The following is a 56,682-nucleotide window of genomic DNA, read 5'->3' as shown; positions in this document are numbered from 1 at the left end:
GAGCTTCAGATCGAGATCGGGCGTCTCCGCCTCGGCGCGGCGTCCCCGGCCGAAATCCTCGACGTCGACCGTGACCATCTCCGGAGAGCACCGCACGGTCACCGTGACCTCCAAGCCGGCGTCCCCCCGATTGCCGTGCTCGATCGCATTCATGACCGTCTCGCTGACCGCTGTGCGCAGAGCGTCGAGCCGGGCGCCGACAAGGCGGGACGAGACGATCTCGGTGACCCGGTCCATGGCGCCGCGCTCGTTTCCCGGCGCGCTCGGGACGGCGAAGCGCACCGTCTCGGACGCGCCGCCGCGTCGACCGCGCACGAGCGCGACCAGGGTGATGTCGTCCTCCTGCTCGACCCCGGCCGAGAACCGGGCGAGCGTCTGCACGGCGTCATCGATGAGTCCCTGTCCGGCGTCGGCGCGCGAGACGAGGTCGCCGGTGCGGCCGAATCCGAACATCTCGCCGTCGGCGCTGTGCTGCTCGGTGATGCCGTCGCTGTAGAGCAGGACGATCTCACCCGGGTCGATGACGGTCTCGTGCTCTTCGTAGACGCTGCCGGGCATCAGCCCGAGCGGCATCCCGCGTGCGTGCAGCTGAGCGACCCCGCGTGCGCGACGGACGAAGGGAAGATTGTGGCCGGCGTTGGCGAACTGGGTGCGGCCGGTCTCGAGGTCGATCACGAGCACGAGGCAGGTGACGAACATATGGGCGGGGATCTGCGGGATGAGCAGCTCGTTCACGCGGCGCAGCACCTCGCCCGGGGACGTCGTGACCCCGGCGGTCGAGCGGAGCAGGGCGTGCGTGCTGGCCATCACGAGCGCCGCCGGGACTCCCTTGTCCGTGACGTCGCCGGTGACGAGCATGATGCGCCCGTCGGCGAGCTCGATCAGGTCGTAGAAGTCGCCGCCCACGGTGCGCGCCGGACGATAGAAGGCCGAGAGGTGCCATCCACCGAGCTCGGGGAGCTCGGCCGGCAGGAACTGCTGCTGGATCAGCTGGGCGACGTGGAGTTCCTGCTCGATGCGCTCCCGCTCCCGCGCCTGCTTCTCCTGCGTGCGCATCAGCTGACCCAGGCGCAGCGCCGGGGCGGCATAGCGCGCCAGGCTGTCGAGGAGGCGCCGGTCGTTGCGGGAGTACGTGCGCTCCGACAGCCGAGGGCCGAGGGCGAGGATGCCGACGAGCTCGCCGCTGGTCACCAGGGGGACCACCAGCTCGACGTCCTGGGCGAGGAGGCGCGTCACGGCGGGGGACGCCGTGGGGAGGGCGCCGATCTCGACCGGTCCGGATGCCGACTCCAGGTACACCAGGAGCGGATCGTCCGGGTCGATCTCGATGTCGATCCGCCGCGCGCGTTTCGCCCTGGGCGTTGCGGTCCGCGTCTCGGGCGTCTCGAGCGTGTCGGTCATCGGATCCTCCCGTCCCGCTCGCCGTTCCGCGATCGGTACTGCAACGATGATCCTCCGCGGGGCGTTCCGAAAGCGTTACGGGGCCGGCGGTGAGCTGATGACCGGAACGCCTGGGCGCGTTACGGTGAGCACACCCGACGGTGAACGGAGTGGGCGATCGCGGCGGTAGAGCTCGATTTCCTCGGCCCGCCTCGCGTGAGACGAGCCGGCACCGTCGTGCGCTTCGACACCCGCAAGGCGGTGGCGCTGCTGTGCCTGCTGGCGGTGACCGGCGAGGATCACGGCCGGGGCGCCATCGCGGGCCTGCTCTGGCCCGACCTCGAGAGGGCGCGCGCCCGCGCCACGCTGCGAAGGACGCTCTCGGTCGCCGCGGCCGTCGGCCCGGCCCTCGCGGTGCGCGGCGACCGGGTCGGTCTCGACCTCGACATCGAGTCAGTCGACTGCGATGTCGTCCGCTTCCGTCGGCTCGCCGCGTCATCGGAGGTGGAGGACTGGCGGTCCGCCGCGCTCCTTCCCGCCGACCGGTTTCTCGACGGGTTCTCCCTCCGAGACAGTCCGGCCTTCGACGACTGGGCGATCGGCGTCGCGGCGGAGCTCACAGACACGCTCTCGGATGTGCTCGCCCGGCTCACGCGGGATGCGGGGGCGAACGGTGACTGGGAGGCAGGTCGGGACTGGGCGCGACGTCGCGTGCAGATCGACCCGCTCTCTGAGCCGGCGCATGCGGATCTGATCCGAGCGACCGCCTTCGCCGGCGACCGCCATGCCGCCGTCCAGGCCTACCGCTCGCTCGTGCGCCTGCTCGACACCGAGCTCGGCGTCGCCCCCCTCCCCGAGACGATGGCGCTCCACGACGACATCCGCGCCGGGCGGCTGCAGGCCCCACGCGAGAGAGAGGCGGTGGCCCCGGCCGCGAGAGCGCCGCGCGAGCGGGTGCGCCTCGTCGGGCGGGAGGCCGAGCTGGCCGCCCTCGAGGCGGCCTGGCGGGACGCCGCGGAAGGGCGTCCGGGGCGTGTGCTCGGTCTCGTCGGCGAACCCGGCCTCGGCAAGACGGCGCTCCTCGACGTCGCCGCCCGTCGAGCGGGTGCCCGGATCCTCCGGGTCGGCGGTCGGGCCTCGGAGACATCCCTCGCCTACGCGGCGGCGAACGACCTCGTGCGCGCGATGCTGAGCATCGAGCCCGCACTCGCGACGCAGCCGCGCTCCTCGGTGAGTGCGCTGGGCGCGCTGGCGTCGGAGATCGCCTCGCCGCACGCGCGAGAGATCCGGACCGCCGGCGACCTCCAGCGGGTGCACGACGCCGTGCGTGCGGCGCTCTCGCGCATCGCCGACGCCGGACCCGTGCTCCTGGTCGTCGACGACGCCGAGCTGATCGACCGCCCCTCCGCGCTGCTCCTGGCCTACGCCGTTCGTCGGCTGCCACCCGGAGTCCTCACACTCGTCGCCTGGCGTCCCGGCACCACGGGCGGTCCGCTGCAGCACGCCGTCTCCGAGACCGGCGAGGCCCGCAGGCTGCTGCCGCTCGACGCCGATCAGATCGCCGATCTCGTCGGGGAGGCCCTCGACCCCGCCGAGGTGCTGCGCCGCACGCGCGGCATCCCGCTCCTCGTCACCGAGCTGGCCGGGTCTCCTGCGGGGATCGACGAAACGGATGTGCGCGACATCGTCGCGGCGCGATTCGCGGGCGCGTCCGACACCGCGAGGCAGGTGGTCACGGCAGCGGTCGTCATCGGGACGGTGGCTCCCCCCGAGCTCCTCCGTGCCGTGAGCGGCCGCGACGAGGGCGAGACGGTTGATGCGATCGAAGAGGCGGTCGCGCGCGGACTCCTCGTCGAGCACGCCGAGACAGCGGGGTACGACGTGCCGCACGACCTCGTGCGCGACGCGGCGCAGGAGGCTCTGTCGCTCGCGCGGCGCCGTCTGCTGCACGGCAGACTCGCCGACGTCCTCATCCGCCGGCACGGCGTCGATCCGTCGGCGACGCCCGCCGGTGCGGTCGCGCGGCACCTCGCATCCGCCGGGCGGGAGGATGAGGCGGCCGACTGGTTCCTCGCCGCGGCGTCGGACTCCTCTCGCCTGGGCGCGCACGAGGAGGCGATCGGGCAGCTGCGGTCCGCGCTCGCGCTCGGTCGGCGCGAGAGCGACGTGCACGCGGCGATCGGGACGGCGCTGGTCCGCCTCGGGCGGTACGACGAAGCGCTCGTCGTCCTCGATCAGGCCTCGGCCGCGGCGGAGTCCGACCCCGGCCGTCGCGGCGAGATCGACCATGCGATCGCGCGCGTGCACGACCGTCTCGGCGACCTGCAGCTGGCGCTGTCGCACCTGGAGTCCGGGCTCGAATCGAGCGGGCCCGAGGGGCGGGGGCGACGGGCGAGGATGCTGGCGGATCTCGCCCTCGTCCTCCATCGTCTCGGCCGGCGCGGGGAGGCGCGCGCGACGGCGGCGACGGCGCGAGGGGCGGGCACGGAGGCCGGCGACGCTGCCGCGGTCATCCAGGCCGAGAACGTCCTCGGCATGATCGCGCTCGCTGAGGGGGAGCAGGATGACGCCGAGGCTCACCTGGAGGACGCGGTCTCACGCGCCGACGCCTACGCCGACGATGATCTGCTGATCGCGACGCTCAACAACCTCTCGCGCGCGCGCGCCCAGCGCGGGGCGGCCGACGAGGCGCTCGACGCCGCGCGCCAGGCTCTCCGCTGCGCGGATCGACAGGGGGACAGGCACCGTCAGGGTGCTCTGCACTCGCATCTGGCCGACCTCCTCCACGCGGCGGGGCGCGAGGAAGAGGCGATGGCCGAGCTCCGGGCCTCGGCCATCGCGTTCTCGGAGGTGCAGGGATCGGCGGCGCGCCCGGAGGTGTGGACGCTCACCGAGTGGTGACTCGGATCAGCGCGCGAGCGCGTGCTGCTCGTGGCCGGCAGTGAGCCGCTGCGCGGCGAGCCCCTCCGCGGCCATCAGCGGCGTGATGCCGCGCTCGGCGGCGTCGTCGAAGACCCGGCGGAGGGTGTCGCCGATGCCGGCGACCCGGTCCATGATCTCTTCGCGCGTGCCGAGCTTCTTCGCCTCGAGGTCGAGGTAGATCACCCCGCCCGCGTTCACGACGAAGTCGGGGGCGTAGAGGATGCCCCGCGCCGCGAGCCGGTCGGCGCCGGCGTGCTCGGCCAGCGGGTTGTTCGCCGGGCCGCAGACAGCGCGCGCGTCGAGGTCGTCGATGACCTCGGAGGTGAGGAGGCCACCGATCCCCGCGGGGACGAAGACGTCGGCCGGCACGAGGTGCTCGAATCCGGGCTCGCTCCAGGAGGCCTGCAGCTCGCGGGCGAGGTCGCGCTTGGCGGGATTCACATCGGTCACCGTGAGGACGGCTCCCTCGGCGGCCAGGCGCAGCGCGAGGCGACTGCCGACCTGTCCGAGGCCGGAGATCGTGATGCGTCGGCCCGCGACATCCGCACTTCCGGTCACGCGCTCGAGGGTCGCCCGGAGCGACGCGTAGACCCCGAGGCTCGTGGGGCCTGCCGGCTCACCCGAGCCGCCGACGGCGTCGGGGAGGCCGACGACGTGCTCGGTGCGCTCGTGGACCGTGAGCATGTCATCGGTGGTGGAGCCGACATCCTCTGCCGTGCGGTACAGACCGTTCAGCGCTTCGACGGCGTCACCGAGATCGAGGAAGGCGGCCCGCCGGCGCTCGGCGTCGAGAATCGTCCCCTCGGGAAGCGCGATGACCGCCTTGCCGCCTCCGGCGTCGAGGCCCGCGGCGGCGTTCTTCAGGGTCATCGCCGCCGAGAGGCGCAGGGCGTCGCCGAGGGCATCGCTCCAGTGCGGGTAGGTCCACAGGCGGGCGCCACCGAGCGCGGAGCCGAGGACGGAGGAGTGCAGGGCCACCGCGAGGAACAGTCCGCTCCGCCGCCCCGTGATCACCTCCACGCGCTCGTGGGTGAAATCGGGCAGGGGCAGGGTGTGCGTCATCGCGTCCTCTTTCGGCGGGCCTTGTGGGCGTGCTCTGTCGGATGCGGCCGCTTCGCCGCATCCGACTCCATTGCATCACCGCCGGCGCCGCTGTTCAACCACGCCGCGCCGCGACCCTAGGCTGGCGGGCATGACCTCCTCGCTCCCGCCCCGCAGCCGTCTCGTCCATGACGCCCTCCGCGCCGCCGGAATCGCCGGCGACATCGTCGTGCTCCCCGATGCCGCGTCGACCGCCGTCCTCGCCGCCGAGGCGCTGGGTGTCGAGGTGGGCGCGATCGCGAACAGCCTGGTGTTCTGGAGCGACGGCGAACCGCTCCTGGTGATGACGAGCGGCGCCCACCGCGTCGACACCGTCGCCCTCGCAGCCCGTCTCGGGCGCGAATCGATCCGACGTGCGACGCCGGAGCAGGTGCGGGATGCCACGGGCCAGGCGATCGGGGGAGTGGCCCCCACCGGTCATCCGGCGCCGCTTCCCACCGTGGTCGACGAGGATCTCGCGCAGTACCCCGAGATCTGGGCCGCCGGCGGCACCCCGCACACCGTCTTCCCGCTCAGCTTCGACGAGCTGGTCGGCCTCACCGGTGGGACGGTGTCGAAGGTCGACTGAGCGGGCGGGCCGTCAGCGCCCCTGCACCGCACTCAGCGCCACGACGGCGGCGGCCGCCGACCACGCCTGCGGCCGGCAGGCCGCGGGGTAGGGAGCGGGGCGCGAGGTCTCGGTGATCGGATCGCCGGAGTGGAGCTCGGGCACCCGGTAGGAGAACGTCTCTGCCGCGGCGAGCATGCCTGCGACGACCTCCTCCGCCTCCGTGCGAAGGCCGGCGCGCAGCATCCCGTGCGCGGCGATGGCCGTGTCGTGCGTCCACACGCTCCCACCGTGGTACGACAACGGCCAATAGCCCGCTGCGCCCGTGGACATCGTGCGGATGCCGAAGCCGCTCGACAGCGAGGCGCCCAGGAGCAGCCGAGCGACGTGCGCCTCGTCGTCGGCGTCGAGGATGCCGGTGCCGAGGAGATGGCCGATGTTGCTGGTCAGGGTGTCGACGGGCTGCTTGTGCCGGTCGAGGGCGACTGCCGGATAGCGTCCCTCGGGGGTCTCCACCCAGTACGCCGCGGCGAAGCGCTCACGCAGCTCACGCGCCCAGGCCCGCAGCCGGGCTGCCTCCTCGGCGTCGCCCGTGAACGCCTCGAGGATCTCGGCCCCGGCAAGGGCCGCCTCGTAGGCGTAGCCCTGCACCTCGCACAGCGCGATCGGCCCCTCGGCGAGGCGTCCGTCGCGCCACTGGATCGAGTCTCCCGAGTCCTTCCACCCCTGGTTGGCGAGGCCGTGGCCGGTGCGATCGAGATAGTCGATGAAGCCGTCGCCGTCGTTGTCGCCGTGATGCACCAGCCAGTCCAGAGCCCCGCGCAGAGCGGGCACGAGCGCCGCGACCTCCGCCTCGGGCATTCCCGCGCGCCACGCGTCGGCGAGGAGGCACACCCACAGCGCGGTCGCATCGACCGTCCCGTAGTACAGCGGGGGGAGGGCGATTCCCTCACCCGGCTGTTCGAGGGTGGTGGAACGCAGCTCGTGGAGGATCTTCCCGGGCTCCTGCGCCGAGTCGGGCTCGTTGCGGTCGCCCTGCAGACGCGCGAGGACGCGAAGGGTGGATGCCGCCATGCCGACGTCGAGCGGAAGGGCGAGGCGTGCCGCCCAGAGCGAATCCCGACCGAACAGCGTGAAGAACCATGGCGCGCCGGCCGCGTAGAACGCATCGTCCCGCTCGTCGGGGAGGGTGAGCCGCAGGGCCTCGAGGTCGCCGAGGGCGACTTCCAGCCACCGGCCGAGACGCGGATCGCCGCCGCTGGCCGCCTGCACGGCGGCCGGGACGTCGATGCGGCTCGGGTGCGACACCCCGGACACGACGACGGTGGTGTCTTCCAGGATCATCCGCCAGGACACCGTCGCCTCGCCGCGGGCGGGGAGGGTGATCGACCATGCCGCGCGGATGTCGGATCCGCTCGTCTCGACCGCGCCGCCGGTGGCCTCGAGAAGGAACGACGCCGTCTGGGAACGAGCCGACGCCGTGGCATCCGTCCCCTGCACCTCGGTGACCGCCGCCTCGGGACGCCCGCCCTTGACGTCGTGGAGCGATGCGAACTCGGCACCGACGCGCAGTCGGAGGGTCGCCGACACCGGTTCGTCGCGCGCGGAGCGCAGCGTCCAGGTCTCACGCACCTCGCCGGGGGCGACGACGCGATCCCGCAGCAGCCGCACCTTGGGGTCGGGGGTGTCGTCGTCGAGCCCGCGCAGCACCGCGCTGAAGACCACCCGCGAGGGGCCGTCGGGAGCGATCGAGATCCATTCGACGTCGGACTCGTCGCAGGTCAGCTCCAGCTCGCGCACATGCCGGACGTCGCCGTGGTAGACCCCGTCGATCGCGCCCGCGCCGGCGTCGCCGGTTTCGCGCGACCACACCTGGGTGGGCGCGCGCAGCGCGATGACCGCGTCGTCGAGCAGCGGCTGGCGCGTGCGGGTCGCGGGCTCGGTGAGGGGGTTCATCCTTTGACGGCTCCTTCGCTGGTGTTCATGATGCGCTTTTGGAAGATGAAAAACAGCACGGCCACGGGGATCGTCATGATCAGCGCTGCGGCGAGCTTGATCGGATACTGCGTGCCCTGACTGAGCTGACCGGAGGCCAGCGACGCGACGCCCTTGGTGAGGGTCGTCAGCTCAGGGGACTGCGTGGCGACGATGAAGTGGCTGAGCTCGTTCCACGATCCCTGGAACGACAGGATCACGATGGTGATGAGAGCGGGCCGCGCCATCGGCAGCACCACCGACCAGAACACCCGGAAGGCGCCTGCGCCGTCGATGCGTGCCTGCTCCTCGACCGAGACCGGGATGGACTCGAAGAAGTTCTTCATGATGAACACCCCGGCGGCATCGACGAGGAGCGGCAGGATCATCGCGGCATAGGTGTCGTAGATGCCGATCTGATTGAGCACGAGGAACTTCGGGATGAGGAGCACCACCGCCGGCACCGCCATGACGGCGACGACGAGGGCGAAGATCGCACCGCGACCCCGGAAGTGCAGACGGGCGAGGGCGTACCCGGCGAGGGAGACGAAGAACACCCGGCCGAGGGTGACCACCACCGTGACGATCGTGGAGTTGACGAACCACAGCGGGAAGTCGCTCCGGCCGAAGAGGGTCTCGTACGCCGCGAACGTCACCGTCTGCGGGAAGAGGGAGAGCGCGTTGCTCGCCGCTTCGGAGTCGGTCTTGAACGAGGTCGCGACCTGCACGAGGAACGGGAAGATGTAGATGATCGCGAGGATCACCAGCAGCGCGTACAGGAAGATCTGACCGCTGACCCGGCGGGAGAGGCCGTTGCGGCGGGGGCGAGGCGCGGGAGCGGATCGGCCCGGATCGACCTGGGCGACCTTCGCCTGCGGCGGCAGGGTCTCGCTCATGACCGGCCCCCCTTCACTTCGTAGCGTGCGGCGCGTCGCTTGGACACCCCGCGTTCACGCAGCACCCAGCGCTGGATGATCGTGAAGAAGATGATGATGAGGAAGAGCAGGAAGGCGATCGCCGACCCCTCGCCCCACTCCTGACGGGTGAACGCCGCCTCGTACGACAGGTAGGCGGGGGTGACGGTGGTCTTGGCCGGGCCGCCTTCGGTGCCGGTGTAGATCTGGTCGAAGACCTGCCAGCCGCCGATGACCCCGAGGGTCACGACGGTGAAGATCGTCGGGCGCAGCTGCGGGAGGGTGATGTGCCAGAACCGCTGCCAGCCGTTGGCGCCGTCCATCATCCCGGCCTCACCGAGCTCGCCGCCGACGTTCTGCAGGGCCGCGATGAAGAGCAGCATGAACGTGCCGCTCGTGGTGAAAACGGCCATGAGGATGAAGGCCGACAGGGCGACGGAGGGGCCGGCGAGCCATTCCCACAGGCTCACGCCGAGCACGTCGGTCTGCGTGAGCGCCTCCGGACCGGTGGTGATCCCGATGCCGGCGAGGGCGTTGTGGACGATGCCGCTCGGCTCTTGGAACCAGTTCGGCCCCGAGATGCCGATCCACGCGAGGACGGCGTTGACGACACCGGTCTGCGAGAAGAGGAACAGCCACAGGATCGTGATCGCCACCGAGGAGGTGACGGAGGGGAAGTAGAACGCGGTGCGGAAGAATCCGCGGCCGCGGAGGACCGCGCGGTTCACCAGGACCGCCAGGAAGAGCGACAGCGCGGTCTGGAGCGGGACGACGAGCAGCACGTACCAGGCCATGTTGCGCAGCGAGATCCCGAAGTCGCGCTCGGCGAGCCCGCCACCGGTGGTCACCGCGGCGTAGTTCTCCAGGCCGACGAAGTTCACCGATCCCGACAGGGGGCTTCCCCGTCCCGCCCAGTCGGAGAAACTCACCCAGAGCGCCATCAGCACCGGGATCAGCAGGAACAGACCCAGGATGAGGATGACGGGGAGGACGAACACCCACCCCGCGGCGGCCTCCCCGCGTCGGATCCCGGTGTTGCGGGATCCGACGCGGGGGGTGGTGACCGTGGCGGTCATGTCAGCCGACCACGGCCTCGAGGTTGCCCTGCACCGAGTCGAGGATGGTCGTCGGGTCGGACTCGGCCAGCGACTCCAGCTGCGCGTTGAAGTCGGTGATGACGGCCGCGGCGTCGGCCTGCGTCGGCAGGAACTGCGCGTACTCCGCGCCGTCGATGAAGGCGGCGAGGTCGGGGTTGGCCTCGCGCCACGCGTCGGCGGTGGTCTCCAGCGACGGCATGATGCCGAAGGCCTCGGAGAAGGCCAGCTGCTGCTCGGAGGCGGTCAGGTACTCCACCAGCTCGAGGGCGGCCTGCTGGTTGGGGCTGTCGGCGGCCATGCCCCAGCAGTTGGTGAACTGCAGGGTTCCGGGGCCGCCGGGGCCCTCGGGCAGCTGCGCGACCAGGTAGTTCACGTCGGGGTAGTCGTTGCGCATGGCCCCCTCGATCCAGTTGCCCTCGATCACCATCGCGGCAGAGCCGAGGCCGAACGCCTCACCGCCCCACCCGGCGCCGATGTCGGTGGCGTAGGCGAAGTTGCCGCCCTCGAGGTTGGTCTTGACGTACTCCAGGGCCTCGACGTTCTCGGGGCTGTTCGCCGTGGCTGCGCCGTCGGTGACGAGGCCGCCGCCGGCCTGGGCCATGAAGGCGCCGACGCGCTGCACCTCGGGACCGAAGGCGAGGCCGGTGACACCGCCGGTGGTGAGGGTCTGGCTGACCGTGGCGAGCTCCTCCCACGTGGTCGGCACGTCGTCTTCGGTCAGCCCTGCGGCCGCCCACAGGTCGGTGTTGATGATGAGCGCCAGGGTCGAGAAGTCCTTCGGGGCGCAGTAGAACTCGTCCTCGTAGGTGAAGTTCTCCACCAGCGGCGCATAGAAGTCGCCCGCATTGGAGAGCTCATCGCCATACGCCCGCAGCGAGCCGTTGTCGGCGTAGCCGGCGAGGGCGTCGGGGGAGAGGTAGAACAGATCCGGCGGCGACCCCGCGGCGAAGCCCTGCGCGAGCTGCTGGTTGAGGTCGCTGGCGATCTCGACGCTCGCCTCGACGCCGGATTCGGCCGACCACGCGGCGACGGCCTCTTCGACGGCTGTGGCCTCGGCCTCGCCGCTCGACGCGATGAGGACGCTGATGGGGTCGTCGGAGGAGGTCAGCTCGCCGTCGGCCGCGGCTCCGCCGCCGCCGTCGTCGAAGCTTCCTCCGCCGCATCCGGTCAGCACCAGGGCTCCGGCGGTGAGGATCGCTCCCGCGCCGAAGGCGGCGCGCATCTTCCTGCGTGTCATGTCTCCCTCTCCTTTGAATGAAGTCGCGACACCGGTGAGCTGGTCCGGGGTTCTTTGATCGATCAAATATGAACGTTCAAATCCGGTGTCGGGAAAACAATAAGTCGGTGGTCTTTCGGGTGTCAACGCCGAACGGCTACGCTCGGGTAACGATTTGATCGTTCAGATCCAGTCTTTGTCCACACCACCGGGGGGCGGAAGATGGCGAAAGCTCCGACCGTCGAAGACGTCGCGCGTCGCGCGGGGGTGTCGCGCCAGACGGTGTCGAACGTGATCAACTCTCCGGCGATCGTGCGGGAGGAGACGCGGGAACGCGTGCAGCGCGCGATCGATGAGCTCGCCTACCGACCCCACGTGGCCGCGCGCAGTCTGCGCACGCGCCGGAGCTCCACCATCGGCGTGCACATCGATCCCTTCAGCGGCGGGATCTCGGGGGTCATCCTCGACCGCTTCATCCATGCGCTGACCGAGAATGCCACCGAACGCGGACTGCGCGTCCTCATCTACAGCGCCGCAAGTCGGGAGGAGGAGATCACCCGGCTCAGCGACCTGGTCGAGGGGGGCGAGATCGATGCCGCCGTGATCACCGGAACGGCATTCGGCGATCCCCGCGCCGGATGGCTGGACGGCCGGGGCGTCCCCTACGTCGCGTTCGGCAGGCCCTGGGGCGGGGGCGATGTCTGGGAGTCCGGCCACTCGTGGGTCGATGTCGACGGCGCGGCGGGAACGCGCGCCGCCACCGAGTATGCGCTTCAGGCGTCCGGGCCCGGGGTCGCCTGGCTCGGCTGGCCGGCGGACGCAGGAACGGGCGATGACCGGGAGCGCGGGTGGCGCGAGGCGATGGACGCGGGCGCCGACTCCGCGCCGGCGTATCGCGTGCCCGACGGTGTCGCCGCAGCGCGGAGCGTCATGACCGCGGCGTTCACCGATCCGCACACGCGGAGCCGGATCGACGCGGTGGTCTGCGCGAGCGACTCGTTGGCCGTCGGCGCGCATCTCGCGGCCATGGACACCGGCGCCACGCACATCGGATTGTTCGGATTCGACAACACGCCCGTCGCCGAGGCGCTCGGGCTGTCCAGCGTGGAGCAGTCGCCGGAGCTCGTCGCCGCCGCGGCGCTCGATCTGTTGACCGACGATTCGGGGCGGCGCATCTCCACCGGCGAGAGTCCGCCCGAGCGGATGCTCGTTCAACCCCGCCTCGTCGTGCGCTGAGCGGGGCGAAGCGACGATCATCCGCCGATGCGCCGCGAGAGCTCGGCCGCGGTCCGGCGAATCAGGTCGGCGACATCATCGCGGGCCGGGGGGCGATCCTCGTCCCACGTGACCGCGATCGCGGCAGCCGGCCATCCGGTGTGATCGGTGACGCATGCCGCGATCGAGCGGAAGCCGAGGGTCACCTCGCCCTCCTCGACGGCGAGCCCGTCCAGACGAGCCTGGCGGAGCAGTTCCCGGAGCTCGCCGGGAGTGCGGGGTCCTCGTCCGGTCCGATCGGCGAACGCCGACGCGTCGGGGTAGAGGGCTCTGACCTGCTCCTTGGGTAGGCCGGCGAGCATCGCGCGGCCCGTCGCGGTCAGATGCGACGGCAGTCGGACTCCGACGTCGGTGACCAGGGTGGGCCGGTGCGGCGCGCGCTCCTCGACGATATAGACCACGTCGCGCCCACTCATCACTGCCAGATGCGCGCTCTCTCCGATTCGGTCGACGAGGCTCGCCACCAGGGGGCGCCCCAGGCGAGCGAGCGGCTGCTGTCGCGCGAATCCCCCGGCCAGCTCGAAGGCGCCGATCCCCAGGCCCCAGCGGTGTTCATCCGGCAGGTGGACGACGAACCCCCGCCGGGCGAGGGTGCCGAGCAGATGGTAGACGCTCGAGCGGGGGAGCGAGAGTGACGTCGCCACGGCGTGCGCCGTCACCGGCCCGGCCTGCTGCGCCATGAGCTCGAGGATCCGCAGCGCGTGGTCTGCCGCCGGCACCGCGCGCCCGGTGCCTTCCGTCGTCGCGCTCATGATCCCCAGAATGGCGCATCATGCGTTGACACGGGTATATAAAGGACTATAAAGTCAACCCTGCCACCGCGTGAGCGGATGCCCCTCGTCACCCGAAGACGTCGGGCGGGCCCCAAGGAGGAATCATGGACATCTCTGTCGCCGCCGACACGGACGTCGTCGCCGTGACGCTGGCCGGACGCTTCGATGCGCACTGCGCCGACGAGTACGACCGTCTCGTCATCAGCGAGATCGGCCCGGATCGCGCAGACGTCGAGATCGATCTGGCCGGCGTGGAATTCATGGATTCGAGCGCGCTGGCATGTCTGGTGCGAACCCTGAAGGCGTGCACGGCGAGCGGCGGCGTCGTGACGCTCGTTGCGGTGTCGAACCCGGCCCGCATCATCCTCGAGCTCACCCGACTGGACGGTGTGTTCCCGGTCGTGACGGACGTCTCCGCGGATCGCGGGCCCGCACGGATCGCGGTGGAACGATGACGCTCCTCGCCCCCGCACCCCCCGCCGCCGCGTGGGACGATCCGATCACCCAGGCCGCGCGCGTCCAGAGCGCCCTGGCGACGTCCTCTCACCAGCGCGCGGCCGGCACCGCCGCGGCGGGAGACGTGCGGAACCTCTCGGGCATCGGCGGCGACTTCGTCGACGTCCTCCGCGTCGACGAACACCTCATCGCCGTGCTCGGTGACGTGTCGGGCAAGGGTGTCGCGGCCTCCCTCCTCGCCGCGATGGCGCTCGGGAGCCTGCAGCACCACGCGCAGGACCTCGGTCCGCACCCCGCCCGGATCCTCCGCGCCGTGTCGAGTTCGATGCGCGGCGCGCTCGACCGGACGAGCAGCATCATCACCCTCGCGATCGTCGCCGTCGACACCCGCGCGGGGCTCGTCCGCCTGGTTTCCGCCGGTCACCACCCGATCATGCGCGTGGATCGCGGCCGGGTGAGCCACGTCGCCGCCACCTGCCCGCCCATGGGCGTCGACGTCGGCGGCAGCGTCGAACGCGCCTGGGACAGGGGGACCGGCAGCGCCCTCGTCGTGGTCAGCGACGGTGTCGTCGATCAGGAGGATCCGAACGGATCGCCTCTCGGTCTCGCCGGTCTCGCGACCGCGCTGCGATCGACGCCGACGTCGGACCCTTCCGTGATCGTCGCCCGCACGTTCGACGCCCTCGAGAACCACGCGGGGTGGATGCCTGCGGTCGACGACCGCGCAGTTCTGGCGATCGTCACGTGAGTATCGCATCATCCGACCGCTCGTCGGAGGTCCGCGCCGGCCGACGTGTCGCTCGGGTGGTGTCGGTGCTCTTCTTCATCGTCGCGTTCGTCGTCTTCCGCGACGTCCTGGCCGCCATCCCCTCGGTGCTGCGCGGTGACGCGGTCATCGTCGGCGACGAGCTGGTGCCCTTCTTCAACGTCAACAGCCAGCTGCTCGAGCAGGCAGCGGGCGAGTTCAATCAGCTCACGCACGGATACGAGTTCCGCGTGCGCTACTCGTTCCTCACCACCTGGCTCCGGCACTATCACGTGCTTCCCTTCGCGATCCTCCTCGTGATCCCGACCATCGTCGTCGCCGCCTACCGGACGGTGGTGTGGTTCGTCACGGATGTCTTCCGCACCCTCTCGCCGGTCACGATCGCCCTCGTCACGGCCCTTCCGGTCGGGCTGATCTACGCGATCATGATCTACGCCAAGATCACCCACTTCTACACGCTCGTGCTCGGCCTGGCGCTGGTGACCATGGCGATCCTCATCGTCCTGCACGCCCTGCTGTTCGAGCCGAAACACTGGGTTCGGCGCTCGGTGATCGCGAGTCTGCTCGTGCTGCTCAACCCTGCGGTGCACTATCTCGTGCTGTTCGCGGTGTTCCTGCTGATCGCGGGCGTCACGCTCGCCCTCGGGGAGCTGGCCCGGTGGATCCGCTCCGGCGGGCCCAGACGGCTGAAGCGGTTCCCGGCCGCCCTCTTCGACAGCGTCCGATCCCCTGACCGGATGCCGCGGTTGCGGCAGGCCCTGCACCGCTGGGGCGGCACGACCCTCGGCCGCGGCATCGTCATCGTCATCATCTTCGCGCTGGTGACGCTCATCCCGTACGTCCTCTTCGTGAAGTTCGTGGCGCTGCGCGGTGTGGAGAACCTCTCCTAGACGGTGCCCGGCGACTACTACTTCATCCGCGACGCGTCGGTGTCGTGGCTCCACGTCCTCAGCTGGGACCTCGCCGGCATCATGGACAAAGTCCTCTACGGTGACTACCTGGCGAAGGTGCCGAGGGTCAGCAACATCGTCTACACCCTCGTCTTCCTCATCCCCTTCCTCGTGCCGGCCGTGCGACGCTCGCTCCTGCGGACGCGGGCGCACCGGCAGCTGTTCGGCGTCCTCGCGGTCGTCGCCCTGTTCGCCGGCTGGGCAACGATCGGCTACGCCGAGCCGCAGTGGTTCCCGAGCTTCCACCGGTCTCTCGCGGCGGTCACGCGGACGCTCGCGGGCGTCGAGGGGCCTGTCGGGTCGATGAGCGTGAACATCGCCTCGACGATCGTCCAGGTGCTCCGCTTTCCGCACCGCTTCCAACTCCTCCTCTTCGTCCTCGCCCCGGTGGTCATGTCGCTGACCCTCGCGTGGGCGGTCGACGCGCTGCACAACCGGTGGATGGTGCGGCGAGACGCGGCGGTGACCGAAGGCCGGCGGTCGTCCCGCGACACCATCCTGCTGCGGGGCGCGGCCGTGGTGGCGGTGGGGGCCGTCTTCTTCGCCCCCCTGCTGTCGAACACGAACTACCGCACCGTGCTGCTCTCAGGGAATTTCGGCACCTTCCTCGCCCCATACCCGCTGCACGACCTGCGCGCCCTCAAAGCCGAGCTCGAGACGCTCGAAGAGGGGAAGACCGTCGTGCTCCCTCCGACGGAGACGGCGAAGCTCGTCACCGCCGAGGACGGCATCGATCACAAGTTCATCGACAAGTTCTTCATCTACTACCTCGATGTTCCGAGCTACTACTACGGGCTCACCGGTGACAGCTCCAACAAGTTCGAGTTCTTCCTGCTGCTGCGCGGCCTGTACTACCAGCAGGACTGGTGGATCAACGTCGCCCGCGACATCGATCTGCGTTACCTCGTGGTCAACAAGAAGCTGCGGGACAACCGAGGAGTGGGGGCGGAATACCTGCCGGACGTGGAGGACTACATCGGTCCGGCCATGAAGCGGCAGGAAGCCTTCGGGTTCGTCGAGGAGCGTTTCGAGAACGACAGCTTCGTGCTGTACGAAGTGGTCGATCCGCCGGCTGAGGAACGGCCGTCGCTGGTCGTCACATCGGGGTGGAGCGACTATCTCGCCCTGCTGTGGAACCGTCTGGAACTCAGCCGTTGCTACGACCTGGAGTACCTTCCGTTCACCGACAAGACCGTCGCGGCGGGTGGCGATCCCGACACGCTCTTCTTCTCCGGAGCGGCGTCGGGGACGACGGCGCTCGACGGATGGGCGCTCGCCCATCGGGATGCGTTCTTCACGCCGTCGCCGAAGATGTTCCCCTTCAACTCCGACATCGTGGCATCCAGCTACTACCTCTCCCCGATGTTCCGGGCGTTCCTGATGTTCTCGACGACGAAGTGGAACCGCACCGGCATGATCACCCCGGGGGTGTTCGGCACGCTCAAGGGCTCTTTCGTCGCCGTGCCGCGGGCCACGAACTTCGCCATCCAGCTGCGTGCACCCGAGGCAGGGCGCTACCGCCTGCTCCTCCGCGGTGCGGCGACCATCAACGCGCTCACCCTCGACTCGCCGACGGCCGAGGTGGTCCGCTCGCTCGACGTGCGCTCGACTCCCGGATCGCTGGACTTCTACCCCGAGGAGACGGTCTACTCGTCCGACCGCGTGCCGGTTGCGACCGAGGGACTGTCTCCCTCGGACCTGGAGCAGCGGATGGCCGAGGGGCTCGTGCCGGTGAACTCCCGCTACGAGTACCACGACCTGGGGACGGTGGAGCTCAGCGCCGGTTCGCACACGCTGCGGTTCGACAAGCTCGACGCCAACCCGCTTCTCGTGGAGGGCGTGCTTCTCGTTCCGGACGACGAGTACGGTCGCGTGACCGAGGCCGGCGCCCCCGACACGGTGTCGGCGGCGGATCTGTCGTGCTCGCGCACCTACGAGGTCTTCGGCCCCGACAGCGAAGGCTATGTCGACCCCGCGGCCGGCGAGGTGCACGAGGACCTCTCCGAGGAGGAGCTGCTCAACCTGGCCGCCTCCGGCGTCGAACAGCTCACCCCCGACGAGACCGGTGGGCTGGGGGCGGACTGGCTGGTGCTGATCCTCTCCGCGGCTCTCGTGCTCGCCGCGGGACTCACCGTCCGTGCCCGGACGCGTCCGCGCCCGGATGAGGTCGGCACCGTCGTCCCCTCCCGACCCGCTGCGTCGCCCGACGACGCGCCTTTCCCCGATTCGACGAAGGACACCCCATGACATCTCACGCATCCCGCTCGAACCCGCGTCGAATTCTGCTGCTCGGCACCCACGGGCAGTACAACATCGGCGACGAGCTTCTGCTCGAGACCTTCCTCCACGAGCTCGGCGACGACCACGACTACGTGATCAACACCTACGACCGGGCAGACACCGCCGCGCGGCTGGGCGATCGCTACCTGTACACGCTCATCGACACCGCTCGCGACCGGTGGTCGTTGCTGCGCCACCTGTGGACCTCCGAGCTCGTCGTGTTCGCCGGGGGGAGCATCCTGAAGGAGCTGTCGGCGGCGACCCGCCGCCCGCGGTACGCCACGCTCCTGATGATCTGGGCGGTGGTTCTGGGTGCGCGGCTCGCCGGCCGCACGCCCATCGCCATGCTCAACATCGGCGTCGGACCCCTCCGCACGCGCCGCGGGCGGCTTCTCGCACGACTCATCCTGGCCTCGGTCTCCTTCGTCACCGTTCGTGATGCGGCCTCGCTGGAGATGTGCCGTCGGATCGGCGCGGCCCGACGCGTCCGTCCGTCCACCGATGCGGTGTTCGGTGTGTCGCCTCGCTGGCTGCGCGGGGGCGACGACGACCGCGTCGACGCCTCGGGGCCGTGGCGCATCGCGTTGAACCTGAATCACGATGTCGAAGCACCCGAACTGTGGGATGCCGCGATGCGGGCGCTGTCCGAGGCGTTGACGGTGCTCGCGGCGGAGCGGTCCATCGAGCTTCACCTCCTGCCCATGCAGTCCCGCGGGAAGGAGCACGACGACGCCACCGTCCTGCGTGCCTTCGCCCGCTCCCTCCCCGGCGTCCCCATCGTCGAGCACGCGCCCGAGGACCACCGCGACGTCGCGAGGATCATCAGCTCCTGCGACGTGGTGGTCGCCGAGCGACTGCACGCTCTCATCACCGCATCCAAGCTCGGCATCCCGGTCGTCCCTCTGATCTACGACACCAAGGTCCGCGAGATCAGCCACCAGATCGGCGCCGTCGATCGCGCCGTCGACCTCTCGGTGCCGTTCTCCGCCGACGCCGTTCTCGGGCCGCTCCGCCGGATCGCCGCGACCCCCCGAGAGACCCGGGAGCAGCAGCAGTCCGCGGTCGATCGGCTCACCGTGCGCGCCCAGCAGGATTTCGGCCGGGTGCGGGCGTGGATCTCAGCGAGGACGGCATGACTCGCCCGCTGTCGGCGCGGATGCGCCCCGGACTCCTGGGCGGTGCGTCGGTCCTCTCCCTGACCATGGTCGCCGTGAGTGCGGTGAACTACGGGCTCAACGTGGTGCTCGTGCGCCTCCTCGACCCCGCGCAGTTCGGAGACGTCGCCCTCGCCATCACGGTGGTCCTCACCGCGAGCGTCGTCGCTGCGACGCTGCAGATGGTCGCCTCGCGCTCGGTCGCGGCGGATCCGGCGAGCGCGCCGGCGGTCCGGCGTGTGCTGCTGCGCGCCGCGTCGGTCGCCGGCGCCGCGGCCCTCGTCCTCCTCGGGGGCGGAGCGTGGATCCTCGCCGATCTGCTGCGCACCTCATCACCGTGGATCTTCGTGATCATCGCCGCCGGCCTGCCGGTGTACTTCCTCCAGGCCGTTCATCGTGGGCTGCTGCAGGGGCAGCTGCGGTTCACGCGGGTCGCCGCGAGCTACGCCGCCGAAGCGGGTGTCCGGCTCCTCATCGCCGTGACGCTCGTCATGCTGGGATTCGGCCCGATCGGCGCCGCCCTCGGGATCTTCGCGTCGTTCCTGGCATCGGCCGCCGTCGCCTGGACGCGGCGTCCGGAGTCCGGCTCCGCTGTGACGGCGGCCGCGGCGCTGGGAACGGCAGTGGCCTCGGCATCGATGATGCTCCTCGCGCAGGCACTGGTGAACAACGCGGATGTGGTGGTCGCCAAGGCGCTGTTCGCTCCGGCGGCCGCCGGAGCGTACGCCGCGGCCGCGGTGCTGTGCCGATCGCTGTACTTCCTGGCGTGGACGGTGATCCAGGTGAGTGTTCCGCTCCTGGCCTCCGCCGCGACCGCAGCCGCCCGCAGACGCATCATCCTGGTCGCCGGCGGCGTCATCTGCGCCCTCGGTGTGCTCGGCGCGATCGCTGCCGCCACAGTGGGCGATGAGGCGGTGCGCATCGTGTTCGGCCCCGCCTACGGCGCTGCGACCGTCCTGCTCGTCCCCTCGGTGCTCTGCGCCACCGTCCTGTCGGCGTCGACGTTCATCGCCGCCGTCGATCTGGCCGCCGGCCGCTCGGGAACGGCCGCCGTGCTGCTCGGCGGAGCGGTGCTGCAGGTGCCGATCCTGATGTTCCTCGCCACCGACCCGCTGTCCCTGATCCTCTTCCAGGTGCTCACCATGACCCTCACGCTCGCCGGCCAGGGCGTTCTCGTGGTGTCCCGCCGGATGCGACGCCTCACCCTCCGCCCGCACGCGGGCGAGCTCCACCCCACCACACCCACCGTTTCCGCGAAATGAGAAGACGATGAACCCTCCATCCCCGTCCTACGCCGCCTGCGTCGCCTGGCGCGAAACCCCCAATTCTCGACCCGTCGACCTGAGCGTGGTGATCCCGGCCTTCAACGAGCAGGCGCGGATCATCCCGACCATCGCCGCGTGGGTGGCGCACCTTGCGCCCCGCGACCTGTGCTGGGAGATCGTGGTCTCCGACGACGGATCGACCGACGCCACGACGGCCTTGATCGAGCTGATCGGGCACGTCAACGTGCGGCTCGTGCGCGCGCCGAGGAACGCCGGGAAGGGAGCGGCGGTCCACCGCGGGTTCTCCGAGGCCCGCGGTCGGATGGTGCTCTTCTGCGATGCCGATAACGCCACCCCGGTGCAGGAGATCGACGGCCTCATCGCCCGGCTCCGCGCGGGTGCGGACGTCGCGGTGGGATCCCGCGCCGCGCACGGTGCCGACGTCAACAACCGTTCCGTCCTCCGCTCGGCGATGACCACCGGCCTGCGCCGACTCGTCTCGCTGGGCCTCGGCATCGCGGTGACCGACACCCAGTGCGGGTTCAAGCTCTTCACCGCAGACGCGGCGCGCAGGGTGTGCGCCGTCCACACGATCGACGGTTTCGCCTTCGATCTCGAGATGCTCTACCTGGCGGAGCGCCTGGGCCTCACCGTCGCGGAGGTTCCGGTGCGGTGGTACGACGCGCCGGGCTCGACCGTGCGCCCCCTGCAGGAGGCGGTGCGCTTCCTGGCCTCGATCGTCCGCATCCGGATGAACGCCGCGAGAGGACTGTACGCGCATGCCTGACACCACGATCGCCGTCGTGACGGCGCTGACGCCGAGCCCCACGACCCTGGCCGAGTACGGCCTGCACTTCCTCACGGCCCTCGGCCGCAAGCCCGGCGTGCGGGTGGTGGCTCTCGTGGAAGACCTGCCGGTGACCTACCCCGACATCGACGGGGTGGAGATCCGCCGTGCGTGGCGGTTCAGAAGCATCGGCAATCCGCTCTCGATCCTCCGGGCCGCCCGAGCGATCCGGGCGGACGTCGTCATCGTCAACGCCCACTTCACCAGCTTCGGGTCGTCGAAGCCGGCCGCCGCCCTGGGGTTGATGACCCCGGCGCTGCTGCGGCTGAGCGGGATCCCCGTGGTGACGCTCCTGCACAACATCATGGAGACCGTGGATCTCGGCGCCGCGGGCTTCCGCAGCAATCGGGCGGGGGAGGCACTGGTCCGTGCCGTGGGGTGGTGCCTGACGAGGATGATCCTCACCTCGAACCTGGTCACCACCACGATGCCGAGGTACGTCGAGATCCTGCGCCGCCGCTATCGGGCCGGGAATGTGGCGCTCACCCCGCACGGGTCTTTCGCGACCGCTGCCGCCCCGCCGGCTTCCACGCCGACTCGGACGATTCTGACGTTCGGGAAGTTCGGGACGTACAAGAAGGTCGAGGGCCTCATCCGCGCGTTCCGCCTTCTGGACCGACCCGAGCTTCGTCTCGTCATCGCCGGCACCGACAGCCCCAACACGCCGGGCTACCTCCGCCGCGTGGCCGACGAGCTCGGCGGCCCCGACGTCGACTTCCTCGGCTACGTGCCCGAGGAGGAGGTGGAACCTCTCTTCCGCAACGCCGTGCTGACCGTCTTCCCGTACACCGCGACCACCGGAAGTTCCGGGGTCCTGCACCAGGCCGGGGCCTTCGGGTGCCCGCCGGTGCTTCCCCGCATCGGCGACCTGGAGGATCTGATCGAGGAGGAGGGCTTCACGGGGTCGTTCTTCGAGCCGGGGAATGATGCGGATCTCGCGCGTGCGATGGGGGAGCTGCTCGACGACCCCGATCGGCGAGAGGACGTGGTCCGGCACAACCGGGTGGCGGCCACGGGCCTGCCGCTCGAGGATGTCGTCGACTGGTATCTCCTGCACATCGGCAGCATCCTGTCCCGTGACCCCCGGATGCTGCTTGCAGATTCCCCTGTCGCGGCGATGGCATGACTTCCGTGAACTTCATAAAGATTTGTAAGATGAAACCATGATCAGCAGCCCCGAGCTCGTCGCCCGCATCCGCGCAGCCAGCGGCGACACCCAGGAGGGACTGGCCAGACGGCTCGGGGTCTCCTTCCCGACGATCAACGCGTGGGAGCGCGGGCGCAGCGAGCCGACGCCGCGCCACCGGTCATCCCTCGAGCAGCTCGCATCGGATCTCGGCGTGGTCCATGACTTCGTCGTGATGGTCATCGACGACGACCCGGTCACGGCGGAGCTCGTGCGCGCGGCCGCGGCCGACGTCGATCCTGCGGTGACCGTCGAATCCGCATCGAACGGATGGGAGGGGCTGGTGCGGTGCGGTGCGGTGCGCCCGCATCTGCTGTTCCTCGACATCATGATGCCCGGGATCGACGGGATGGAGGTGGCCCGTCGCCTGCCCTCCGTCGAGGGGCTGGACGACCTTCGCATCATCTTCGTCACCGCCTCGCAGAGTGCAGACGTCCTCCGGCGTGCCGGCGAGCTGGGCGCGGGTGTGCTGTCGAAACCCGTCGACATCGACGAGCTGGCCGCGATGATCCGCACCGTCATGGACGAGGCGACGGTGCGGTGACCGATCACAGCCTCGACGTCCTCGGAGACATCGTCGAGGGTCTGCCCGTCGCCGTGTATCGCACCTCGCCGGCGGGGCGCTTCCTCGCCGGCAACACGGCGCTTCTGCAGATGCTGGGCGTGGCATCGTTCGACGATCTCGCGTCGCTGCACGCGCGCGACATCTACGCCGATCCCGCGCGCCGCGACTGGCTCCTGCGCCGAGCGCAGGCGGGACTGCCGATCCCCGTCGAAGACCTGCAGATCCGGCGGCGCGACGGCGGGCTGCGGTGGGTGCGGATCAGCTCGCACTCCATCCGCGACGACGACGACGAGATCGTCTACTTCGAGGGCGTCATGGAAGACGTCACCACGCTGCACGCCGTCGACGCCCAGCTCCGCCGGTCGAACGAACTGCTCGACACCCTCACGCGGATGCAGGATCAGTACGTCGCCGGGGCCGATGTCGGGCCCCTCTTCGACGGCCTGCTGTCCGACCTGCTGGCGTCGACCGAGAGCGCCTACGGGTTCATCGCCCAGGTCCTCGAAGACGCCGACGGGCGGTTCCTCCGCACGTGGGCGATGACGGACATCTCCTGGAACGACGCGACCCGCGAGATGTTCCGCGCGGCGGGACCGCAGGGGATGGAGTTCCACAACCTCGACACCCTCTTCGGGCGGGTGGTGACCACCGAGGCGCCCGTGATCTCCAACGAGCCGCTCCAGGATCGGCGTGCCGCCGGCCGCCCGTACGGTCATCCGCCGCTGGATTCGTTCCTCGGCGTGCCGATCCTCCGCGGCGGCGCGGTGATGGGCGTCGTGGCCCTGGCCAATCGCCCCGGTGGTTTCGATGAGGAGTTCGTGCACTTCCTCGCGCCCCTGACCGCGACCGTGGGGAGCCTGATGGAGGCGGTCACGGCTGATCGCGACCGGGCTCAAGCCGAGCGGCGGCAGGCGCACAGCGAGGCACTGCACCGGCTCATCGTGGAGCGGGCCGCCGACGCGATCGTCACCTTCACCGACGACGGGCGGATCGTGCTGGCCAACCGCGCGGCGCGGAACCTGGTGGATGCGGCGGACGTGGATGCCGACGTCCTCGGTGCTCCGATCACCGGATTCCTCCCGCCTGACAGCGTCGACGGGTCTCGCGAGCTCGCCCGTCAGGCCTCGACCGACGGGAAGACCGTCGACATGCAGCTCCTGCGCCGGGACGGCGCGATCATCGACGTGGAGGCGAGCTTCGTGCGCGGCCGATACGACGACGAGGACGTCACCACCGTGATCGCGCGCGACATCGAGTCGCGCAAGGCGACCGAGGCGGCGCTCCGGGTCGCCCGCGACATCGCCGAGAGCACGGCACGGGCCAAGGACGAACTCCTCGCCGGGATGAGCCACGAGCTGCGCACCCCCCTGAACGCGGTGATCGGTCTGAGCTCGATCCTCCGCCGGGAGCTCCACGGCCCCCTCACCGACAAGCAGCGCGCCTACGTCGAACAGATCGAGAACAGCGGGCGCCATCTGCTGGAGGTCATCAACGGCATCCTCGATCTCGCGAAGGCGGAGGCGAGCAAGTTGACCGTCGATCTGCGACCCGTCGACGTCGGTGAGATCATCCGGGATGCGGTCGGTCTGTCCGGCGACCTCGCCGTCGGGAAGGGCTTGACTGTCACCCGCGACGGGGCCGACGGGCTCCCCGTCGTGGACGCCGACCCGGTCCGGGCGCGTCAGGTGCTGTTGAACCTGCTGTCCAACGCCGTCAAATTCACCCCGCGTGGCGGGCGAGTCGCCGTCCGAGCCGACGTCCGGGGGCCGTGGGTCGACATCTCCGTCATCGACACCGGCATCGGGATCGCTGCCGACGATCTCGAGCGCATCTTCGAGCCGTTCGAGCAGGCCGACTCCTCGCTCGCACGCCACTACGAGGGCACGGGTCTGGGGCTCGCTCTGAGCCGGAGCCTGATGGAGCTGATGGGAGGGACCCTCGCGGTGCGAAGCGAACCCGGACGCGGGGCGGAGTTCATCGCCTCGTTCCGCCGGACGGATGCCGCATCCGCCCTCGGTTCCGGCGACTGATCCCACCGACAGCCGCGAGTCTGGGATCTCAGACACCGCCTTCGTGAAACGCCTGCGCTCCGGGCCGAACGGGAGTGGAATCGCTCGTATGGCGCTTCCCTCCTCGACCCGCCCCCACGTCTCCATCGGGGGTGCACCGCTGTCACCGACGGAGGTCGTCGCGGTCGCCCGTGACCACGCTCGTGTCGAGCTCGACGACATCGCCCGTGAGCGCGTCGACGCCTCCCGCGCCCTGATCGAGCGACTCGCCGACGACCCGCGCCCGCACTACGGCATCTCGACGGGGTTCGGCGCGCTCGCGACCACCTTCATCGCCCCCGAACGACGCCGCCAGCTGCAGGCGAGCCTCATCCGCTCGCACGCCGCCGGAACAGGAGCCGAGGTCGAAGAGGAGGTGATCCGGGCGCTGCAGCTCCTGCGCCTGCAGACCCTCGCCTCGGGACGCACGGGCGTGCGCGCCGAGGTCGTCGAGCTCTACGCGGGAATGCTGAATGCGGGGATCACGCCGGTCGTCCGCGAGTACGGCTCTCTCGGGTGCTCGGGCGACCTCGCCCCCCTCGCGCACGTCGCGCTCGCGGCGATGGGGGAAGGCGAGGTACGGGTGCGCGGCGGACACGTCACGTCGGCGCGGGAGGCGCTCGCCACGGCATCCCTCATCCCCGTCGTCCTCGAGGAGAAGGAGGGACTCGCCCTCATCAACGGCACCGACGGGATGCTGGGGATGCTGCTCCTGGCCGCCCACGACCTGGAGATGCTCTTCGACACCGCCGATATCGCCGCGGCGCTCTCGATCGAAAGCCAGCTCGGAACCGACGCGGTCTTCGCCGCCGATCTGATGCAGCTGCGGCCGCACCCGGGTCAGCGGGATTCGGCCGCGCACCTGCGGGCCCTCCTCGCCGGATCGGGCATCGTCGCCAGTCATCGCGATCCCGACGTGTGCACGCGGGTGCAGGACGCCTATTCGCTCCGCTGCAGTCCGCAGGTGCACGGTGCGGCGCGCGACACCCTCGCCCACGCCTCCGCCGTCGCCGCGCGCGAACTCGCCGCCGCGATCGACAATCCCGTCGTGACACCGGACGGTCGCGTGGAATCCAACGGCAACTTCCACGGCGCACCGATCGCCTACGTGCTGGACTTCCTCGCGATCGCCGTGGCCGACATGGCGTCGATCTCGGAGCGGCGCACCGACCGCGCGCTCGACGTGGCGCGCAACCAGGGCCTGCCGCCCTTCCTCGCCCACGAGCCCGGGGTCGACTCGGGGTTCATGATCGCCCAGTACGGCGCGGCCGGAGTCGTGTCGGAGCTCAAGCGCCTCGCCGCTCCTGCCTCGGTGGACTCGATCCCGTCGTCGGCGATGCAGGAGGACCACGTGTCGATGGGCTGGGCCGCAGGCCGCAAACTCCGTCGTGCCCTCGACGGCCTGGCCCGTGTCCTGGCGATCGAGGTGATGGTCGGGGTGCGTGCGCAGCAGCTTCGCGCGCCCCTTCCGCCCGCACCCGCCACCGGCGCGGTCGCCGCGCTGGTGCGTGATGCGTGCGGCGGTCCCGGTCCCGATCGATTCCTCTCGCCCGAGATCGAGGCTGCCACGGACCTCGTCTCCACCGGCGCGATCGCCCGGGCCGCGGCATCCGCCCTGTCACCGATCACCCACGAGGAGGACTCATGACCGACGTCCACGCCCCTGCCCGCTCGATCCGCGCGCCCCGCGGCGGTGAGAGGACCGCGAAGAGCTGGGGAGCGGAGGCTGCCAAACGCATGCTCATGAACAACCTCGACCCCGAGGTCGCCGAGCGACCCGACGACCTCGTCGTCTACGGCGGCACCGGAAAGGCCGCCCGCTCGTGGGAGGCCTACGACGCGATCATCCGCACCCTCGACGAGCTCGAGCCCGACGAAACGCTGCTCGTGCAGTCGGGCAAGCCCGTCGGCGTCTTCCGCACTCATGAGTGGGCGCCCCGCGTGCTCATCGCCAACTCGAACCTCGTCGGTGACTGGGCGACGTGGCCCGAGTTCCGACGCCTCGAGCACCTGGGTCTGACGATGTACGGCCAGATGACCGCAGGATCGTGGATCTACATCGGCACGCAGGGCATCCTGCAGGGGACGTACGAGACCTTCGCCGCCGTCGCGCGATCGATGGGGCGCGACTCGCTGGCGGGCACGCTGACCCTGACCGGCGGGTGCGGCGGCATGGGCGGCGCTCAGCCACTGGCCGTCACCCTCAACGGGGGCGCCGTGCTCATCGTCGACGTCGACGAATCGCGGCTCGCGCGTCGTGTCGAGCACGGCTACCTCGACGGGTACACCACCGATCTCGACACCGCCGTCGCGCGGGTCGTCGCCGCCCGATCCGCGGGCCAGGCGCTCTCCGTCGGGGTGGTGGGGAACGCGGCGGAGGTGTTCCCCGAGCTTCTGCGTCGAGGCGTTCCGATCGACATCGTCACCGATCAGACCAGCGCGCACGATCCGCTTTCGTACCTGCCCGTCGGCGTCTCGGTGGCGCAATGGCACGTCGAGGCCGAGCGCGACCCGGTGGAGTTCACGCGGCGGGCCCGCGCGTCGATGGCCGAGCAGGTGGCGGCGATGGTGGGCTTCCAGGATGCCGGGGCCGAGGTCTTCGACTACGGCAACTCGATCCGCGCCGAGGCGCAGCTGGGCGGCTTCGACCGGGCCTTTGCCTTCCCCGGCTTCGTGCCGGCCTACATCCGTCCGCAGTTCGCCGAGGGGCGCGGCCCGTTCCGCTGGGTGGCGCTGTCGGGTGACCCCGAAGACATCCGCAAGACCGACGAGGCCGTCAAGGCCCTGTTCCCCGACGACGCCGGGCTCGTGCGCTGGCTCGACAAGGCCGGCGACGCGGTGCACTTCGAGGGACTTCCGGCGCGCATCTGCTGGCTCGGCTACCAGGAGCGGCATCTCGCGGGCCTGAGGTTCAACGAGATGGTCGCCTCCGGCGAGCTCGCCGGGCCCATCGTGATCGGGCGCGACCACCTCGACGCCGGCTCCGTGGCCTCCCCGTACCGCGAGACCGAGGCGATGGCCGACGGTTCTGACGCGATCGCCGACTGGCCGCTGCTGAACGCGCTGCTGAACACGGCGTCGGGCGCGTCGTGGGTGTCGATCCACCACGGCGGCGGCGTGGGCATCGGTCGGTCGATCCACGCGGGCCAGGTCACCGTCGCCGACGGGACGCCGCTCGCAGCCGAGAAACTCGCCCGGGTGCTCGTCAACGACCCCGGCACCGGCGTCATGCGCCACGTCGATGCCGGCTACGACCGCGCGCGGGAGGTCGCCGCCGAGCGCGGGCTGAAGGTTCCGATGCCGTGAGCGCGACGCTCATCACGAACATCGGCGAACTGACGACCAACGTCGGCGGCGAGGGGGACGCGTGCGGCACGATCCGCGATGCGGCCGTCCTCGCGCGGAACGGCCTCATCGCGTGGGTCGGGTGTGCTCGCGACGCACCGTCGCCCGGCTCCGACACGAAAGTGGTGGATGCCGCTGGCCGGGCTGTGCTGCCGGGGTTCGTCGACGCGCACACCCACCTGGTGTTCGGGGGCGACCGCGCCGACGAGTTCGAGGCGCGGATGGCCGGCAGGCCTTATACCGCCGGCGGCATACGTCGCACCGTCGCGGCCACGCGCGCGGCCGGTGAGGAGGAGTTGCGCGGCCGCCTCGCGGGGTTCATCCGGGAACTGCGCCGTCAGGGCACGACGACCGTGGAGATCAAGACGGGGTACGGGCTGACCGCCGACGACGAGGAGCGGCTCGCTCGCCTCGCGGCCGAGGTGACCGACGAGGTGACCTTCCTCGGGGCGCACGTCATCCCGCCGGAGTACGCCGATGACCGCCGCGGCTACCTCGACCTCGTCTGCGGACCGATGCTCGAGCGCTGCGCGCCGTTCAGTCGCTGGATCGACGTCTTCTGCGAGGACGGCGCCTTCACCGAGGCGGAGGCGCGCCGGGTCTTGGCGGCGGGTGTCGCGCGAGGCCTCGCGCCCCGCGTGCACGGGAATCAGCTCGGAGAGGGGCCGGGTGTCGCCCTGGCGGTCGGTATCGGCGCCGAATCCGTCGATCACTGCACGTTCCTCAGCGACGCCGACGTGGCTCTCCTCGCGGGTTCGCAGACGGTCGCCACGCTTCTCCCCGGAGTGGAGTTCTCCACGCGCCAGCCCTATCCCGACGCCCGCCGTCTCATCGACGCGGGGGTCACCGTCGCCCTCGCGAGCGACTGCAACCCCGGGTCGAGCTTCACCAGTTCGATGCCGCTGATGATCGCCCTCGCGGTGCGCGAGATGGGGATGACGGTCGCCGAGGCGGTGTGGGCGGCGACGGCGGGGGGAGCCCGTGCGCTCCGGCGCACCGACGTCGGCGGTATCGCCCCCGGGATGCGAGCAGATCTGGTGCTCTTGGATGCTCCGTCACGGATCCATCTGGCCTACCGGCCGGGTGTGCCGATCGTCGCGGCGGTCTGGGAAGACGGGGAACGCGCCGTGTAGCCCGCCTCAGCGGGGGGTGTCGATGTGCCACTCGTCCGGGTCGACCGCGCCGACGACCGCCCAGTCGTCATCGTCCCAGCGGAACCGGGCGACCGCGCACGTCGGCATCTCGCCGATCCGGCCGCCGGAGAGCGCGTCGGCCAGCTCGGCCATCCCGGGGTTGTGGGCGACGAGCATCACGCGCAGGGCGCCGCTCGTCGACGCCGTGGCGAGGAGCGTCGCGGGCGGGGCGCCGTAGAGGTCGGGCACGAGGGTGACCGCGGTCTCGAGCGCAGCGGCGAAGGCCTCAGCGGTCGTGCGGGCGCGCACGGCCGTGCTGGACAGCAGCGCATCCGGGCGGAAACCCGTCTCGGCCAGGCGCGCGGCCATCCGCGGCGCATCGCGCAGGCCGCGCTCGTTCAACGGGCGATCGTGATCGCGGAGCCCGGGGTCGCCCCAGTCCGACTTCGCGTGTCGCGCCAGCACCAGTTCGATCGTCATGGCATCGCCCTTCCCGCCAGGAGTTCCAGAACGCACAGCGCCGCCAGCCGCACCGTCCGGCCGTCCTCGGTGTCGGCCGTCGCGTCGACCTCGACGATATCCGCGGAGACCAGCCGGGTATCGGCTGCCGCCGACCGCACCAGCGCCCGGAGCGCGTCAGCGCTCAGCCCACCCGGAACCGAGGCCGGGCACCCCGGCGCGACCGAGCGGTCGCAGACGTCCACGTCGATGTCGAGGTGCACGCCGCCTGCACCCGCGCCCGCGATGGCGAACGCGTCGCCCATGAGGTCGGCGGCGGGGCGCCGGCGAACCTGATCGAGGGTGATGAGCGTGATCCCGAGATCCACGGCGCGCGCGACGTAGGCGGGGGAGTTGGCGAAGTCGGCGATTCCGATCTGCACGATCCGGCGCGGATCGAGCCCGTCGTCGATGAGCCGGCGCACCGGCGAGCCGTTCGATCTGCCGTCGCGCAGGTCGAGATGCGCGTCGAGGGTGATGAGGCCGCCCGCCTTCGCGCCCTGGGCGACCGGCACGGTCGCGGCGTTGTCGCCCCCGAGGGCGATGACCATCCCGCCACGAGCGATGAGATCGGCGACGACGCGGCGGACGCGCGCCTCGCCGGCATCGCCGTCGGGCTCGGCCACATCGCCCGCGTCGACGATCGACATCGCGGCATCGAGGTCGAGCGCGGGCGGACCGATCAGGGTGGCGCTGTAGCGCTGCAACGCCGCGCGGACGGCGGCGGGGGTGGCGTGCGCTCCGGTCGCCGACCGCGAGGTCCGCCACGTCGGCACACCGAGGATCGCCACATCGACCGGCCCCGAGGTCTCGGCGCCGTCGTGCGCGGACGGCCACTCACCGGCACGGGGCCAGAGGGGGTCGTGGAAGAGGCCGCTCACACCGACACGTACACCCAGGCGACGCGGCCGCTGGCGAGCGGGGCGGAGATGCGGCGGTAGAGCGACACTTCGTACTCATCGGCGGCGTCGAGCTCGTCCTCGGTGATGCTCAGGACCTTTCCCACCACCTTGTCCAGCGGATTGCCCGTCGCACGCACGATGGGGTGCACCGCGTGCCCCGAGACATCCACCACCCGTTCGTCGACGATCTCGGCGTAGTCGACCGTGAACCCTGGCAGGATGTCGGGCTCGGCCGCGACGATCCTGCCGAAGGTGTCCAGCTGCACCTCGGGCTGCTGGAGAGTGCCGTAGCTGAAGAGCAGTTCGTCGCCCACCGATTCCACGCGCTCACTGTAGCGCCGCGGGAGCGTCATCCCCAGATGGCGCGGGCGATCGTGTAGATGACGAGCCCTGCCAGCGCCCCGACGATGGTGCCGTTGAGCCGGATGTACTGGAGGTCGCGGCCGACCATGAGCTCGATCTTCTCCGTCGTCTCCTCGGGGTCCCACTTCTCGACGGTGTCGGTGATGATCGAGGCGATGTCGTGGCGGTATCGGTCGACCAGGAAGACCGCTGCCTCGGTCACCCAGCCGTCGGCCCGGTGCTGCAGGGCGGCGTCGGTCACCAGGCGGTCGCCGATCTCGGCCAGAGCGTCGGCCAGTCGGCGCCGCAGGCCGCTGTCGGGGTTGTCGAGAGCCGCCAGCAGTCCGGACTTCGCGGTGCCCCAGGCCTGGGCGGCGAGCTCGCGGACCCGGGGGCTGTCGAACAGCGCCCCCTTGGCGTCTTCGAGGCGTCCGATGGTGGTCGGATCGGTCTGCAGGTTCCGCGCGAGCCGCTCGAGATATCCGTCGATCGCATGCCGCGCCGGGTGGTCGGGGTCGGCGCGCACGGCCGCCACGAACTTCACCGCTTCGTTGTACACCGTCTCGTCCACCAGGCGCTGCGCGATCCGAGGCACCCAGCTGGGCAGGCGCCGCGAGACCAGGCCCTCGAAGGCCACCCTGTTGGCCGCGAGCCAGTGGTCGATCGTCTCCGCCGCCAGATCGACGGCGCTGTGGTGGGCGCCCGCGTCGATCACCCGGCCCAGCCACGCGCCCACGGGAGGTCCCCACTCCGGAACGAGCACGTGCTCCCGCGCGAGCTCTTCGATGACGTCGCGCACGTCGTCGTCGCTCAGGGCGCGCAACACGCCGGCGGCGATCACCGAGGCTTCGGAACCCACTCGGGCGGCATGCGCGGGCTCACGGAGCCACTCGCCTGCCCGCCGGGACACGTGGGTCGCGGCGAGCTTCGTGCGCACCACGTCACCGCGCAGGAACTCGGTCTCGACGAACTCGCCGAGCGTGCGGCCGATCTCGTCCTTGCGCTTGGGGATGATCGCGGTGTGCGGAATCGGGAGACCGAGCGGATGACGGAACAGCGCCGTCACCGCGAACCAATCCGCGAGCGCCCCCACCATCCCGCCCTCGGCGGCCGCGCGGGCGTAGCCGAGCCAGGGCACCTGCTCCTGGAGCGAGAAGGCGACGGCGAACACCACGGCCATCGCCAGCAGAGCGCCCAGGGCCACGGCCTTCATCGTGCGCAGACCGCGACGCCGCTGCTGGTCGGCGGGGCTCAGCAGAGCCGTCGGGGTACGTGCCATCCGGTCATCCTCGCACGCGCACCCTGGCGAACTGCGACGCTCAGGAGGGCGTCTCCAGCGGCCCGAGCCACGCCGTCGCGGCGGCGGAGTGGGCCGATTCCGGGTCGGAGGGATGGAACACCCCGGCGGCGACGTCGCGATAGAGCCGGGAGAGTTCCGATCGTGCGAAGAAGGATGACCCTCCCGCGACGATCAGTGCCTCGTCGACGACGGCTTTGGCCGTGGTGACGGCCCGGTGCTTGACGCCCGAGAGCAGCGAGAACCAGCGTCCGCCGTGGTCCACGTCGTGTGCGAGATCGCGGCACAGCGCGTCGATCTGCGGCGGCATCGCGTCGTAGGCGATGGCCATATCGGCCACCTGCCAGCGCAGCCGCGGGTTCTGGCTGTCCTTCCGCGCGGCGGCGAGGACGGCGAGATCGAGAGCCCGCCGCGCGATGCCGGTGTACACCGAGGCGATGAGCAGTTCGAACACGCTGAAGATGCCGAACACGAGCGGGTCGGGCTGAGGCCCGGGCGCCACGCGCCTGACCACGCGCTCGGGCGGCGCGACGGCGCCGTGGAGCTCCGTCGTGCGGGACTGGGTGGCGCGCATGCCGAGGGTGTCCCAGTCGTCGCGGATGCGCACCCGCCCCGCAGCCTCTTCGTCTCGTGGCACGAAGGCGTAGACGATCCGCGGGCCGTCGGCCGAGCGGGTGTCGAGGCCGTGGAGCCCCAGCTGCGTCCAGACGGGGGACAGGGTGGTGAAGATCTTCGTGCCGGTGAAGGCGTAGGCGCCGTCGGGCCGGGGCTCGGCGGCGGTGTCGCTGCCGAAGAGCACGAGGTCGTTTCCGGCTTCACTGATGCCGAAGGCGAACACCTCTCCGGCCGCCGCGCCCTCCAGCACGAACCGCAGATCGTCGATGCCGCGGTCGGACAGCTGGCGTGCGACGCCCGTCCAGACCAGGTGCATGTTGATCGCGAGCGCCGTCGCCGGGGCGGCGGTGGCAAGACGCTGCTGCAGCAGCGCGACCTCGGCGAGGGAGAGTCCTCGCCCCCCGAGGGCCTCCGGTACGAGGAGGGCGAGGTACCCGATGCCCCGGAGCTCGTCGAGGTCGGCTGCGGGGAAGGTGTTCTCGCGATCGTGCGCGCTCGCGCGCTCACGGAAACGCTCGAGCAGATCCGGCGGGAGGATCGTCTCCGGTTCGGTCACGATCCCATTGTCCGTCTTCCCTGCATCACCCGGCGCAGCTCAGCGACGGTCTCCTCGGGCTTGTCGCGATGCGGCGAGTGTCCTGCACCGGCGACGACCGTCATCCGCACCCGGGTGTTGGCTGCGAGCACCTCGGTGGCGAGCGGGCCGTCGAAGATGCTGTACACCGCCGGATCGGCGGCCAGGATGTCCACGTCGACATCGAGGCGCGACAGGGCTTCACGCACGTCCCACGTGGGGTTCTGCAGGCTCGTCTGCTCCACCGCCCACCGGCTGGCCTGCCGGGTCGCGAGGGCTTTCAGCTCGATGTCATGAGGATGCCACTGCGGGTGCGCCGCGCGCACAGCGACCTCCGTCGGGTCGGCGAAGGCCTCTTCCTGACTGCGTCGCACGACCTCGCGGTCGTGGTCGGAGAGGTGGATGGCGGGATCGATCAGGATGACGCGGCGCGCCCATCCGGGAGTGTCGGCGGCGGCCAGCGTGGTCGCCGCGCCGCCGAGGGAGTGGCCGATGACGAGATCCCACGTCTCATCGCCCGCCTGGGGGCGGGCGTGGGCGAGGTCGGCGGCGTAGGCGGGGATCGTGTAGTCGAGCACGCGCGGGGCGACGCCGTGCCCGCGCAGGTCGACGGCGTCGGCACGCCAGCCGTCCTCGGCCAGGGCCACGCCGAAGCGCCACATCAGCGCCGCGCTCGAACCGAGGCCGTGGACGAGGAGCGCGCGCCGCCCCGCGCGCGGATCGCCCCAGGAGATGCGGGGGAGGGTCACCGGAAACATCACGCCCTTCAGCGTAAGCGGGCCCCGCCGCCCCGGGGTGGCGGAAGATGGAGGGCATGATCTCGACCGACCTGGCCCTCGAGCTGCGCGCGGCGGGTCTCGTGTGGCATCCGACATCGGGTGATCGCTTCCAACTCGACGAGCCCGAGTTCGACGCCGACGTCTTCACCGTCAGCGAGATGACCATCGAACCGCGTGATTACCCGACCGGTCGGATTCTGGCCTTCAACGGCACGACCGAGTGGGCGCTCGACTCCGTCGCGCTCGAAGACGCCCTGTGGCTGCCGCATGAGAGTCAGCTGCGCGAACTGCTGCGCGGGGCGTTCCGGTCGCTGCGCCGGCTCGTCGACACGCATCAGGTGGAGATCGAGCTGGGCGGCGATGTCATCGTCTTCGAGCACCCCGAGCCCGCCGACGCCTATGCACTGGCGGTCCTGGAGCTGCTGCGCCGCATCCAGTAGGGGGGCCGCCCGCGGCATCCGCTCAGGTGATCGTCGAGACCGGCTCGGTGTCGGGAATGGGGCTCGCGTCGCGCCCGCGGAGATCGGGGAAGCCCCGGACGAAGACCACCGCGACGAGGAAGCCGACGCCCGCGAAGGCCGCCGCCGCCATGTAGGCGCCCTGCGGACCCACGCCGTCGATGAGGAAACCGGCGACGGCCGACCCCGCAGCGGCGCCGATGAGCTGCCCGGTGCCGATCCATCCGTAGGCCTCGGCGGTCTCGCTGAACTTCACGCTCGCCGAGGTCATCGCGAAGAGCACCGCCAGGGCCGGGGCGATCCCGATCCCGGCGAGGAAGAGGGTGCCGCCCAGCCACCACACATCCAGCGAGATCAGGGCGAGGAGGAGTCCCAGGGTGAAGATGCCCATGCGTCGCGCCATCGCCCACGGACCGATGGGGATGTGGCCGAAGCCGAGGCCGCCGGCGAGGCTCCCGATGGAGAAGACCGCCAGGACGAGCCCGGCCTCCAATCCGCTGTGGCCGAAGGTCGCCACGACTCCGGCCTCGACCGCGGCGCAGCCACCGATGAGGAGGAAGCCGATGACGGTCGCCAGAAGCACGGGCGGCTTGGCGAGCACGCGTCCGAGGCGTCGGCGGCTCCGAGGGATGCGCACGCGCCCGACCTCGGGCGACAGGATGAACCACAGCCCGCCGCCGACGAGGATCACCACGATGAGGACCAGGGCCTCGACGGTGCCGATCTGGGTCGCCACGAACGTCACCAGAACCGGGGCGATGATCCAGATGATCTCCTGCAGCGAGGCGTCGAGCGAGAACAGGGGAGTCAGCTGACGGGAGTTGACCATCTTGGGGTAGATCGTGCGCACGGCCGACTGGACCGGGGGCGTCGACAGCCCGGCGACCAGGCCCAGCACCATGTAGGCGGGGAGCGGCATCTCCACGAGGGCCAGCGTCGCGATCGCGACCGCGCAGATCGCGAGGGTGATGGAGAGCACCCGTCGCATGCCCCACAGGCCCATCCACCGGCTGGTGACCGGGCCGGCGACCGCCTGTCCGACGGAGGTGGCGGCCAGGACAAGTCCCGCCGCGCCGTAGGAGCCGGTCACCTGCTCGATGTGCAGCAGGACGGCCAGGCTCGTCATGCCGTTGGGGAAGCGGGCGGTCAGCTGTGCGGCGATGATGCGCGCCACTCCGGGGGTGCGCAGAAGGTCTCGATATCCCGCCACGCCACCACGCTAGTGCGACACGCCGCGACACGCCGTCGTCCACTGTCCACAGGAAATCGGATGTCGGAACCCCCGAATACCGTCCCCCCTGTGGAGGAGTTCTCGTTCCGGTTCGGAAAGCCGCGCGAATCCGGGCTTTCCGGTCGCGGAATCGGAGCGCCGCCTGTGGATGAAACGGTGGACAACCTGTGTTGTACATGGGGATGACGGTGAGAAAACTACACGGATGTAACTACTATCCCTAGTGGTGCTATCCGATGTCGGCACCCATATGTAGTATTGGTCTCCCGGTGGGGGTCACCGGAGCAAACACTCGAAATCGAGGGGAGAACGGATCGACATGGCGATCACCGTTTACACCAAGCCGTCCTGCGTGCAGTGCACCGCGACCTACCGTGCGCTGGACTCGAAGGGCATCGAATACGAGGTCCACGACCTCTCCGAAGACCCGGCTGCACTCGAGCAGGTCAAGGCCCTTGGCTACCTGCAGGCACCCGTCGTCATCACCGACGAGGACCACTGGTCGGGCTTCCGTCCCGACAAGATCGACGAACTGGCGTCGCGCCTGGCCTGAACCCGGCGCCGCGTCGGGGACCCCGCGAGGATCGAGCCCAGGAGGGAACCATGAGCGCACTGGCGACATCCGCCCCGCTCCTGGTCTATTTCTCCAGCGTGTCGGGCAACACCGCACGCTTCATCGAGAAGCTCGACCTCCCCGCCATCCGCATCCCGATCACCGCCTCCGAACCGACCCCGGTCGTGGACGAGCCCTTCGTTCTCGTGACCCCCACCTACGGGGGAGGCCAGGGACGCGGTGAAGAGAAGGGTGCCGTCCCCAAGCAGGTCATCCGTTTCCTCAACGACGAGCGGAACAGACGACTCCTGCGCGGAGTGATCTCCGCAGGCAACAGCAACTTCGGCGAGTCGTTCTGCCTCGCCGGCGAGATCATCAGCCGCAAGTGCCGGGTGCCGCACTTGTATCGGCTCGAAGTATTCGGCACGCCTGAAGACGTGGCACGCGTCAGCGATGGATTGGAACGATGGTGGAAGCTGCACTGACCGAGAAGGACTTCAAGACCGAGGCGCGATTCGAGGGTCTGGACTATCACGCCCTGAACGCGATGCTGAACCTGTACGGACCGGACGGGAAGATCCAGTTCGACGCCGACAAGCGCGCTGCGCGGGAGTACTTCCTTCAGCACGTGAACCAGAACACGGTGTTCTTCCACTCGCTCAAGGAGCGGCTGGACTACCTCGTGGAGAAGGAGTACTACGAGCCGGCGGTGCTCGAGAAGTACCCCTTCGAGTTCATCCAGCAGCTCAATGACCTCGCCTACGGCAAGAAGTTCCGCTTCGAGACCTTCCTCGGCGCTTTCAAGTACTACACCAGCTACACGCTGAAGACGTTCGACGGCAAGCGGTACCTCGAGCGCTTCGAGGACCGGGTCGTCATGACCGCCCTCGGGCTCGCCGACGGCGACCAGGCGCTCGCCGTCCAGCTGGTCGAGGAGATCATCTCCGGGCGCTTCCAGCCGGCCACGCCGACGTTCCTCAACACCGGGAAGGCGCAGCGCGGCGAACTGGTGTCGTGCTTCCTCCTGCGGATCGAGGACAACATGGAGTCGATCGCCCGCGGCATCAACTCCGCCCTGCAGCTGTCCAAGCGCGGCGGCGGGGTGGCGCTGCTGCTGTCGAACATCCGCGAGGCGGGCGCTCCGATCAAGCAGATCGAGAACCAGTCCTCGGGCATCATCCCGGTGATGAAGCTCCTCGAAGACAGCTTCAGCTACGCCAACCAGCTGGGCGCCCGTCAGGGCGCGGGTGCGGTCTACCTGTCGGCTCACCACCCCGACATCCTGCGGTTCCTCGACACCAAGCGCGAGAACGCCGACGAGAAGATCCGCATCAAGACCCTGTCGCTGGGTGTGGTCATCCCCGACATCACGTTCGAGCTGGCGAAGAACGACGAGGACATGTACCTCTTCTCGCCGTACGACGTCGAGCGCGTCTACGGGGTGCCCTTCGGTGACATCTCGGTCACCGAGAAGTACCGCGAGATGGTCGACGACGCCCGTATCAAGAAGACGAAGATCAATGCGCGCGAGTTCTTCCAGACCCTCGCCGAGATCCAGTTCGAGTCGGGTTACCCGTACATCATGTTCGAGGACACGGTGAACAAGGCCAACCCGATCAAGGGTCGGATCAACATGTCCAACCTGTGCTCGGAGATCCTGCAGGTCAACACCCCGACCACCTACAACGAGGACCTCTCGTACGCCCAGATCGGCAAGGACATCTCCTGCAACCTGGGCTCGATGAACATCGCGCTGGCGATGGACGGCGGCGACCTCGGCCAGACGGTCGAGACCGCCATCCGCGCCCTGACCGCGGTAAGCGACCAGAGTCACATCCGCTCCGTGCGCTCGATCGAGGACGGCAACGACCGCTCCCACGCGATCGGACTCGGACAGATGAACCTGCACGGCTTCCTCGCCCGTGAGCACATCCACTACGGCTCGGAAGAGGGCCTGGACTTCACGAACATCTACTTCTACACGGTGCTCTTCCACGCTCTGCGCGCGTCGAACCGCCTCGCCATCGAGCGTGGCACCGTCTTCGACGGGTTCTGGGACTCCACCTACGCGTCGGGGGAGTTCTTCGACAAGTACACCGATCAGGCGTGGGTGCCTGCCACGGAGCGGGTCAAGGAGTTGTTCGCCCAGATCCCCGTCCCCACCCAGGACGACTGGCGCGAGCTGAAGGCGAGCATCCAGCAGCACGGCATCTACAACCAGAACCTGCAGGCGGTTCCGCCGACGGGGTCGATCTCGTACATCAACAACTCGACCTCGTCGATCCACCCGATCGCGTCGAAGATCGAGATCCGCAAGGAAGGCAAGCTCGGCCGCGTCTACTACCCGGCCCCGTTCATGACGAACGAGAACCTGGAGTACTACGAAGACGCCTACGAGATCGGCTACGAGAAGGTCATCGACACGTACGCCGCCGCAACGCAGCACGTGGACCAGGGGCTGTCGCTCACGCTGTTCTTCAAAGACACCGCGACCACGCGCGACATCAACCGGGCGCAGATCTACGCCTGGAAGAAGGGCATCAAGACCATCTACTACATCCGCCTGCGGCAGATGGCGCTCGAGGGAACCGACATGTCCGAGTGCGTCAGCTGCATGTTGTGACCCTCTGACCAGGACTTTTTAGGAGACACGATGGCTGAGAAGCTGCAACTGCTCAACCGGGTCCAGGCGATCAACTGGAACCGCATCCAGGACGACAAGGACCTCGAGGTCTGGAACCGTCTGGTGAACAACTTCTGGCTGCCCGAGAAGGTGCCGCTGTCCAACGACATCCAGTCGTGGAACACGCTGACCCCGCAGGAGCAGACGCTGACGATGCGGGTCTTCACCGGTCTGACGCTCCTGGACACCATCCAGGGCACCGTGGGGGCGGTCTCGCTGATCCCCGATGCGATCACCCCGCACGAGGAGGCGGTGTACACCAACATCGCCTTCATGGAGTCGGTGCACGCCAAGAGCTACTCGTCGATCTTCTCGACGCTGTGCTCGACGCCCGAGATCGATGACGCCTTCCGCTGGTCGACGGAGAACGAGAACCTTCAGAAGAAGGCGCGGATCGTCATGGACTACTACCGCGGCGACGAGCCCCTCAAGCGCAAGGTGGCATCGACCCTGCTCGAGTCGTTCCTGTTCTACTCGGGCTTCTACCTGCCGCTGTACTGGTCGTCGAAGGCGAAGCTGACGAACACGGCCGACATCATCCGCCTCATCATCCGCGACGAGGCCGTGCACGGCTACTACATCGGCTACAAGTTCCAGCGCGGTCTGGAGCTGCTGGATGAGGCGGCGCGCCAGGACATCAAGGACTACGCGTTCTCGCTCCTGTACGAGCTGTACGACAACGAGATCCAGTACACCCAGGATCTGTACGACGAGGTCGGTCTCACCGAGGACGTGAAGAAGTTCCTTCACTACAACGCCAACAAGGCGCTGATGAACCTCGGCTACGAGGCGATGTTCCCGGCGACCGTCACCGACGTGAACCCGGCGATCCTGTCGGCGCTCTCGCCGAACGCCGACGAGAACCACGACTTCTTCAGCGGGTCGGGCTCGTCGTACGTCATCGGCAAGGCCGTCGCGACCGAGGACGACGACTGGGACTTCTGACCTCCCGGTAGTTTCGCCACGGACCGTTCAAGGGCCATGTCGTACCTTGCAAGTCGCGGGGTCGTTCAAGTCAACGGGTCTCCTTGCAACGGAGGCGGTTGCGAAGGAGGGTTTGCGGTGACCGCAGTTGGTGAGAACACCTCGCCCTCGACCGGTGGATCTGGTCTCGCCGTGGCCGCACGGCGAGACCACTGATCCCGCCGGCTTGGTGGCAGGCGCGTTCGCCTTGCGGCTTCAGGCGGCGGTTGGGGACCGAAGCATCCGCTCAGTAGCCGCGGAGTGTCACCTGAATCACCGAACGGCACCCCGATTCTCGCCAGCGAAGTGTGGCCGGACATCTACACCATCGCGCACTTGGAGTCGGGGTTGCGGGCTACCTTATGGCCCGCGACCACTGGGCGTCCCTGGGTTAGCGATGTCGGTTTCACTGCGTAGCGTGGACTTGAAGACTCAATAGAAGACCCCGACTCACTGAGCCGGGGCTCAGGTAGGTCGGGGCCGATGTGTCTTGGTAGGACGATTCGACCCGAGGTTCTACACAGCGCGCGAGCAGGTCGGCATTCCGCCGATCTCGTCACCTGCCTCCTCACGCCGGAGATCCCGGCAAACAGAGCCTATGGGAGGCTCCTAGATATGGATCACTATCCGACTATCGAGAAGGTGGTCAACGACGCGCGAGCGCGCATCGAGGTCACCAAGGCAGAGATCGACGAGGCGCGTAAGCGCCGGGTCGCCATCGTCGCGGCGCTTGCGAGAGAATTCGTCGGGTCGCGCCACTGCTTCAACGGCAGCGTCGCTCATGGCGACGCGCTTACACCGCTGACCGACGTCGACCTCGGCGTTGTAATCCCTAACCCCGACGGCACCTATGGGCCCGGAAGAGGGGACCGAGCGAACTGCAAGAGCGAGTATCCGCCGCCATTCGACGCGAGCTCGCGCCCGAGTACGGCGACCTGCGCGTCGAGTTCCGCGGCCGCAAGCGGTTGATCCTCGTTCGCTTCCGGGATCCCATCCGCAAGGGCCTCCCTGACTTCACCGCCGACGTGATCACTGCCAGCGACTATCCCAACTGACCGGGTCTCTATATTCCCCGGTTCGACTCCTGGGACCGCTCTGACCTTTGCAACGCACACGAGGCTCATCACGGAGGCGAACAAGCGCACCGAGTCCGTGTACGCGCGCACGGTCCGCCTGCTCAAGCACTGGAACAGGCAGAACGGTCAGTCGCTTTGCTCGTGGAACATCAAGGCGCTCGCCCTCTATTGCGTGACCTCTAAGGAGGCGCTTGTCACCTCGATGCGCAGCTGGTTCAGCTATGCCATCGAGGAGCTGAAGAAGGGTGAGACGGAAGATTCGGCCTGTGTTGCCGACAAGCTCATCAAGCTGAACGCGCTCCGCCCCGAAGTCATCAAGAAGCTTGAGGGCGCCCTTTCGAAGCTGGACAAGGCCATCATGTACGACCTGGCCGGCTATCCCGTGTTGGCGCAGGAGGAGCTCTCCGACCTTTTCAACGACCCTGAGATGATGCCGACGCCGTCGCGCGTTGCTGTCCTTGGGTACGCCTGGCAGCGATGGCTGGCGCGCGCGGATGCTCGTGCTGTCATGTACAGCGAAGCCCTTCGCGCAGTCGAGGACTACGCCGAGGCGCCTTTCATCGTCCAGCGGCGTAGCGGCATGGATGCTCGGGCTGTGGTTGCGACGCAGATCAGCTAGATCCAGTCGCGGCTACGGCTGTCGTGCGCGCTTCTCGAGGTTTCGGCGAACGACCACATCAGTAATGCGTATGGACGACTCGTCCAAGCCGCACGGCGCCAGGCGGGTGCGGCGATGTCGACGGCATGGCGGGCCCCGAGGATCCGGAGAGATGCCGATGTGCCCGGCCGCATCCCATACGACCGTTCACACATTGAGATCGAGCGTCGCGCATTTCTCGCCGCCATTCGTGAACACGACCGGCGGGCGTCCCGCCACGTGCGGTGGGCGGCGCATCCCATGCAGACGCCTAACTGTGCGCTCGGCCCAGGGCACGGTACACAGTTGACCTTCCCGCGCCAAGCGCAGTGCCGATCTCAGCGACAGTGAGGCTGCCCTGGTCATACATGGTGCGCGCGACGGTCTCCTGGTCAGATGTGAGCGACCGGGGCCTGCCCCCGACCGGTCCGCGAGCGCGCGCGGCGCTAAGACAGGCATTGGTGCGCTCACGGATTAGATGGCGCTCGATCTCGGCGAGCGAAGCGAACACGTGCATGATCAACCGGCCCCCCGCGGACGACGAGTCGAGTGTCTCGTGGAATGAGCGGAGGCTGACTCCACGAGCGTCCGGATCTTCGACGCGGTCGATGAGGTCTCGGAGGGATCTCCCAAGTCGGTCGAGGCGCCACACCACGACCGTGTACCCCTCGCGGAGCACGTCGAGCAATCACGCGTACTCGGGGCGGTCGGAGGTGGCCGACACCGATTCGACGTAGAACCGCGAGCACCCCGCTTCGCGCAGCGCATCGAGCGCCGCCGCCCGAGTGCAGATCGTTGAAGACGGTCTTCATGCAAACGTTGACCAGGGACGCGGTGGCAGCCTTTGTCATCCCGTGCGCGGCGAGCTCTACAACGATCCCTCGACGTGACTCTCGGGTCGTCGGAGGCATTCCTTCGCCCAGAACCGCCGCGAGGTACCTGGTCCACGGTCGGTCCACGGCCGAATGACTCGGGTGCGCCTGAGTCCCGTGCTGCTCGCAGCTCGGCGAGAAGGTGAGCGGCTGAGATGCGGCACTCCGGCCTGGTGAGGTTGAAGATTGGCCCGGTGATGTTCCGTCCAAGATGGGGGCACATGTCTTCTCCCCACGTGATCTCGAACCGCTCCCGGTGGCGGAGTGTCTCTCCGGGTGTGCCGCTGCCGACGACGACGACCCGCTCGATAGCACGGGCGAGGAATTCGCGTCGGCGCTGTGGGCTCCCCGTCGCATCCCTCCAGGCGCTGCCGAACGTAGCGGCCACTCTGGCGTCGGCCGAGTTCTGCCCGGGCCAGAGCGGCCGCGCCATGATGACGGCCTTCTCATATGGACATGTCCATGCGACTATCCGGGGCTCGGCAGTCGACATCGCGGATGAGGTGCTCGACGACCAGCCGCATGGCGTACCGGAAATGTTGCACGTGGGCGACTACTCTCCACATCGATTGCGGCGAGGTCTTTCGCCACGGCCGTGGGCCTAGACAACTGCCGCGGAAGCCTCGCCGGTGGCCTGACGCTCACCGACGGTCCGGCCGACCTCAATGAACCATCCCGTTGAAGGCTGGCCCCCGATCACGCCCTGACGGACGGACTGAGCGATTGAAGCCGCCGTGCACTTATCACCTTGCTTGCGCAAAATGCTCGACAGCACCTCGGACTGACTGACCATATGCAGCGGATCGAGTCGGAGGTGGATGTGACTCCAAACGGCCCAGCCACCAACTGGGCGCCATACTTTCCGGAGCCGGTCGATGTACTCGACGAGATCCACACACAATCGGACCCCTTGCGGATCCCCGCTCTGGGTGATGTCCCACGGGAAGCTCGAAGAGGTGCGAGTCACACGCATCCCCAGGAGAAGCCACCCAGAGCAGACCACATTCAGCGAGCTTCGTCGACAGCAGCTGACCAGATTCCAAGCCATCCCTGCGCACGTCGCACGGTAAGCGGCTGCTGTGGACGCACCGAACTGGGCGTTCTACGCTCGAACTAGATCGATCCCCTCACCGTCGAAATCGGCGTTGTGCCAGCCAAGCCTGGATGACCAACCTGTCGTCGGCATCGTCGAGGTTGAGGCCGAGCTCGCGCGCGGTTCGCTCCAATCGGTGGTAGACGGTGCCGCGGTGGACTCCGATTGCGCCGGCGATGTCGGCGGCTCGGCCGTTCATTGCGAAGTACGACTCAAGGAGTCGAATCGTGTCCGCGTCCGCCTCGTCCAGCCGCCTCAATGACGAAGTCCGCAGGTGCTCTGGGGGTGGGCTGGCGAGCAGCGTTGCCAGTGCGGTCGTTCCCGAGTTCTCATCCCACTGGCCGGATTGCTGGCCGGTTGATCTGGCGACGTCGGCGGCGACCACGGCCTGATCGAAGGACTGCCAGGAGTCGGCGAGGTGGTTCACGACTCCTCCGATCCCGACCGTGCCGGCGAGCTTCTCGCCGTCGCGCGCAGTGAGGAGCTCCGCCTCGATTCGGTGGACGATCGACGCCACAGCCTCGGGCCGGGGCTGGCTGGCGAAGCCGACAAGGATGAAGGTCGTGGGGACGGTCGGGACAAAACTGTACGCGTCGATCATCGGCGTGGTGATCGCACGAAGGAGCAGTCGGGAGAGCACCTCGCGGGGCGGTGGTCCGCCCCATGCGCTCCATTCGTCGGACACCTTGAGCGTCATGGCGATGAAATTCGCCGACCGGCCGAACATGCCCAGGCTGTTCAGCTCGCGGGCGGCGGCCTCGCGGGTAATGCTCTCATCGGTCAGCAGCCCGAGCATCTCCGCTTCGATGGTGGCGTTCACCGCGTCGATGGACTGGGTGACCTGCTCGAGAAGATGGCGGCATACCTCGGCGGCCTCGTCGAGCGTTGCGCGCTGTTCAGGGTCCAGGTCGCCGTCGCCGACGAGCGCGAGGGTTCCGAGGAGCTGGTAGCGGGACTGCAGGGGAATGAAGTGCCGCGGGTTCGACGTGGCGTAAGTCTTGCTGGCGGGAAGCGTGAAGGGGGTGCGTTGGCGGAAACCGCGGGTGCTGCGTATCGCTTCACCGAGTTCCGGGGGGAGGGTTCGCTGCCCGATGAGGTGCAGCTCGGCGTCATCGAGAGGCTCGAAGTGTCGACTGTGGGCGAGGAGCGTGAAGTCCGGGTCGAGGACGACCACGGACCGCTCGATCGCTGCGGCCAGGCGATCCACCGTCTCCTGCACGGTGTCGAACATGGCCCTCCGGATACTGTCGCCGCCAACCCCCGCGCTCAGAGGATTCGTCTTCCTGCCTTGAGCACCACGCGGATGTCGCCGAACGCGTGCATGTCATGCAGGTTGCGGCCCGGCACTGCGATGATATCCGCGAACGCGCCGGGGGTGAGGACGCCGATGTCGGAGCGGTCGAGGCACTGCGCGGCGACGATCGTCGCGGACTGGAGGGCTTGGGTGGGTGTCATCCCCGCCTCGACGAACTCCGTCAGTTGCCGGGCATTCATGCCGTGGGGGAAGACGATCGCGTCTGTCCCGTAGGCGATCTGCACGCCCGCGTCGATGGCGTCTCGAAGGGCCTGCCGTGCACGATCTGCGATGCTCCTGCTCTTCTCGGTGACGCCGGGCGGAAAACCCTCGGTCTCGGCGTGCTCGAGGATCCAGGTCAGTGCGTAGGTCGTGGGGACGTAGTAGGTGCCGTGCTCGCGCATGGCTGCGATGGCTGCGTTCCCGAGCAGGGTGCCGTGCTCGATGGTGCGCACGCCTGCGCGGATCGCGCGAAGCGCGCCCTCTTCGCCGTGCGCATGTGCCGCGACGAACAGGCCATACAGCGCGGCCTCCTCGACTCCAGCGCGGATCTCTGCTTCGGAGAATTCCGGTGCGCCCGGTACGGTGCCGGTCGCGTACACAGCGCCCGTGGCGATGATCTTGATGACGTCGACACCCCGGTGGGCGATGCGCCGGACGGCGGAGCGGACCTCGTCGGCCGAGTCGGCGACGCCGAACCGGTAGGAGCGGGGGAGCTCGATATCGTCAGCGAGATCAGTGATCTCGCCACCGCCGGAAGAGGAGGTGACGTAGGCGCCGGCGCACACCATCCGCGGGCCTTCGACCCAGCCGGCCTCGATCGCATCGCGCAGATCGCAGTCGACGAAGGCGCGGAAACTGCCGACATCGCGGACCGTCGTGAAGCCGGCCCGCAACGTCTGCCAGGCGTGGTGTGCCCCGACGAGCGCGTCGCGAGCCGCGGAGCCGGAGAGGAAGGGAGAGTAGTTGCCGCGTTCCAGATTTCCCGGCAGGTGGGTGTGCAGGTCGATCAGGCCCGGGGTGACAACGTGGTCGCGTAGGTCCAGATGTTCCCGACCGCCGTGCTTGGAGGCGGACCACGGTTCGATGGAGTGGATGCGACCGTCGGCGTAGTCGATGGCGTGGTGGGTGAGCAGTTCTCCGGTGCGGACGTCGGCGACCGCGCCGGCGCGAATGAGGCCAGACCCCGTCATGCGACGATCCTCCGCCCGAGGCGGACACGGGCGATGACCATGCCTAGAGCCACTGCCGCCGCCATCAGAGCGAGGCCGCCGAAGTACAGGCCCTCGCTCTGCCCTGGGGTGTACCACTGAGCGATCACTCCAGCGAGCGCAATCCCGATGGACACACTCACGTAATGGAGGGAAAGCAGGCGGCTCTCGTGCCCGGGCGGCGCGACCTCCGCGGCGAGCGAGATTCCGGAGGGAGAGATCACCACATCCGAAGCACCGAAGGCCACCACGACGAGGACGAGAATGAGCAGAGGCGTCACCGGGCTCAAGCCTGCGGACGCGGCGAAGAGCCCGATCGCAAGCGCGCACACCCCGAACGCCACCGCGAACTTCGTCGAGAGGGCGGGCTGCCGATCCCCGAGGCGTCCCCAGATCGCGGCCAGCAGTGGCGCTACTACCACCGTGCACAGCGGGGCGAACCCGAGCACGGTCGAGGGCGGGATCTCGACGCCGAACACGAAGCGGTCGGTCGCTGATTCGGAGTGGACCGCGACGGAGGTGAAGAGCTGCTGATAGAGCAGGGCGAAGAAGAGGGTCGCGATGTTGAACGGAAGGTAGTGCAGCACATTCCGCCGCTCAGACGGGGTGAACCGCGGAGATCGGAGGTAGCGGGTGAAGGCGGTGATCGCGAACGCGGACGCGCCGATTGTGATGACCAGGGACGGATTGAACCCGACTGCGACGACGGCTACGAGAGTCGTGATCGCTGCCGTCGCGGCGAGGATCGGCCACGCCAGCCGCCAGCCCCGCACCAGATTGCCCTGGCGGGACGGCGCGGTCGCTTCGATGGACCGTCGAGCGGGCAGATAGACCGCGAGTCCGATGAGGATGGAGATGGCGGAGGCGAGGAATCCGATCCGGAAGCCGAACTCCGTCTGCAGGATTCCGCCGAACGTGATTCCCACGACGGCGCCGGCGGCGCTGCCGAGGTAGTAGACGGTGAAGCCCGCCTCGCGCTTGCTCTCGAAGCGTTGGAGCGCGCCGTCCATCAGGGCTCCTTCGCTCACCCAGAGGGAGGAGGCCGCGAGTGTCAGCGCGACGAGGCCGATGGCCACGCCGAGCGGCCCCGGGAGGAGCGCAAGTACGCCGTAGCCGACGACGGCAAGGAACGCGCCGTATCGCAGTGCCCGGCCAGAACCGAGGACCCGGTCGGCGAGCCATCCCCCGAAGATGGTCGCCAAGAATGTGGTGGCGCCGAAGGCGGAGACGATGCCGATGGCCGTGTCTGTCGGAAGCCCGATCCCGCCTTCGTCCTGGGAGAAGTAGACGTAGTAGACCAGCAGCGTCTGCATGCCGTAGAAGGCGAGCGCGTCGAAGGCTGTGAAGCCGGTGATCAGATAAGCCGTGAGCGGGAGGCCCAGGAAGGTTCTGGGTTTTGTTGTCGGGCTGTCAGAGACGGTTGCCATCGTGACTCCTTGCTGGAGATCAGTATGTGTTCGCGTGAGTCAAGCGCACTCGGTCCGGGCGCGTTCACGACGTCTGTCTACATCCGAACATCGAGCTTGCGACATTTGTCCTAACGGCGTGGCAGTCTCGATCCCGACGATAGGAGCATGATCAACGACGAAGCCGCCATCCCGTTCTCGCGAGCGGAGTACGCCGCCCGCCTGGACAGAGTAAGGACGCGCCTGCAGGAAAAGCGCGTGGACGTCGCAGTGCTCACGGCCCCGGACACGATCGCGTGGCTCACGGGTTATCGCAGCCGTTGGTACCGCCACCACACTTCAACTGCCTTTCCGCCTGTTCACGCGCTGGTTATCGACCTCAGAGACGATCGCCTCTTCCTGATCGACGCCGAGTATCACGAGGACCTTGCGCGTGGGTCCTCGGTGGTCACCGACTTCCGTCGCCCCGATGCTGTGTCGGCGACGGGCGAGCCCTCTCTCGACGAGTTCGTGGCCTTTCTTTTCGCACAGATCGGGCAGCTCGAGCATCAGAACATCGGAGTGGAACGATGGAGCTGCGTTCCGAGCCCGGCTGTTGCTTCCATCGTCGACCAGGGTCTCGTACGAGCCGGCGCGATGGTCTCCGATGTGAGCCTGACACTTCGCGCTGCGCGGAGGCTGAAGTCGGCGAGTGAGATCCAACTGATACGGCAGGCTCAGGCGGCGTGCGACGCGGGGATCGAGGCCATCGTCGCGTCCGCAACGCCTGACATGACCGAGCTCGAAGCGTGGGGCGTCTACTCGCTGGGGATGGCGCGCGCCGGCGGCGAGCCCGCAGCGCTACACGAGACCGTGGCCGCCGGGAGCGCGGTGTCCGACATCCATGCTCTCAGCGGTCGGCGCCGTCTCGGCAGCGCCCCCGTCGTGTACCCCGACATGGCAGCGGCCGTCCACGGCTACCACGCTCGCGCAACCCGACCCCTCGTGTTCGGGCCTGCGGACGACGAGACGGCTCGACTCGCCGAGATCGTCGCCGGCGTCTACGACGTGATCGAAGCAGTCGGCATGCCGGGGACCCCGTGGTCCGTGCTCGCAGACGCCGTGCGGCGATACAGCGACCATGCGGGAATCGACACCAGCGCCGGAGGATATGAACTGGGCTTGTCTGTTCCGCCCGCGGACTGGGTGGGGGAGTTCACCTGGGCTATCGAGGATCCGCCAGCCGGGATCGTCGAGGCAGGTCTTGTCACGAACCTGGAAATCTTCAACTCCGTGATCATGGTCGACACCATCGTCTTCCTCGAAGACGGCCCTCAGTTCCTCTCCCGCCTGCCACGGTCCGTCCTGGAGATCCGGTGAACCGCCCCTGGCGCGACGAGTGGCAGCTCAACCTGGACTCCGGCGCACACCTTCGGGTGCGTGAGTGGGGGAACCCCGAGGGCCCTCTTATCGTGTTCCATCACGGAACGCCCAGCAGCTCCGTTGCGGTGCCCGGAGGATGGGATGCAGCGGCACGAAACGACGCTCTCATCTGCAGCTTCGACCGCCCCGGCTACGGGGGCTCCCCGAGACAGGCCGGCCGAATGGTATCCAGCGCGGCTGGCTGGTCTGCGGCTGTCGCGGACGCGCTCGGGCGCTCCGAGTTCGCTGTAATTGGCACCTCCGGCGGCGGACCGCACGCCGCTGCCGCGGCGGCGGCGTTACCAGAACGGGTCACCGCGCTCGGCCTCATCGTCAGCCTTGGGCCGCTTCACATACCTCACGCGACGATCCCCGACATGATGGCGGAGACGGAGGACGAAATCGCGGCGTCTCGAGCCGGCGAACTCGCCCTGAGGCATTTGATCGATGACCTAGGTGGCGCCGACGACGCACTAGACCAGTGGATGGCCCTGCTGCCCGCCAGCGACCAGGAGGTGCTTGCCCGGACTGAGGTGCAGCATGAAGAGTCCGTCGAACATGCCGAGTGGTCGGCGAACGGCGTAGACGGCTGGGTCGATGACGACCTGGCGCTCTTCGCGACAGATTGGGGCTTCGACCCGTCCCACATCGGGACGCCGACATTCGTCCTGTACGGCGAGTCGGACGTCCTGGTTCCTCCCAGCCACGCCCGACTCTGGCAGTCGGTCGTCCCGGGCGCCCGCTGCGAGGGGATTCCCCACGGCGGACACTGGCTGCGCGACCATGAGCCGAGAGTGCTCGACTGGGTCGAAAGCCTCACCCCGCGGCGGTGACGCCCATCCATGAGTTCCTAACGCGACGGCGACCTCACCAACCGCGCCCTTGCCGAACGGCTCGGCTTGGCCGAGTCGACGTGTGCCCATCGGGTGCGCATGCTGCGCGCGCGGGGGGTGATCCGCGGATCGCAGGTGCGCTTGAGCGAGACGGCGCTGGGCTATCCCATCCAGGCTCTCATCCGCGTGCGACTGGGGAGTCACACGGCTTCTCGTGTTCGCGAACTGTTCGACGCGCTGTGTGAGATCCCGTCTGCGCTGCGTGTCTTCCACGTCGCCGGAGTGGACAACTTCCTCGTCCATGTAGCCGTGCGCGATCCCGAAGCGCTGCGGGACGTGGTGCTCGAGCACATCACCGTGCACCCCGTTGTGCGGGCGACCGAGACGCAGCTCCTCTTCGAGGTGCGCGATGGTCAGGGTCCTTCCATCTGAGCTGTCCAGCCTTCGACGAGCGTGCGCTTCTCGAGAGCCTTGTCGGGGGCTTCGCTCGATTGGAGCCCGAGTGCCTCATCAGGTCGAGATCGGTTCAACCTGGGGTTGAGAGTTTCGGGTCTAGATGTCGGAGGCTGGTGCCATCATTCATACATGTGTTCGAACCCGCGGCTCACCCTCCTCAGCGAGGAGGACCGAACTGAGCTGACGGGTGTGCTGACCCGGGTGGAGGCGGCGCAGGTAGCGCTGGCTGCCGCGGAGGCGGAGCAGACGCGTGCGTTGGCGGAGGCTGGGGCGTTCGCGGCGCGGCTGGCGGAGGGGTCATCCTCGGTGGTGCGGGACCGGGATATGGCGTTGCGGGGTGTGGCGGCGGAGATCGCTGCGGCGGTGCGGTTGTCGGATCGGTCGGTGCAACGCCAGATCGATAGTGCCTTCGCGTTGGTGAACGACTACCCCGCGACGGTGCACTGCTGGGAGAAAGGGCTGATCACCCGAGCGCATGTGGCGGTGGTGGAGGATGTCGGGCGACGCCTGCCGCCGGAGGTGAAGGGTGAGTTCGATCAGCTCGCGGCGGAGATCTGTCTCGACGAGACCCCGGGGCGTGCCCGTGCGGATCTGGAGATCCTCGCGGAACGGATGCACCCCCGGACACTGACCGAGCGGCATGCGGGGGCGTTCCGGGAGCGGAAGATCGTCCGCTACACGATCGGTGACGGGATGTCGGAGTTGCGGGCGGTGCAGTCCACGGTGCTGATCGAGGGGATCTTCCAACGCATCACCGACGAAGCCACCGCGGTCATCACCGCCCGAGAACCCGGGGCGGATCCTGACGTGCCGCCGGATACCCGGTCCATCGACGAGGTCCGCGCGGACGTGTTCGCCGACATGCTCCTCACCTCCACACCGAGCCTCAACCCGACCGGCTCTGGTGACCTACCGGGAGGGCTCGGGGCGATCACCGCGAAGGTGCAGGTCGTGATCCCCGTCATGGCTTTGATGGGGCAAAGCGACGTTCCGTGCGACCTCGCGGGGGTGGGGCCGATCGATGCCGAGACGGCGCGGTTGCTGGCGGGGAACAGTGACGGGGTGTGGGAGCGGCTGCTGACTCACCCGGTGACGGGGTTGACGATGGCGGTGGATCAGTACCGGCCGACCGGGGCGATGGTCCGGTTCCTGAAGGGTCGGGATAAGCACTGCCGGTGGCCGGGCTGCCGGATGCCCGCCCGCACCTGCGAGGTCGACCACAATCACGACGCCGCCCTGGGCGGGAGAACCGAGATCTGCAACCTGTCTTGCCTGTGCCAACGACACCACAGCATGAAACAGTTCACCGCCTGGAACGTCCGACAACTCGACGGTGGGGTCCTGGAGTGGACCTCCCCCGCAGGGCGGGTCTACACCGACAATCCACCCGGCCATGGGGTGCACTTCTCCCCAGAGGAGGACGTCCCCGACGACCTGTGGGTGAAATGGACCACCTTCACCGGAGAGTTTCGGATCACCGACGAACCCGCCGACGACCCCCGAGAACCGGCGCCGTTCTGACGTCCAGTCGGCCGGGCCGGCGGTCGGACTCGCGCTGTCTCACCGCCCCGCGATGAGACCGAAGCCCAGACACACGACGCCCGCGGCGGCCAGGACGACCGCATAGGTCCATCGGTAATCCAGATGGATGAGACGGTCGTAGGTGCGGGAGACGAAGGCGGCCGCGCCCGGCAGCCGCGACCACACTCCGGCGAGCAGGACGAACGGGGCGATGAGCGCCAGCAGGAAGACGGCGTACGCCAGGATCCGGGGAACGAGCTCGTCACTGATGCCCGCGGTCACGCGGCCCGTGGTGTACATGATCGGGAGGGTCGTGAATCCGACGATCGAGCAGCTGAGGCCGAGCCAGAAGTAGCTCCCCGAATGTGCACGGCTTTGCGTGGCGCGCGCGACCGCTGCTCGCCGGGGGACGCGGAGACGCCAGACCGCGACCCCGATCGCCGCGGCCAGGAAGACGGCTCCGGCGATGAGGTCGACTGTGCGGCTCAGCGCGAGGGCGTCGGCATCGCGCTCCGCGGCCGTGACGAGATTCGCCGGATTGAAGCTCTGCAGCGCCACGAAGAGGATCGTGGCGCCCGTTGCGAGGCCACCCACCATCCACCCCATCCGCGCCGCCACCTGGGTGTTGCGGGCCAGCATGTCGGCCGTCGCCCCGTACAGGGCGGGGTTCAGGCCGAGCGCCAGTCCGAGCCCGATCAGCGTCGACAGGGCGACCGCCCACCGGGCGATGTCGTGCATCTCAGCCGCTCCTGGACACGGTGACGGTGAACTTGGCGTTGCGGGCGACCTGACGGGTGGGGCCGACGAGGCGCTTGAGTGTCGATCGGTGGCGGAGGTGCGAGTTCCAGACGGTCCAGAGCTCGCCCTCCGGGGCGAGCACCCGAGCGGCGTCGGCGAACAGCCCGTGGGCGAGCCGCTCATGCACGGCCGCTCCGGTGTGGAACGGAGGGTTCAGCGCGATCAGGTCGGCCACGCCATCGGGGAGGGTCGACAGGCCGGCATCCTGAATGACCTCTACCCGATCGGCGACCCCGTTCGCGGCGGCGGTGGCGCGCGCTGAGGCGACGGCGGCCGCCGAGACATCCGACGCGTGAACCCGGAGACGGGGATGACGCCGTGCGAGCGTCGCGCCGACGATACCGTTTCCGCAGGCCAGGTCGACGACGAGCGCGTCATCCGAAATCCCGTTCGGAAGATTCTCCAGGAGGAGCCGGGTGCCGATGTCGAGGGAAGCGCCGGCGAAGACGCCGCCGAAGGCACAGACCTCGAGGTCGCCGACCCTCGCACGCTTCGGCTCGGGGTCGCGTCCGTCGTGGGGCTCGGCGGCGATGAGGACACGGGACTTCTGTCGCGCCGGGCTGACGTCCACACGCCCGAAGTACCGCCGCAGGACGTCGTTCATGGCCAGGGTCATGTGTTTGATGCGGCCGCCGGCGAAGACCCGCGCGTCGGGGTGAGCGTGCCTCGCGATGAGACCGGCGATGTCATCCAGCGCATCCAGGGAACGGGGGAGGCGCAGAAGGACGACCCTCGCGTCTCGCACGAGTTCAGCGGACAGCGGCAGGGAGCGAAAGACTCCCGGCATCTCCAGCGCCTCGGCGTTCGCAGCGAGAGCGCGTTCGCCGAGGAGAGAATCCTGATGCACCCTCAGGAACCACCCCGGCTGCGCTGACGCGAGGGTGAGCGCCCCGTAGGCATCGCCGATCACGACCATCTCGTCCGGCGCCGCATCACGGCGCGCCTCCTGGGACAGGTCCAGGAGCAGTCGATCGGCCGCGTCGACGGCCACGAGGTCCGGAGCCTCGACGTCAGGCCACCGCCGCAGCGCGTCGAAGGGGAACTCCACACCTCCACGCTAGGCGCCGTCGCGATCTCTTGACACCGACACGACCGGGGCGGCGCGTTCTGTGGGCTTCTCTAGGCTGGAAACCCCGTCCCTCGCTGAGGAGAACCCGTGTTCCGCACGCCCCTGACCCTCTTCCGCACCCTCGCCATCGCCGAGGCGGTGTCGTGGACCCTGTTGATCACCGGATTGATCCTCCGTGCGACCGCCGGTCTCGACATCGCGGTGACGATCGGCGGCGGCATCCACGGCTTCGTCTTCCTGGCTTACGGAGCGACGGCGGTACTCGTCTCCCTCAACCAGCGCTGGTCGCCGGGGCCGGCGATCGTCGCCGTCGGGAGCGCCGTGATCCCGTACGCCACCATCCCCACCGAGATCTGGCTGCAGCGCTCCGGCCGCCTGCGCGGATCGTGGCGGACCGAGGAGACGGCCGATCCCCGCGACCGCCGGATCCTCGACCGGATGCTGCGCTTCTTCCTTCGGCGCCCGTGGGTGCTCGCCCTGCTCATCGCGACCGCGGTCGTGCTGCTGTTCGTCGTGCTTCTCGTCGTCGGCCCGCCCGGAGGTCGGGAATGATCCTCGCGCGGTTAGGCTGACGGGATGTCGGACAGCTCGAGCCCCCTGCGCACCCTCGCCCGCTGGTCGCTGGCCGGCGCGATGGTGTTCGCCGGCGTCACCCACCTGTTCTGGGGACGCAAGGAGTTCCAGGCGCAGGTTCCCGACTGGACCACCCGGGGCACCGGGTTCGACAAGGATGACGTCGTCATCGTCTCGGGAGTGCTGGAGGTCATGCTCGGGGCGTCGCTCGTGCTGCTTCCGAAATCACGTCGCACGCTCGGGAACTACCTGGCGGCGTTCTTCGTGGCGATCTTCCCCGGCAACCTCGAGCAGTACCTGAAGAAGCGCGACGGCTTCGGTCTCGACAGCGACCGCAAGCGCCTGTTCCGTCTGTTCTTCCAGCCCGTTCTCGTCGCCTGGGCCCTGTGGTCCACGCGGGACGGCCGGCGCTAACCGCTCGCGTCCTCTCCGACGAGCGTCCGCGCGAGCATCGTCGCGCCTGCGGTCGCGGCCGGCATGACCGCCACGGCGCCCAGAGGCACGAGGAAGCACAGCTGGGTCGCGATCCCGAAGCCCCACACCCGGGGCCGGGCGCGGCGGAGCAGAGCGCGCCGCTCCCTGCGCGAGATGCCGCGTGCCGTCAACGCACGCGAGGTGAGTTCGTCGGCGAGGATCCAACCGGTGAGCACCGTACCGATGACCGCTCCCAGGACCGTGCCGACGACGGGGATGAAGCCGACGAGGGCCGCGCAGATCGCGATGAGGATACCGCGGCCGAGAAGTGAGAGCGCGTCTCCTGTGGATCGCCAGAAGCCGTAGTCCGCGCCGGGGATCTCTCCTGCCGCGCTCTTCTCCACCGAACGCCAGATGCGGTCGTAGAACGGCTCTCCGACGATGAGGGTCACGGCGGTGAAGGTCACGATCGCGATGATGCCCGCACCGCCGAGAAGCGCGGCGCTCACGGCGATGCGAACGACGCCGGTCCAGAACTCCGGCCATCCCGCCGCGAACGGCGTCAGCCATTCGGCGACTTCGGGAACCCAGGCGCCCAGGACGACCAGCGCGGTGATGAACACCACCGCGACGACGACGGCGGGGATGAGTCCGAGCGCCATCGCCGCGGGACGACGAGCCCACCACCCGAACCCGCGGAGGAGGAGCCCCACCCCGCGCCACAGTTCCGACATCCCGCTCCTTCCGGCCCTGTGAAGGATAGCGAGGCTCGGACGGATATCGTGGCGGAGTGAACGCGACCGGCACCACAGTCCTGCATTCGGCTCGACTGGTTTCAGGCGGTGAGATCACCGAGGACGCGTGGCTGCTGCTCGACGGCGACGTCGTCTCGGCGCGCGGTACCGGCGCCGACTGGCAGCGCCACGCGCCTGCGGAGGTCATCGATGCCTCGGGCCGCGTCCTCACCCCCGGATTCATCGACCTGCACTGTCACGGCGGAGGCGGAGCGGCCGTCGATGACGGCGCCGCCGCGATCGCACGGGTGTTGGACACCCACACCGCCCACGGCACGACACGCTCCGTGCTCTCCCTGGTGAGCGCCCGCATCGATACGCTCGCGTCGCGCCTCGCCGCGATCGTGGAGGCGAAAGCCCGCGATCCGCGCGTCCTCGGCGCGCACCTGGAAGGACCTTTCCTCCACCCCGACTTCCGGGGGGCCCACGATCCCGACGTGCTGCGTGATCCCGATCCCGAGACGGTGCGTCGCCTGCGGGATGCCGCGGGGAATGCACTCGTCCAGATCACCGTCGCCCCCGACCGACCTCACGCGCTCGAGGCGATCGAGACGTTCGCCGACGCGGGCGTCGTCGTGGCGGTGGGCCACACCGGCGCCGATCGTGCCCTGGCCGAGGCGGCGTTCGCTCGTGGCGCGAGGCTGCTCACCCATGCCTTCAACGCGATGCGCGGCATCCATCACCGGGCACCGGGCCCGGTGCTCGCCGCAGTGAACGCGTCGGGAATCGTTCTGGAGGTCATCCTCGACGGCAGCCACGTCGACCCCCTGGTCGTGCGGATGCTGTTCGATCTCGCCCCGGGGCGCATCGCGCTCGTGACCGACGCCATGGCCGCCGCGGGCGCGGCAGACGGCGACTACATCCTCGGCGACCTGGAGGTCACCGTGTCGGAGGGCATCGCGCGGTTGGCGGGCACGGAGACGATCGCCGGCTCCACCCTCACCCAGGACGCCGCTCTGCGCCGAGCCGTCGAACAGGTGGGACTCGACCTCCCCACAGCCGTCGCCGCCCTGACCGAGACCCCCGCGAGGGTCGTCGGGCGGCAGGACCGCTTGGGGCGTCTCGACCCCGGATTCGCCGCCGACGTCGTCCTCCTCAGCCCCGCGCTCGAGGTCGAGTCCGTGTGGTCGGCAGGACGGCGGTTC

At 69.2% G+C, this 56,682-nt stretch carries 51 protein-coding genes and 1 pseudogene (2 of these 52 only partly in view); 31 read left to right on the top strand and 21 right to left on the bottom strand.

Features of this window, described 5'->3' with window-relative positions:
* A protein-coding gene (locus V6S02_RS09300) for an ATP-binding SpoIIE family protein phosphatase (protein WP_336400607.1) crosses the window boundary here: on the bottom strand, window positions 1–1,401 show its 5' portion. 177 nt of this gene lie to the left of the window's left edge; 1,401 of the gene's 1,578 nt are visible here — the first part of the coding sequence; its start codon is at window positions 1,399–1,401; its stop codon lies off the left edge, out of view.
* A 195-nt stretch (window positions 1,402–1,596) separates the two neighbouring features.
* On the opposite strand from V6S02_RS09300, the gene V6S02_RS09295 reads away from it, so the two are divergent.
* Complete coding sequence (locus V6S02_RS09295) at window positions 1,597–4,281, top strand: ATP-binding protein (protein ID WP_336400606.1); 2,685 nt, start codon at window positions 1,597–1,599, stop codon at window positions 4,279–4,281.
* 6 nt (window positions 4,282–4,287) lie between these two features.
* Here V6S02_RS09295 and V6S02_RS09290 read toward each other — a convergent pair whose 3' ends face one another.
* Complete coding sequence (locus V6S02_RS09290; protein WP_336400605.1) at window positions 4,288–5,364, bottom strand: Glu/Leu/Phe/Val dehydrogenase family protein; 1,077 nt, start codon at window positions 5,362–5,364, stop codon at window positions 4,288–4,290.
* Window positions 5,365–5,494: 130 nt separating this feature from the next.
* Between V6S02_RS09290 and V6S02_RS09285 the strand changes: the two genes are divergently transcribed.
* Window positions 5,495–5,971, top strand: coding sequence for a YbaK/EbsC family protein (locus tag V6S02_RS09285; protein ID WP_336400604.1), 477 nt, complete (start codon window positions 5,495–5,497; stop codon window positions 5,969–5,971).
* A gap of 12 nt (window positions 5,972–5,983) precedes the next feature.
* Here the strand turns inward: V6S02_RS09285 and V6S02_RS09280 are convergent, their stop codons facing one another.
* Genes V6S02_RS09280 through V6S02_RS09265 form a run of 4 tightly spaced genes read right to left on the bottom strand, consistent with a single transcriptional unit; the run spans window position 5,984 to window position 11,172 of the window.
* Window positions 5,984–7,906: a glycogen debranching N-terminal domain-containing protein gene (locus V6S02_RS09280; protein WP_336400603.1), complete on the bottom strand. Its 1,923-nt coding sequence runs from the start codon at window positions 7,904–7,906 to the stop codon at window positions 5,984–5,986.
* Entirely contained in the window at window positions 7,903–8,820 is a 918-nt protein-coding gene (locus V6S02_RS09275) for a carbohydrate ABC transporter permease (RefSeq protein ID WP_336400602.1), read from the bottom strand. The genes V6S02_RS09280 and V6S02_RS09275 overlap by 4 nt, the downstream gene beginning before the upstream one ends.
* On the bottom strand, window positions 8,817–9,914 hold the full coding sequence (locus V6S02_RS09270) for a carbohydrate ABC transporter permease (protein WP_336400601.1): 1,098 nt from the start codon (window positions 9,912–9,914) through the stop codon (window positions 8,817–8,819). The genes V6S02_RS09275 and V6S02_RS09270 overlap by 4 nt, the downstream gene beginning before the upstream one ends.
* A gap of 1 nt (window position 9,915) precedes the next feature.
* A complete protein-coding gene (locus tag V6S02_RS09265) occupies window positions 9,916–11,172 on the bottom strand; it encodes a sugar ABC transporter substrate-binding protein (RefSeq protein ID WP_336400600.1) in 1,257 nt (418 codons plus the stop codon).
* A gap of 201 nt (window positions 11,173–11,373) precedes the next feature.
* On the opposite strand from V6S02_RS09265, the gene V6S02_RS09260 reads away from it, so the two are divergent.
* Window positions 11,374–12,387 (top strand): LacI family DNA-binding transcriptional regulator, encoded by a 1,014-nt coding sequence (locus V6S02_RS09260; protein WP_336400599.1) that lies wholly within the window; start codon window positions 11,374–11,376, stop codon window positions 12,385–12,387.
* 17 nt (window positions 12,388–12,404) lie between these two features.
* On the opposite strand, the gene V6S02_RS09255 is transcribed toward V6S02_RS09260, so the two are convergent.
* Entirely contained in the window at window positions 12,405–13,178 is a 774-nt protein-coding gene (locus V6S02_RS09255; RefSeq protein ID WP_336400598.1) for an IclR family transcriptional regulator, read from the bottom strand.
* 125 nt (window positions 13,179–13,303) lie between these two features.
* Between V6S02_RS09255 and V6S02_RS09250 the strand changes: the two genes are divergently transcribed.
* From V6S02_RS09250 to hutI, 13 genes are all read left to right on the top strand, one after another.
* Window positions 13,304–13,654 carry an STAS domain-containing protein gene (locus V6S02_RS09250; protein ID WP_336400597.1) on the top strand — a complete coding sequence of 117 codons (351 nt, stop codon included), beginning with the start codon at window positions 13,304–13,306 and terminating at the stop codon, window positions 13,652–13,654.
* Window positions 13,651–14,403: a PP2C family protein-serine/threonine phosphatase gene (locus V6S02_RS09245; protein WP_336400596.1), complete on the top strand. Its 753-nt coding sequence runs from the start codon at window positions 13,651–13,653 to the stop codon at window positions 14,401–14,403. The genes V6S02_RS09250 and V6S02_RS09245 overlap by 4 nt, the downstream gene beginning before the upstream one ends.
* Complete coding sequence (locus tag V6S02_RS09240; protein WP_336400595.1) at window positions 14,400–15,311, top strand: hypothetical protein; 912 nt, start codon at window positions 14,400–14,402, stop codon at window positions 15,309–15,311. Before V6S02_RS09245 ends, V6S02_RS09240 begins: the two co-directional genes overlap by 4 nt.
* Window positions 15,312–15,314: 3 nt before the next feature.
* Window positions 15,315–17,618 (top strand): hypothetical protein, encoded by a 2,304-nt coding sequence (locus tag V6S02_RS09235; protein WP_336400594.1) that lies wholly within the window; start codon window positions 15,315–15,317, stop codon window positions 17,616–17,618.
* Window positions 17,615–18,787, top strand: coding sequence for a polysaccharide pyruvyl transferase family protein (locus V6S02_RS09230; protein WP_336400593.1), 1,173 nt, complete (start codon window positions 17,615–17,617; stop codon window positions 18,785–18,787). Before V6S02_RS09235 ends, V6S02_RS09230 begins: the two co-directional genes overlap by 4 nt.
* Window positions 18,784–20,067: an oligosaccharide flippase family protein gene (locus tag V6S02_RS09225; RefSeq protein ID WP_336400592.1), complete on the top strand. Its 1,284-nt coding sequence runs from the start codon at window positions 18,784–18,786 to the stop codon at window positions 20,065–20,067. The genes V6S02_RS09230 and V6S02_RS09225 overlap by 4 nt, the downstream gene beginning before the upstream one ends.
* 7 nt (window positions 20,068–20,074) lie before the next feature.
* A complete protein-coding gene (locus V6S02_RS09220; protein WP_336400591.1) occupies window positions 20,075–20,857 on the top strand; it encodes a dolichyl-phosphate beta-glucosyltransferase in 783 nt (260 codons plus the stop codon).
* Window positions 20,850–22,043, top strand: a complete 1,194-nt coding sequence (locus V6S02_RS09215; protein WP_336400590.1) for a glycosyltransferase — start codon at window positions 20,850–20,852, stop codon at window positions 22,041–22,043. Before V6S02_RS09220 ends, V6S02_RS09215 begins: the two co-directional genes overlap by 8 nt.
* Before the next feature lie 37 nt (window positions 22,044–22,080).
* Entirely contained in the window at window positions 22,081–22,647 is a 567-nt protein-coding gene (locus V6S02_RS09210) for a response regulator (RefSeq protein ID WP_124293699.1), read from the top strand.
* The gene (locus V6S02_RS09205; RefSeq protein ID WP_336400589.1) at window positions 22,644–24,698 is read left to right on the top strand and encodes an ATP-binding protein; all 2,055 of its coding nucleotides are present in this window, start codon (window positions 22,644–22,646) and stop codon (window positions 24,696–24,698) included. The genes V6S02_RS09210 and V6S02_RS09205 overlap by 4 nt, the downstream gene beginning before the upstream one ends.
* 88 nt (window positions 24,699–24,786) lie before the next feature.
* The gene (gene hutH, locus V6S02_RS09200; RefSeq protein WP_336400588.1) at window positions 24,787–26,364 is read left to right on the top strand and encodes a histidine ammonia-lyase; all 1,578 of its coding nucleotides are present in this window, start codon (window positions 24,787–24,789) and stop codon (window positions 26,362–26,364) included.
* Entirely contained in the window at window positions 26,361–28,022 is a 1,662-nt protein-coding gene (hutU, locus tag V6S02_RS09195) for a urocanate hydratase (RefSeq protein ID WP_336400587.1), read from the top strand. The genes hutH and hutU overlap by 4 nt, the downstream gene beginning before the upstream one ends.
* Complete coding sequence (gene hutI / locus V6S02_RS09190) at window positions 28,019–29,194, top strand: imidazolonepropionase (RefSeq protein WP_336400586.1); 1,176 nt, start codon at window positions 28,019–28,021, stop codon at window positions 29,192–29,194. The genes hutU and hutI overlap by 4 nt, the downstream gene beginning before the upstream one ends.
* Before the next feature lie 6 nt (window positions 29,195–29,200).
* Here hutI and V6S02_RS09185 read toward each other — a convergent pair whose 3' ends face one another.
* The 6 genes from V6S02_RS09185 to V6S02_RS09160 are packed head-to-tail and all read right to left on the bottom strand — an operon-like array spanning window position 29,201 to window position 34,180.
* Window positions 29,201–29,674 carry a SixA phosphatase family protein gene (locus V6S02_RS09185; RefSeq protein ID WP_124293695.1) on the bottom strand — a complete coding sequence of 158 codons (474 nt, stop codon included), beginning with the start codon at window positions 29,672–29,674 and terminating at the stop codon, window positions 29,201–29,203.
* On the bottom strand, window positions 29,671–30,573 hold the full coding sequence (locus V6S02_RS09180) for an arginase family protein (protein WP_336400585.1): 903 nt from the start codon (window positions 30,571–30,573) through the stop codon (window positions 29,671–29,673). The genes V6S02_RS09185 and V6S02_RS09180 overlap by 4 nt, the downstream gene beginning before the upstream one ends.
* On the bottom strand, window positions 30,570–30,917 hold the full coding sequence (locus tag V6S02_RS09175) for a gamma-glutamylcyclotransferase family protein (protein WP_240638607.1): 348 nt from the start codon (window positions 30,915–30,917) through the stop codon (window positions 30,570–30,572). The genes V6S02_RS09180 and V6S02_RS09175 overlap by 4 nt, the downstream gene beginning before the upstream one ends.
* A 26-nt stretch (window positions 30,918–30,943) precedes the next feature.
* Entirely contained in the window at window positions 30,944–32,215 is a 1,272-nt protein-coding gene (locus V6S02_RS09170; RefSeq protein WP_336400584.1) for a DUF445 domain-containing protein, read from the bottom strand.
* A 40-nt stretch (window positions 32,216–32,255) separates the two neighbouring features.
* Window positions 32,256–33,407, bottom strand: coding sequence for an acyl-CoA dehydrogenase family protein (locus tag V6S02_RS09165; RefSeq protein WP_442927924.1), 1,152 nt, complete (start codon window positions 33,405–33,407; stop codon window positions 32,256–32,258).
* Entirely contained in the window at window positions 33,401–34,180 is a 780-nt protein-coding gene (locus V6S02_RS09160) for an alpha/beta fold hydrolase (protein ID WP_336400815.1), read from the bottom strand. The genes V6S02_RS09165 and V6S02_RS09160 overlap by 7 nt, the downstream gene beginning before the upstream one ends.
* 56 nt (window positions 34,181–34,236) lie before the next feature.
* On the opposite strand from V6S02_RS09160, the gene V6S02_RS09155 reads away from it, so the two are divergent.
* Window positions 34,237–34,641 (top strand): pilus assembly protein CpaE, encoded by a 405-nt coding sequence (locus V6S02_RS09155; protein ID WP_124293689.1) that lies wholly within the window; start codon window positions 34,237–34,239, stop codon window positions 34,639–34,641.
* Between the two features lie 22 nt (window positions 34,642–34,663).
* Here the strand turns inward: V6S02_RS09155 and V6S02_RS09150 are convergent, their stop codons facing one another.
* On the bottom strand, window positions 34,664–35,869 hold the full coding sequence (locus V6S02_RS09150; protein WP_124293688.1) for an MFS transporter: 1,206 nt from the start codon (window positions 35,867–35,869) through the stop codon (window positions 34,664–34,666).
* Window positions 35,870–36,209: 340 nt separating this feature from the next.
* On the opposite strand from V6S02_RS09150, the gene nrdH reads away from it, so the two are divergent.
* The 6 genes from nrdH (at window position 36,210) to V6S02_RS09120 (ending at window position 41,784) form a co-directional block, all read left to right on the top strand.
* On the top strand, window positions 36,210–36,443 hold the full coding sequence (nrdH, locus tag V6S02_RS09145) for a glutaredoxin-like protein NrdH (RefSeq protein ID WP_124293687.1): 234 nt from the start codon (window positions 36,210–36,212) through the stop codon (window positions 36,441–36,443).
* Between the two features lie 50 nt (window positions 36,444–36,493).
* Complete coding sequence (gene nrdI, locus V6S02_RS09140; RefSeq protein ID WP_179561497.1) at window positions 36,494–36,928, top strand: class Ib ribonucleoside-diphosphate reductase assembly flavoprotein NrdI; 435 nt, start codon at window positions 36,494–36,496, stop codon at window positions 36,926–36,928.
* Complete coding sequence (nrdE, locus tag V6S02_RS09135) at window positions 36,910–39,066, top strand: class 1b ribonucleoside-diphosphate reductase subunit alpha (protein WP_124293685.1); 2,157 nt, start codon at window positions 36,910–36,912, stop codon at window positions 39,064–39,066. Before nrdI ends, nrdE begins: the two co-directional genes overlap by 19 nt.
* A gap of 30 nt (window positions 39,067–39,096) precedes the next feature.
* Window positions 39,097–40,071 (top strand): class 1b ribonucleoside-diphosphate reductase subunit beta, encoded by a 975-nt coding sequence (gene nrdF, locus V6S02_RS09130; protein ID WP_124293684.1) that lies wholly within the window; start codon window positions 39,097–39,099, stop codon window positions 40,069–40,071.
* 633 nt (window positions 40,072–40,704) lie between these two features.
* The gene (locus V6S02_RS09125) at window positions 40,705–41,058 is read left to right on the top strand and encodes a hypothetical protein (protein ID WP_336400582.1); all 354 of its coding nucleotides are present in this window, start codon (window positions 40,705–40,707) and stop codon (window positions 41,056–41,058) included.
* A gap of 183 nt (window positions 41,059–41,241) precedes the next feature.
* Window positions 41,242–41,784 carry a hypothetical protein gene (locus V6S02_RS09120; RefSeq protein WP_336400581.1) on the top strand — a complete coding sequence of 181 codons (543 nt, stop codon included), beginning with the start codon at window positions 41,242–41,244 and terminating at the stop codon, window positions 41,782–41,784.
* Between the two features lie 289 nt (window positions 41,785–42,073).
* On the opposite strand, the gene V6S02_RS09115 is transcribed toward V6S02_RS09120, so the two are convergent.
* From V6S02_RS09115 to V6S02_RS09100, 4 genes are all read right to left on the bottom strand, one after another.
* Window positions 42,074–42,481, bottom strand: coding sequence for a recombinase family protein (locus V6S02_RS09115; protein ID WP_336400814.1), 408 nt, complete (start codon window positions 42,479–42,481; stop codon window positions 42,074–42,076).
* A 1,320-nt stretch (window positions 42,482–43,801) separates the two neighbouring features.
* Window positions 43,802–44,998, bottom strand: coding sequence for a PucR family transcriptional regulator (locus tag V6S02_RS09110; protein ID WP_336400580.1), 1,197 nt, complete (start codon window positions 44,996–44,998; stop codon window positions 43,802–43,804).
* 35 nt (window positions 44,999–45,033) lie between these two features.
* Window positions 45,034–46,254: a metal-dependent hydrolase family protein gene (locus tag V6S02_RS09105; protein ID WP_336400579.1), complete on the bottom strand. Its 1,221-nt coding sequence runs from the start codon at window positions 46,252–46,254 to the stop codon at window positions 45,034–45,036.
* Window positions 46,251–47,699 carry an oligopeptide:H+ symporter gene (locus tag V6S02_RS09100; protein WP_336400578.1) on the bottom strand — a complete coding sequence of 483 codons (1,449 nt, stop codon included), beginning with the start codon at window positions 47,697–47,699 and terminating at the stop codon, window positions 46,251–46,253. Before V6S02_RS09100 ends, V6S02_RS09105 begins: the two co-directional genes overlap by 4 nt.
* 147 nt (window positions 47,700–47,846) lie before the next feature.
* Between V6S02_RS09100 and V6S02_RS09095 the strand changes: the two genes are divergently transcribed.
* The 5 genes and pseudogenes from V6S02_RS09095 to V6S02_RS09075 all read left to right on the top strand — a co-directional run bounded on the left by V6S02_RS09095 (window position 47,847) and on the right by V6S02_RS09075 (window position 51,889).
* Window positions 47,847–49,037, top strand: coding sequence for a M24 family metallopeptidase (locus V6S02_RS09095; protein WP_336400577.1), 1,191 nt, complete (start codon window positions 47,847–47,849; stop codon window positions 49,035–49,037).
* The gene (locus V6S02_RS09090; RefSeq protein ID WP_336400576.1) at window positions 49,034–49,912 is read left to right on the top strand and encodes an alpha/beta hydrolase; all 879 of its coding nucleotides are present in this window, start codon (window positions 49,034–49,036) and stop codon (window positions 49,910–49,912) included. Before V6S02_RS09095 ends, V6S02_RS09090 begins: the two co-directional genes overlap by 4 nt.
* Before the next feature lie 33 nt (window positions 49,913–49,945).
* Window positions 49,946–50,026: pseudogene (locus V6S02_RS09085) on the top strand (winged helix-turn-helix domain-containing protein); the annotation flags it as partial.
* Entirely contained in the window at window positions 50,012–50,344 is a 333-nt protein-coding gene (locus V6S02_RS09080) for an Lrp/AsnC family transcriptional regulator (RefSeq protein ID WP_336400575.1), read from the top strand. The pseudogene V6S02_RS09085 and the gene V6S02_RS09080, both read left to right, overlap by 15 nt.
* Window positions 50,345–50,497: 153 nt before the next feature.
* A complete protein-coding gene (locus tag V6S02_RS09075) occupies window positions 50,498–51,889 on the top strand; it encodes an HNH endonuclease signature motif containing protein (protein WP_336400574.1) in 1,392 nt (463 codons plus the stop codon).
* 39 nt (window positions 51,890–51,928) lie between these two features.
* On the opposite strand, the gene V6S02_RS09070 is transcribed toward V6S02_RS09075, so the two are convergent.
* Entirely contained in the window at window positions 51,929–52,627 is a 699-nt protein-coding gene (locus V6S02_RS09070; protein WP_336400573.1) for a hypothetical protein, read from the bottom strand.
* Window position 52,628: 1 nt separating this feature from the next.
* The gene (locus V6S02_RS09065; RefSeq protein WP_336400572.1) at window positions 52,629–53,735 is read right to left on the bottom strand and encodes a class I SAM-dependent methyltransferase; all 1,107 of its coding nucleotides are present in this window, start codon (window positions 53,733–53,735) and stop codon (window positions 52,629–52,631) included.
* 108 nt (window positions 53,736–53,843) lie between these two features.
* Between V6S02_RS09065 and V6S02_RS09060 the strand changes: the two genes are divergently transcribed.
* Together V6S02_RS09060 and V6S02_RS09055 are read left to right on the top strand one after the other, a co-directional pair.
* Complete coding sequence (locus V6S02_RS09060; RefSeq protein ID WP_336400571.1) at window positions 53,844–54,308, top strand: DUF3817 domain-containing protein; 465 nt, start codon at window positions 53,844–53,846, stop codon at window positions 54,306–54,308.
* A gap of 24 nt (window positions 54,309–54,332) precedes the next feature.
* Window positions 54,333–54,743 (top strand): DoxX family protein, encoded by a 411-nt coding sequence (locus V6S02_RS09055; RefSeq protein WP_336400570.1) that lies wholly within the window; start codon window positions 54,333–54,335, stop codon window positions 54,741–54,743.
* Here V6S02_RS09055 and V6S02_RS09050 read toward each other — a convergent pair.
* On the bottom strand, window positions 54,740–55,477 hold the full coding sequence (locus tag V6S02_RS09050) for an EI24 domain-containing protein (protein WP_336400569.1): 738 nt from the start codon (window positions 55,475–55,477) through the stop codon (window positions 54,740–54,742). The two genes, V6S02_RS09055 and V6S02_RS09050, sit on opposite strands and share 4 nt — an antisense overlap.
* 56 nt (window positions 55,478–55,533) lie before the next feature.
* Between V6S02_RS09050 and nagA the strand changes: the two genes are divergently transcribed.
* Window positions 55,534–56,682: the 5' portion of an N-acetylglucosamine-6-phosphate deacetylase gene (nagA, locus tag V6S02_RS09045; RefSeq protein ID WP_336400568.1), read on the top strand. The gene runs 6 nt beyond the window's last position; only the first 1,149 of its 1,155 coding nucleotides appear in the window; its start codon is at window positions 55,534–55,536; its stop codon lies beyond the right edge, outside the window.

This window comes from Microbacterium sp. CCNWLW134 (assembly GCF_037083565.1).
Classification (GTDB): domain Bacteria; phylum Actinomycetota; class Actinomycetes; order Actinomycetales; family Microbacteriaceae; genus Microbacterium.
This window is presented reverse-complemented; position numbering and strand designations above follow the sequence as displayed.

Bases quoted from the DNA above. Each gene is read 5' to 3' on its own strand.
- V6S02_RS09290 (WP_336400605.1), bottom strand. From the start codon at position 5,364: ATGACGCACACCCTGCCCCTGCCCGATTTCACCCACGAGCGCGTGGAG.
- V6S02_RS09285 (WP_336400604.1), top strand. From the start codon at position 5,495: ATGACCTCCTCGCTCCCGCCCCGCAGCCGTCTCGTCCATGACGCCCTC.
- V6S02_RS09280 (WP_336400603.1), bottom strand. From the start codon at position 7,906: ATGAACCCCCTCACCGAGCCCGCGACCCGCACGCGCCAGCCGCTGCTC.
- V6S02_RS09275 (WP_336400602.1), bottom strand. From the start codon at position 8,820: ATGAGCGAGACCCTGCCGCCGCAGGCGAAGGTCGCCCAGGTCGATCCG.
- V6S02_RS09270 (WP_336400601.1), bottom strand. From the start codon at position 9,914: ATGACCGCCACGGTCACCACCCCCCGCGTCGGATCCCGCAACACCGGG.
- V6S02_RS09265 (WP_336400600.1), bottom strand. From the start codon at position 11,172: ATGACACGCAGGAAGATGCGCGCCGCCTTCGGCGCGGGAGCGATCCTC.
- V6S02_RS09260 (WP_336400599.1), top strand. From the start codon at position 11,374: ATGGCGAAAGCTCCGACCGTCGAAGACGTCGCGCGTCGCGCGGGGGTG.
- V6S02_RS09255 (WP_336400598.1), bottom strand. From the start codon at position 13,178: ATGAGCGCGACGACGGAAGGCACCGGGCGCGCGGTGCCGGCGGCAGAC.
- V6S02_RS09250 (WP_336400597.1), top strand. From the start codon at position 13,304: ATGGACATCTCTGTCGCCGCCGACACGGACGTCGTCGCCGTGACGCTG.
- V6S02_RS09245 (WP_336400596.1), top strand. From the start codon at position 13,651: ATGACGCTCCTCGCCCCCGCACCCCCCGCCGCCGCGTGGGACGATCCG.
- V6S02_RS09230 (WP_336400593.1), top strand. From the start codon at position 17,615: ATGACATCTCACGCATCCCGCTCGAACCCGCGTCGAATTCTGCTGCTC.
- V6S02_RS09225 (WP_336400592.1), top strand. From the start codon at position 18,784: ATGACTCGCCCGCTGTCGGCGCGGATGCGCCCCGGACTCCTGGGCGGT.
- V6S02_RS09220 (WP_336400591.1), top strand. From the start codon at position 20,075: ATGAACCCTCCATCCCCGTCCTACGCCGCCTGCGTCGCCTGGCGCGAA.
- V6S02_RS09215 (WP_336400590.1), top strand. From the start codon at position 20,850: ATGCCTGACACCACGATCGCCGTCGTGACGGCGCTGACGCCGAGCCCC.
- V6S02_RS09210 (WP_124293699.1), top strand. From the start codon at position 22,081: ATGATCAGCAGCCCCGAGCTCGTCGCCCGCATCCGCGCAGCCAGCGGC.
- hutH (WP_336400588.1), top strand. From the start codon at position 24,787: ATGGCGCTTCCCTCCTCGACCCGCCCCCACGTCTCCATCGGGGGTGCA.
- hutU (WP_336400587.1), top strand. From the start codon at position 26,361: ATGACCGACGTCCACGCCCCTGCCCGCTCGATCCGCGCGCCCCGCGGC.
- V6S02_RS09185 (WP_124293695.1), bottom strand. From the start codon at position 29,674: ATGACGATCGAACTGGTGCTGGCGCGACACGCGAAGTCGGACTGGGGC.
- V6S02_RS09170 (WP_336400584.1), bottom strand. From the start codon at position 32,215: ATGGCACGTACCCCGACGGCTCTGCTGAGCCCCGCCGACCAGCAGCGG.
- V6S02_RS09160 (WP_336400815.1), bottom strand. From the start codon at position 34,180: ATGTTTCCGGTGACCCTCCCCCGCATCTCCTGGGGCGATCCGCGCGCG.
- V6S02_RS09155 (WP_124293689.1), top strand. From the start codon at position 34,237: ATGATCTCGACCGACCTGGCCCTCGAGCTGCGCGCGGCGGGTCTCGTG.
- nrdH (WP_124293687.1), top strand. From the start codon at position 36,210: ATGGCGATCACCGTTTACACCAAGCCGTCCTGCGTGCAGTGCACCGCG.
- nrdI (WP_179561497.1), top strand. From the start codon at position 36,494: ATGAGCGCACTGGCGACATCCGCCCCGCTCCTGGTCTATTTCTCCAGC.
- nrdE (WP_124293685.1), top strand. From the start codon at position 36,910: ATGGTGGAAGCTGCACTGACCGAGAAGGACTTCAAGACCGAGGCGCGA.
- nrdF (WP_124293684.1), top strand. From the start codon at position 39,097: ATGGCTGAGAAGCTGCAACTGCTCAACCGGGTCCAGGCGATCAACTGG.
- V6S02_RS09125 (WP_336400582.1), top strand. From the start codon at position 40,705: ATGGATCACTATCCGACTATCGAGAAGGTGGTCAACGACGCGCGAGCG.
- V6S02_RS09110 (WP_336400580.1), bottom strand. From the start codon at position 44,998: ATGTTCGACACCGTGCAGGAGACGGTGGATCGCCTGGCCGCAGCGATC.
- V6S02_RS09105 (WP_336400579.1), bottom strand. From the start codon at position 46,254: ATGACGGGGTCTGGCCTCATTCGCGCCGGCGCGGTCGCCGACGTCCGC.
- V6S02_RS09100 (WP_336400578.1), bottom strand. From the start codon at position 47,699: ATGGCAACCGTCTCTGACAGCCCGACAACAAAACCCAGAACCTTCCTG.
- V6S02_RS09095 (WP_336400577.1), top strand. From the start codon at position 47,847: ATGATCAACGACGAAGCCGCCATCCCGTTCTCGCGAGCGGAGTACGCC.
- V6S02_RS09080 (WP_336400575.1), top strand. From the start codon at position 50,012: ATGCTGCGCGCGCGGGGGGTGATCCGCGGATCGCAGGTGCGCTTGAGC.
- V6S02_RS09075 (WP_336400574.1), top strand. From the start codon at position 50,498: ATGTGTTCGAACCCGCGGCTCACCCTCCTCAGCGAGGAGGACCGAACT.
- V6S02_RS09070 (WP_336400573.1), bottom strand. From the start codon at position 52,627: ATGCACGACATCGCCCGGTGGGCGGTCGCCCTGTCGACGCTGATCGGG.
- V6S02_RS09055 (WP_336400570.1), top strand. From the start codon at position 54,333: ATGTCGGACAGCTCGAGCCCCCTGCGCACCCTCGCCCGCTGGTCGCTG.
- V6S02_RS09050 (WP_336400569.1), bottom strand. From the start codon at position 55,477: ATGTCGGAACTGTGGCGCGGGGTGGGGCTCCTCCTCCGCGGGTTCGGG.